The sequence below is a fragment of the uncultured Flavobacterium sp. genome, assembly GCF_963922255.1.
Lineage (GTDB): Bacteria > Bacteroidota > Bacteroidia > Flavobacteriales > Flavobacteriaceae > Flavobacterium.
In genome coordinates this window covers 57,672-115,342 of sequence record NZ_CAWUIC010000008.1, presented here as the reverse complement: position 1 = coordinate 115,342, position 57,671 = coordinate 57,672, and the positions used below count along the sequence as shown (strand labels likewise).

The window sequence follows — 57,671 nt, the reverse complement described above, 5'->3', positions numbered from 1 at the left end:
GTACAGGAAGTATTTTGAAACCTTTTTTGTATGCTTCTATGTTAGATGATGGTGAACTTTTACCAAACACTTTAATTCCAGATATTCCCACACAAATTTCAGGCTATTCTCCTCAAAATTATAACCTGACATATGATGGTGCTGTTCCTGCAAGTAAAGCTTTGTCGCGTTCTTTGAATATTCCAGCTGTTTTGATGCTTCAGGATTATTCGGTGAATAAATTTTATGAGCAATTACAAAAGCTAAAGTTGAGCAATATTAACAGACAACCAAGTAATTATGGTTTATCTCTAATTTTAGGTGGAGCCGAATCTAATTTATGGGATTTGTGCAATGCTTATGCTTATATGTCAAGTACTTTAAATCATTACAAAAAGTTTAATGATGAATATCGAACTAATGAATTGACAGATTTAAATCTTAATTTCAATAAAAAGGTAGATTTTGGTAAACCAACACAACAAAAAAATGTATTTGGAGCTGGAGCTATTTGGCAAACATTCAATGCCATGAAAGAAGTCAACCGACCAGAAGGTGATGAAGCTTGGCGTTTTTATGATTCTTCTTTAGAAATTGCATGGAAAACTGGAACAAGTTTTGGAAGTAGAGATGCATGGGCTATTGGTGTAACCAAAGAATATGTAGTTGGAGTTTGGGTAGGAAACGCAACTGGAGAAGGAAGACCTTTATTGACCGGTGTTGAAAGTGCTGCACCTATTTTATTTGATGTCTTTCATTTGTTACCCAAATCAAAATGGTTTGAAACTCCTTATAATGATTTAGAAGAAGCTAATGTTTGTAACATTTCGGGTTATTTGGCTCAAGAAAATTGTCCTTCAAAAAAACAATGGATTCCAAAAACAGCTAAAAAAACAGAAAATTGTCCTTATCACAAATTAATTCATTTGGATAAAAGTGAACAATTTAGAGTCAATTCTACTTGTGAAAGTGTAGATAATATGGCTTCAAAATCTTGGTTTGTTTTGCCACCAGTTATGGAATGGTATTATAAAACTAACAATCCAAATTATCAAATATTACCACCTTTTCGAACAGATTGTATTTCAAATACAGATGAAAAAGTGATGGATTTTATTTATCCAAAGGCGAACACTAAAATCATTTTAACCAAGAATTTCGAAAGTAAACTACAACCAGCCATTTTTAAAGTTGCTCATACCAATAGAGAAACTCAACTTTTTTGGTATTTAGATGATACCTATTTAGGAAGTACAAAAACCTTTCATGAAATGCCAATTATAGCAAAAACAGGTTTTCATTTAATAACTGTTGTAGATAAATTGGGTAATGAAATTAGAAGAAAAGTTGAGTTTGAGCAATAAAAAAACTGTTTAGAACTAAATCTAAACGGTTTAATAATCTTACTTGATTACCTTTCCTTTGTCATCAAAGAAATGGTATTCAAGATACGTGAAAGCGTCACGAGATTTGAGATTAAGAGGAGAAAGTCCAGTGGACTTCAGGTATTTTATAAAACAAAAAAAACCGCTACTCAATTAAGAATAGCGGTTTAATAATCTTACTTGATTTCCTTTCCTTTGTCATCAAAGAAATGGTATTCAAGATACGTGTAAGCGTCACGAGGTATAATTTTCACCCATTTTTTATGTTCAAAAAACCATTTTGAACGTATTGATGGAAAACCTTTTTCAAGGTATGCGGCCACAAAAGGATGCACATGAAGTGTAACTTTTTTATGGGCTTTAATAATTTTTTCTAAGCTAAACGATATTTTGTCTATAATCAAAATTGGAGCTTCAATTTCCCCATTTTCATTAGGATCTTCTTCTCTGGTTTTGATATTTACTTCTGGTCTAACTCTTTGTCTAGTAATTTGAATTAATCCAAATTTGCTAGGAGGCAAGATTTTATGCTTAGCCTTATCGTCACTCATTTCTTCTTTTAAGTAATCATATAACTTTCTGCGGTTGTCTGGATTTTGCATATCAATGAAATCCACTACAATAATTCCTCCCATGTCACGTAATCGCAATTGTCGTGCAATCTCTGCAGCGGCAATCATGTTTACTTCTAAAGCAGTATCTTCTTGGTTACGAGCTTTGTTTGATCGATTTCCACTATTAACATCCACTACGTGTAATGCCTCAGTGTGTTCGATAATCAAATAAGCTCCCTTGCTCATAGAAACTGTTTTTCCAAAGGAAGTTTTAATTTGTCTTTCCACGTTATATTTCTCAAATAAAGGTAAGTCTTTCGACTGATAGTGTTTTACGATAGACGCTTTGTCTGGAGCTATTTCTTGCAAATAGTCCTTCGTTTGCAAATACAATTCTTCATCATCAATTTGAATACCAGTAAAGGTGTCGTTAAATACATCTCGTAAGATAGAGGAAGCTTTGTTGACTTCTCCTAACACTTTTGATGGATGATGAGCTGTTTGCAGCTTCTTACACATACTAGACCATTTGTCTAATAAGTTCTGAAGATCTTTGTTTAGTTCAGCTACTTTTTTGCCTTCGGCTACTGTTCGAACAATAACACCGAATCCTTTTGGTTTAATAGATTGAACCAATCGTTTTAATCGTTCTTTTTCTTCTTTAGACTCAATTTTTTGTGAAATTGAAACTCTGTCCGAAAACGGAACTAAAACAACAAATCTACCAGCTAACGAAATTTCCGAAGAAATACGTGGGCCTTTTGTAGATATGGGTTCTTTAACTATTTGAACAAGAAGTGATTGATTAGCACTAATAATATCTGCGATACTACCATCTTTATCAATCTCTTTTTCAAAAGGAAAATTTTTGAGTGAATAATCTTTTATTTTACCTGCGCTTACAAGTTTTATGAATTTCATCATAGAAGGAAGATTTGGACCCAAATCATGATAATGCAAAAAAGCATCTTTTTCATAACCTAAGTTCACAAAAGCAGCATTTAAACCAGCTACTGGTTTTCTGATTTTTGATATAAAAATATCTCCAACCGCGAAATTACTTCCGCTACTGTTTTCTTCTTCTTTGTGAAGTTCAATTAGTTTTCCATCTTTTAATAAGGCAAAATCTACAGCATCTGAACTTGATCTAATAATTAATTCTTTGTTCAAAAGAGTACATTTTTATCCATACTTTAAAAAGTTAGAAATTAATAATTAGAAGTTAGAAAAGTTCTAAATTCTAAATTCTAAATTCTGAATTCCATTAGTACAGATGGATTAAACAATAATTTTACAGGATTTTTTCCCGATAACCAATTCCTTAAATTGGTTTTTTTCAAAGAACATCTTCTTTTTGTAAAAAAGAAAAAGTAGTTAAATACTACTTTTTCTTCTTGTGACGGTTAGCTCTCGCTCTTTTTTTACGCTTGTGCGTTGCTACCTTATGTCTTTTTCTTTTTTTACCACTTGGCATAATGTCGTTAGTTTAGATTAATAATAATTATACTGCTATTTCTGTTTTCGTTTTAACTCCTTCTACAAAAACTTTAGCAGGTTTAAATGCTGGTATGTTGTGAGCTGGAATTTTTATTGTTGTATTTTTAGAAATGTTTCTTCCAGTTTTTTCAGCTCTAGTTTTAATGATAAAACTTCCAAAACCTCTTAAGTAAACATTGTCTCCAGATTCTAATGAATCTTTTACTTCTTCCATGAATGTTTCTACAGTAGCTTGAACATCTCCTTTTTCAAGTCCTAGTCTGTCAGAAATTTTTGCTACGATATCTGCTTTCGTCATTTTCTTGCGTATTAATTTTATTCTAATTTTTTTTGAGAGTGCAAATATAGGAATTAAAAAAACAATATTTCAAGCATAATCAATTAAATTTTAATATAATAAAAGTTAATTTTGCCCTAACAACAATTTTTATGTCTTTTTCTAACTCTTTAATTCATTGGTATTTACAAAACAAAAGGGATTTGCCTTGGAGAAATACTACTGATGCATACACAATTTGGCTCTCAGAAATCATTTTACAACAGACTAGAGTTGCGCAAGGATTACCTTATTTTGAGTCATTTATTAATGTTTTTCCAACTGTTTTTGAATTAGCTAGGGCTTCTGAAGAGCAAGTTTTGAAATTATGGCAAGGATTAGGTTATTATTCTAGAGCAAGAAACCTTCATGCTACAGCAAAATTTGTAGTTGGTGAATTAAATGGAGAATTTCCAAATTCTTATCATGAATTACTAAAATTAAAAGGAATTGGTGAGTATACAGCAGCTGCAATTGCATCTTTTTCGGCTAACGAAAATGTAGCTGTATTAGATGGAAATGTTTACAGGATTTTAGCGAGATATTTTAATGTTCATAATGACATTTCTATTTCCTCCACAAAAAAAGTGTTTCAAGAATTAGCTAAAGAAGTGCTTCCTGAAAAAGATACTCCTATATATAATCAAGCAATTATGGAATTTGGTGCTTTGCAGTGTGTTCCAAAAAGTCCGAATTGTTCAGTCTGTGTTTTGAATGATAGTTGTGCTGCTTTGCAATATAAAACTGTTGATATCTTGCCAATCAAATCTAAAAAAACAAAAGTCACAAATCGGTACTTTAATTATATTGTTTTTGAAGATATAGAAGAAAGAACTATAGTGAAACAAAGAATTGAAAAAGGAATTTGGCAAAATTTATATGAATTTCCGGTTATTGAATCTAAATCTAGTCTTGAAAGCCAAGAATTAATTAAATTGATTCGTCAGAAATATTCTGAAATTAAAAACATTACAGTTTTACCCACTTTTGATATTATTCATAAACTATCACATCAAACTTTACATATTCAATTTGTTAAAGTTCAAATATCAACTAAAATAGAAAATGGCATTTCAATTTCTGATTTACAAAAATTGCCTTTTCCGATAGTTATTCATAACTTTATAGAAAGATATTTCAGCTAATTAAAATATTTTGGTACATTTGATATAATTAAAATTATAAGCCATGAGCGGAACGTTAAACAAAGTTATGTTAATAGGTCATTTAGGTGACGAAGTAAAAATGCACTATTTTGATGGTGGAAATTGTATAGGCAGATTTCCATTAGCCACAAACGAAATATATATCAATAAAAGTACAGGAGAAAAAATCACTTCTACAGAATGGCACAACTTGGTAGTTCGCAATAAAGCAGCCGAAATTTGCGAAAAATATTTATCAAAAGGAGATAAAATTTATGTAGAAGGAAGAATAAAATCTAGAAACTGGCAAGCTGAAGATGGTTCTACAAAATATACTACAGAAATTCAAGTAACAGAATTTACTTTTTTGAGTACAAAGAAAGATTCTGAAGCCAACAAGCAAAATTTTACGTCAAATGAAAATGATGCCATAAAAAAGACTAATTTTGACGCAGAAAATGGAGAGCCAAATCCAAAAGATGATTTGCCTTTTTAATGTTTAACTAATACCTACTAATTTGGACTCAGATCCTTCCAGTTTTATAAACACAATAGATTTTAGTTTAGTTTTTGGGCTAATTGGTGTAGCCTTTTTATTGTTGTGTTCTGCATTTATTTCAGGTTCAGAAGTAGCTTTGTTTTCTCTTGATCAAAAAAGTCTTGATGATTTAGAAGCAAATGATAGTCATAAAGGAAAATTAATTTCCGATCTTTTAGACAGACCAAAAAAATTATTAGCTACTATATTAATAGCTAATAACTTCATAAATATTGGAGTTGTAATTCTTTTTTCATCTATAAATGAGAAATTATTTAAAGCGATAACATCACCAATGCTTCAATTTTTAGTTGAAGTAATTCTTTTAACTTTTTTAATCTTACTTTTTGGAGAGGTTTTGCCAAAAATCTACGCAAGTAGAAACAATGTGTCCTTTTCTAAAATGGTAAGTATTCCAATTGCTTTTTTGAACAGATTGCTAAGTCCTATTAGTGTTCCAATGCGAAATATTACAGTTTATATTGAAAAAAAGTTTAGTGTTCAAAAATCCAATTTTTCGGTTGACCAATTGTCACAAGCACTTGAATTGACGGATCAAAAAGAAACCACATCAGACGAACAAAAAATATTAGAAGGAATTGTAACCTTTGGTAATACTGATGTTAAGCAAGTAATGAGTCCAAGAATTGACATTTTTGCTCTGGAAATTACTGAAAGTTTCAAAGAAATAATGCCAAAAATTGTAGACAAAGGATATTCAAGAATTCCTGTTTACAAAGAAGGAATTGATCATATTGAAGGTGTTTTATTTATCAAAGATTTGATTCCTTATATCGATCATAAAGATTATGAATGGCAAACGCTATTGAGAGATCCTTTTTTTGTGCCAGAAAATAAGAAATTAGACAACCTTTTGAAAGAATTTCAAGGTATGAAAAACCACCTTGCAATAGTTGTTGATGAATATGGTGGAACTTCTGGATTAGTTTCATTAGAAGATATTTTAGAAGAAATAGTTGGTGATATTAGTGATGAATTTGATGATATTGACTTAAATTTCACTAAAATTGATGATAAAAATTATCTTTTTGATGGAAAAGTCAGTTTAAAGGATTTTTACAGAGTTATTGATGTTGATGAAGAGAAGTTTGAAAATGCTAAAGGTGAAGCAGAAACCCTAGCGGGTTTTATTTTAGAAATTTCAGGTAATTTTCCTCGAAAAAATGCCAAGTTAATTTTTGATGCTTATAAATTTACTATTGAAAGTGTTGACAAACGTAGAATAAAACAGGTAAAAGTTACGTTACTATAACAAACAAATTAAAATGAATAAATTTTTTGCTCTTGTTGGATTAGCTATTGGTTTGCAATCGTGTAATGATGATGCAGTTCCAAGACCAACAAGTCAGTTACGTTTAGAATATCCAACACCTGAATACAATTCCAAAGAATCAAAATATCCTTTTTCACTTGATGTGAATGATTTTTCAACTATTGAATCTAAGGAAAATGGAGCAGTGGAAATTCATTATCCAAAAATGAAAGCAACCGTTTATTTGAGTTACAAACCTGTAAATAATGATTTAGAACAATTATTGACTGATGCGCAAAAATTAACTTACAAACTTCATGTAATGAAAGCTGACGAAATCATTGAACAACCTTACATTAATCCTGATAAAAAGGTGTATGGTATGTTTTACACTGTTGGTGGTGATGCTGCTTCAAATGCATTATTTTACGCAACAGACAGTACCAAAAACTTCGTAACAGGAAGTGTATATTTCTACGCAAAACCTAATTTTGATTCTATTTTACCAGCTTCAAGTTATATTACTAATGATATGAAAACGATGTTGGAATCTATTAAATGGGAGAAATAGTTTTTGAATTTAGAAGTCAGAATTTAGAATTTAGAAAGTGAATTTTCGACTAGAAACTACAACTTATAACTAATTGTCAACATAAAAATTCTAGGTAAAATAAATGTTGTGTTATTTGAAATTAAGAAATCTGAAAACGAATTGTTGATGATTTTTCCATTATTTAAATAGTTTTGCGCTCTAAATTCAAATGTAAATGGATTGTCTTTTTTGTGGTATAAAAGAGAAGCATTCGCAACATTAAATTTAGAGTTTTGATTGTTACTATTTTCATTAAATGTAATTTCATAGTCTGTTTTGAAGGTGAAACTTTTTAAGAAATCGATGTCAAAGTCAAAATTGAAAGAATCGGTTTCAAAGGAAGATTTTGTTAAACCATTAAATTGACTAAATCCTTTGTCATAACCAATACTGATACTTGGCCATTTTTTAGAAGCAGTTCTTATGTTTATACCAACGTTTTGACTATTTCTATCATTTGAAGTGAAAATTCCATTTAAATTTTGGAAATAGTTAAACCAACTCAAATTTGAATTTAATCTGAACTTAAAACGATAAATTTTCTTTTCAACTGAACCATTAACTCTCCATGTAGTTTCTGGATTATCGGTTAAAATTGGAGTTGTAAACTGATTGATTCCTTCTAATTCGATAGCGTTTCTTGTGGTTTTGGTTTTCTTAGTATAATTAATATTTCCAAAAACCATCAAACCTCTATACATACTCATTCTATTGTATCTCAAACTTGCACTATGAAAACGTTCGTTGTTTAATAAGGCATTTCCCTTAAAAACAGAGTTGTATCCTTGCAATGTAAATCGGTCTAACAATTGAGAAGCTCCAGGAAAATCATTGTTTAGTGTGTAGTTGAATTTTAAAGATTCGGAACTGTTAAATTCATATTCACTATTCCATTGCGGTTCAAACAGATTTTTATTGATGACATAATCATCTGTAATTTGCTTGGTTTTTAAGAGATATGAATGCAAGTAAATTCCAGGTTTGTTGACCCATTTGCCTATTTTGAATTTATATTCAAACCCAATGAAAATATCGTTTAAAATATAATCTAAATCATTGCCAAAACCGTTTAAAGCAAAATCATTGATGGAGCCATCTGAAAGAAATTGTTTTTCAGAAATCTGTACTGATGAATTTTCAATATTAGCACCAACATTGGTATAAATATGATTAAAATTATTCAGAATCCAATAGTGTTTTAGTAAAGCATCAACCGCATTGTTTTTTATTTCTTTAATTTGATTGATGTTGTAAAATGTGTCGTTTTGCAACGGAATTAGTCCTGTTAAGAACTCAGTGTCTGTTAGCCAAGTATTTTGAGGTTTACTTTTCTCGTATGTATGATTTACAACCAAAGTTGTTGTGTGATTAATGTTTTTGTACTGTTTGTGCCATTCCACAAATTGCTTTAAACTTGAATTATCAGCTTTGTTGATGGTTTCAAAAGTTGAAAGTGTATTGTCTCTGTCAGAATTGATAAAGTTGTTAATATCGTTGTTGCTGGCTTGAAATTGCACGTTGTAATATACTTTTTGCGATTTATTTGGTGTGTAATTTAGTTTTACATTTCCAATACCTAAAAGTGTTTTGTTTTCACCATTTGAAGTTTTGTTTTCTAATGTAAAACTATTGTTTTGTAAATATTCATTGGTAGTTATTGAAGAACTTGCCGTGAATAATTTTGAAAAAATACCAAAACCATCTACATCTAATTTTGAATTTATTTCTTGACGGAAATTTAAAGCTGCAAATTGCGATTTGTTTTCCACCACATTTTGATTATCCATTGAAAAAGAATACAAATTTGTTAGTGATTTTCTACCTGAAAGAAAACTACTCACACCACCTTGAAAACGCATCATATCTTGAAACGTAAAGGTGCTTTTGCCAATATTATTGAGATCACCTATAAAACTAACATTCGTTTTTGGACTGTAATAAAACAAAGCACTGTGTAAAAGATGATAACCATTATCATTAGCAACTTCTGCACCAGCATCTACATCGCCAAAGAGAAATTTCTTTTTGTCTTCTTTAAGTTTAACGTTCATGGCTAAATCTTCGCTATCCGAAACCTGTTTTAGAAAACCAACTTCATTGAAATTGTCAATAACTTCAATTTTATCTAAAGCATCCGCAGGAATATTTTCTACAGCTAGTTTTGAACCACCACCAAAAAAAGTTTTACCTTCCACAAGCATTTTGGTTACTTTTTTACCTTGAAGGGTTACACCACCATCTTTATCAACTTCTACACCAGGTAATTTTTCTAAAACCTCTTTCATTTTGCGTTCGCTACCTTTTGCAAAGGCAGCAACATCATAAATGAGTGTGTCTTTTTTTACGATTATGGGTTTGTATTCGTAGTTGATGACAATTTCTTTGAGTTCTTCTCCTGTTTCTTGTAGAATGAAATTGTGTGTTTTTAATTCACTGTTAGGTTCAATTATAAGTACTTGGTCTTTATAACCTATATAGGAAACTTTAATTTCATATTTAACACTACTCTTTAAAACCAATTTAAACCTACCTAAATGATCTGCAATAGCAAACTTTAAACCAGCATTATCTTGCAAGGGTTTTGCGATTACATTGGCTCTTTCTAGTGGATTGTTTAGGGAGTCTGAAACGATGCCTGTTATGGTCCTTTCTTGGGAGAAGGAGGTAAGAGATAATAGTATTAAAATGAGACAATTAATTTTGTTTTTTGTCTTCAACTTTTGTTTTTTGATTAAGTATTCTTTGTTTTAAAATATTTTCATACTCATTAAATTCAATTTTTTTTGTTGATTCAGGTATTTCAATATTATTTTTTTTAAATTCAATTTTTTTTACTCCATATGTAATGTTTTTATCTTGTAATTCTAAAATTAATCCAGGTAAACCGCAATAGCCATTTGGTCCAAAGCTGTAAGGCAGTTCAGGGCAAAACCAAGCAGTTACAATCCTTTTTACTTCTTTACCTTTTCTGTTTATACTTTTTAGAGTGTATTCTGATTTATAGCAAGTAAAACCATTTATAATTTTAGATTCATTATATATTAACCAATCATTATAATATTCTTTTATGACTAGAAACTCATTTTTTTTAAACATTCCATATTTATTTTCAGTAAAAAAAAATATTTTTTTTAAAAAGGAATTCATATAGATGGGATTTATATAATTACACCAAGATAAAGCAATTTCTACATCTTTAGATTCATTTATTTCCATGAAATCTAATAATTCAAATTTAGATATTGAATCATTAAATTTTAAAGAAAAAACTAGATAATCAGAACCTTTTACAGCACTATTTAGTATTTTCTTTATTGAATTATTTTTAATTGTTGTGTCATTTTCAATTTTTATATGATAAAATATTTCACCAGATTTTTGTGAAAAGGAATAAATGCTAAAGAATAATATAATTAAATGTTTTTTCATTTGTTTTTAAAATAATTAGGGTATCTGAATTACTAGATACCCCTTAGTTAAAATTTATCCACCATACATTTCATCTAAACAAGCTTCCCATGCATGATTTGCAACAGCATTAGCTTCTGCAAATGTTGCACCGTAGTAATCCATTAAAAAATCAACGTCATCGCTCCACTGATCGGTGCAAGGTGTTTCGCTTTCTTTTACTTTCTCCAATTGATTATTTAACTTCTCTTCACCACCAGTATTTGCCATACCAGCAAAAGAGAACGCTATTAGTGCTACTGCACTAAACATAAATTTTTTCATTTTTAAATGTTTTTAAAATTAATAATTTTTTTGATACAAAATTATTTCTCGAGATATTTTGTTTTACAAATATGAAAAAAAAAAAAAATGACTTTGCAAGTTTTATATGTGTTAATTATCGTACAAATATGCTTTTAATCTAATTTACGGTTTAACCATAATTTTGAAAAGGTTTAACCGTATTTGACTTTGAAATTATTTTATGATTTTTAGTTTTTAAGTATTTAATTTATGAATAGGTTAGTAATTTTTAAAGGTTTTTAAAGAATCTGCAACGATGCCTGTTATGTTTCTTTCTTGGGAGAAGGAGAGAAGTGAAAAGAAAAGTGTAATAAAAAAATTAGATGTTTTTTTGCATAAAGCACATAAAATGGTATTAACAAATTAAAACCTTAGTTTATTAATTTTAATCTATTCCTTATTTTTAAATCTATTCTCCATTATTTCACTAATCTTTTTATTATATTCAAAATAAGTTATTACTTTTCCTTTTTTTGGAAGTTCTAAAAATTCGTTACTATCAAAATTTATATTTATTTTTTCAGCTCCAAACAAGTTATGTCTTACTTGTAGTTGAAGAATTAAACCGGGTAAACCACCATAACCAGCTGGGCCATATTGAAAAGGGATTTCTGGACAATACCACGCAATTACTGGATGATGAAATTCACCATATGAATTTTTTACAACATACTCTGTTGTTGCTTTATAACACTCATATCCATCAATTATTATTTTTTCATTAGTCAATTTCCATTTATTTTCTAAACTATCTATTATTAAGAATTCGTTTTCCTTAAATAATCCTTCACTGTTATTTTGATAAGTTTTATTTTTAAAAATAAACTTTTCTTTCCTGCAATTACTTGCAGAAATAGCACCGTCAATATCGAGTCCATCCTCACTTAATGTTTCTTGTAACTTAAATTTAGCGATGGAATCATTAAAGTCTAAATTAAATTTTAATTTGTGGGCAGCTTTTATTTTATTTAAAAAACCTTCTTTTAGTATGTCGTTTTTTAACATAACATCATCTTCTAGTATTTTATAGTTGTAAGTGATTCGCACATTTTGGCTAAAACATGTAATACTCAAAAAAAATAAAAGGATAACTTTTTTCATATTTTTATATTATAAATTTGATTTTATAAGAAAAGTATTTTTGCAATTGTATAATAAAAGTAATCGGGTATAACCCGATTACCAAAATACTAAAACTCTTATGCTGGAGCTGTAAGTTTAGAAATACATTTTCTATAAGTTTTTGAACTTTCTTCATATGCTTCCTCATCAGAAGCTCTAGATTTTTTGTAAGCATTCCAAATATCTTCTGCTTACTGATCACATTCGTTCCAAATGACAATTTTGTTATTTTCTTCTTTAACCTCAAATTTCTCTTCCCCAATAGTATTAGCCATATCAGCAAAAGAAAATGCTACTAGTGCAACTGCACTAAACATAAATTTTTTCATAATTTAGTTTTTAAAATTAATAATTTTTTTGTTACAAAATTATTTCTGCAGATATTTTGTAAGACAAATATGAAAAAAAATAACTTTGCAAGTATTTAGTGCGTTAGTTATCGTACAAATGTGCTTTTAATCCAATTTACGGTTTAACCGTAATTTTGAAAAGGTTTTGCCGTATTTGGTTTTATAATTTTTAGTTTTTTTATGTATTTAATTTATGAATAGGTTAGTGCTTTCTAAAGGTTTGTTTAAAGAATTTGATACTATGCCTGTTAGGGTTCTTTCTTGGGAGAAGGATAAAGCTGTAAGTAGGAAAAAGATATAAAACTTTAACATTAAGTATTATCTAAATTAAATTTTTAAAGTTATTAAAGCCCAAAGCTTTTCTTGATTTTATTAAGCTCTGAGTATTCTTCGTCTATTGAAATTATTTTTAATTTAGGAATTGTAATTTCTTTTGTAGATTCTATATATTCTATTTTTTTTAAATAAAATTTAAGGGTTGAGTTTTTTTGAGAAGCTTCAAAAACTAAACCTGGCAAACCTAAGAATTCTGAAGGGCCACAATAATTATTAAACTGAGGACAATACCAAGCTTCATATTCAATTTCTTTTTTTATACTTGAGTCTGACTTGTAAATTTTGGTTTTACCTGTAGCTTTATAACAAATATATCCATCAATTTCTTTAGTTTCATTTTGTAAATTCCATTGTATTGAATCTTTTTCAAACTTGATTAATTTGTCGTTAATTAAATTTCCTTTTTTATAGATTGCATTTTTTTTAAAGTCATAAAAAAATGTATTACCTCCGCCAAATGTTATAGCTGTTTTGTTAAAGACATTGTCTTGTAATGTTTCATGATATTCAAATTTTGCATAATCTTTTTCAATTGTCAAAATGTATTCGACTTTATCAATAGATTTTTTTAAATCCAATAAATAATTTACTGCTTTTGATTCATTAATGTTGTTTATCCTTGTGCTATCAGTAGAGACAGTAAATAATTTGCCATAATAAATTTTTAAAGTTTTATGTTCTTGGGAATATGTTGTAATTCCAATTATAAGGAATAAGTAAATTAATATTCTATTCATGATTTTTTTATTAAAACTGATCAGTTATTAAGAAATAACTGATCAGCATTGTTTAAAAATTTAATTGCCGTGATTAGCTTCACAATCAGCAAGTGCGTCTAAATGCAAATTAAGTTCAGTTTCAAAGGACATCTCAAAAAGCAAGATTGCTTTTACAGCCTTCACCACCTTGTTAGCTGCGTCCATACAATCTTCTATACCAGGAGCAGTCTTTAATTCTAAATTACTTTTTATTTCCAATTCCTCTTCTCCACCAGTATTAGCCATACCAGCAAAAGAGAACGCTACTAGTGCTACTTACTGCACTAAACATAAATTTCTTCATTTTTAATTGTTTTTAAAATTAATAATTTTTTTGGTTACAAAACTATTTCTGCAGATATTTTGTAAGGCAAATATGAAAAAAAAAAAAAATGACTTTGCAAGTATTGAGTGTGTTAGTTATCGTACAAATAGGCTTTTAATCTAATTTACGGTTTAACCGTAATTTTGAAAAGGTTTAACCGTATTTGGCTTTGAAATTATTTAATGATTTTTAGTTTTTAAATATTTAATTTATGAATAGCTTAATAATTTTTAAAGGTTTTTAAAGAATCTGAAACGATGCCTGTTAGGGTTCTTTCTTGGGAGAAGGAGAGAAGAGTAAAAAAAAGAAAACAAATGCTTGTTTTATTGGCATTGTAATTAATCTTTTAATTTTTTTTAATAATCGATTCATCAATTTTCTATAAGAGTGCTTTTAACTTCATTATCTCTTTTTTTAATTTCATCATCAGAAATCACTTCTCCTTTGTTTGGTTTTTTAATCTTTATCTCATCTATATCGAATTCTATTTTGTCTACAATAAATCCACAATTTTTTTCATGAAGTTGTAAAATTAAACCAGGTAAACCAGAATATCTTATTGGTCCAAGTGAAACAGGAATTTCTGGACAATACCAAGCTTCTACTTTCCATGGAAATTCTCTTCCTTTCCATTTTTGAATATAAGTATATGTTGCTTTTAAACATTTATAACCGTTAATTTGCTTTTCCTCATTTGTCAATTTCCATTCAATAAAACTTGCTCTTTTCTTTTTTAAAATTATACCAAATGAATATTCTTGTTGTTCAATAAGAGAATCTGTTTCTCTGTTAATATAGAATTCATCTAAACCATAAAATAAACCTATAATATACTTTTTTCGATTTTGATTTTCATAATCTGAAATTAAATTACTTGATAAATAAAATAATGATTCTTCTTTATTGAAGTCTAAATTAAAAAAAAGCATTTTCGCCATCATTTCTTCATCTAACGCTTCTTGATATTCTATCCTATTTTTTTTCTTCAATTCTTCAGTCGCAATTGACTCAGAAAAGTAAGATTTATACGTAACCCTTCCTTTTGTTTGTGAAAATGTGGATTGGTTTATTAAAAGTAATAGTATAACAATAATCTTATTCATCTTTAAATCTATCTTTCATTAATTCGCCAATTTTGTTGTTGTATTCATCATATGAAATTACTTTTCCTTTTGAAGGAAGAATAATTGGCTCTTCAATCTTATGATATAAAACAATTTTTTCAACATAAAAAACATTATTCCTCACTTGTAATTCAAGGATTAAACCAGGTAATCCACCGTAACCTGAAGGTCCGAATGCATAAGGTAATTGAGGGCAAAACCAAGCTGTAACAGGATGTCTAAATTGTCCTTTTGAATTGATTACAATATATTCGCTAGTTGCTTTGTAACACTCATAACCATCAATAATTTTTGATTCAGCCTCTAATGTCCAATTTGTATTTAGACTATCAATAATTATGTATTCATTCTTTTTAAACAAACCTACCGAATTACTTCTGTAAACTTTATCATCATAAATATATTTTTCTTCTTTACAATTGCAAATAGCAATAGCCATATTTGTATTACTCTCTTCAATACTCATTGCTTCTTGTATCTTGAATCTAGCAAGAGTGTCATTGAATTCTAAATTCAATTTAAGGTGTTTTGCTTCTTCCATACCTTTTTCAAATAATTTGCCTAAACTTTCATTATTTGTTAACTTTTCATCTTCCAAAATTTTAAAATTATAAACCACTAATTTGTCTTGTGAAAAACATTGAAAGGAAATAAAAAGCAAAATAAATAGATTCTTCATACATTGATTTTTTTGATAACGTAAAAAATTGAAAAGTTAGTATCAAATATAAATAAAAAAAATCCTACGATTGCAGGATTTTTAAATTCTATAAATATATTCTAATTGACTATGACTTCACTTTAGAAACCTTATATAATTCTCCACCAGCAACTCCTTCAACAGTTTTTGTAAGTTTTTCTTGGTTTAATTTATCGGCATCATAAGTAACAGTTGCTGTTTTTGACTCAAAATCTACTTTTGCTTCAGTAACGCCATCTAATTTATTTAGTTTGCTTTCAATTAAACTGGCACAACCTATTTCACAAGTCATTCCTTCTATTTCAAAAGAAGCCATTTGCGGATTAACAACAACTGTGTTTGTAGTGTCTTGTTCAATAGCTTGAATTTCTTCTGATGATGAACTGTTTTCGTCTTTACAGCTTACTAATAAAAGACTTATTGAAGCGATAAATAAGGATTGTTTTATTATATTCATGATAAAATTGATTTTATTATATTTTTACAAATATACGATTTCTGTGATTTTTAAATGTTACAATTATCACAAACAAAAAGAATTGTTTAATCCATAAAATTTGAAAATAAAGCCGCATTTTTGCATTGTAATAAGTCTTGAATACTGAAATTAATTCAGCATAAATATGGAAAACAATAAAAAGTGGTATTTGCTCATCTTTTTGGGTTGCGTTTGGGGAAGTTCTTTTTTACTAATGAAATTAGGATTACAAGGTGTAAATCCAATTCAAATGGGAAGTTTGCGAATCTTATTTGCGGCTGCTTTTTTAGTTGTCGTTGGATTTAAACATATTGCAAAAATCCCTTCACACAAGTGGAAGTACATTGCTTTAACTTCTATGTTTGGTACGTTTTTGCCTGTTTATTTGTTTGCACTTGCTTTGTCTAAAATTGATGGCTCAATAAGCTCTATTTTAAATTCATTAACACCTTTAAATACTTTACTTGCAGGTATTCTATTTTTTAAAATGGATGTGCAAAGAAGGCAAATTTTTGGAGTAATTATAGGTTTTGTGGGTTGTGTGTTGCTAGTTTTATTTGGTGAAGGTGAAAACACAACTGAGAATTATTATTATGCTTTATTAATTGTTTTAGCTTCTGTTTTTTATGGTGTTAATGTTAATTTGATTAAAAAATATTTATCAGATTTAAAGCCATTGACCATTAGTACTGGAAATTTTTTGATTATGTTAATTCCTGCTTTAATGGTGCTTTATTTTTCAGGTTTTTTTGAGATTGCTCATGAACCTAAAGTAATTACTTCTCTTGGTTATATTGCTATTTTAGGGATCGTTGGCACAGGTTTGTCTAACATCTTGTTTTTTAGGTTAATTCAATTATCATCACCTGTTTTTGCTTTTTCTGTGACTTATTTAATTCCAGTTGTGGCAATAATGTTAGGTTATTTTGTAATGAATGAAACATTGTCTTTTGTGCAAGGAATTGGAGCTTTAGTGGTTCTTTTAGGAGTTTATTTTTCAAGTAGAAAATAACTTGATTGAAATAAAAAAAAATGCCATTCTTTTTACGGAATGGCATTTTAATTTTGTTATATGAAGATTTATTCAAAATCTTGGGCAGTAACACCTTCGTTAATTTTTACATCTTGAGTTATGAATTCTAAATCCATTCCAACATTCATTACAGTGTTGTAGGGGAATTTAATTCCTTTAACTTCTTTGTAATCATTAAAGTTAGTTACTTGTGTTCTTGTTTGACCACCTTGTTCTTGTTCTATAGATTCAGCAACTTTTAATCCAGATTTTACATCATACATCATTGTTTTTTTACCTAATGTTAATGCATAAGCATCTGAACCATTTACTGTTTCAATTCCTTTTAAAACAACATCTTTATTGTTTACTAATAACAGTTCAGGAAACGTATAAGCTGATTCTTGCATTTCTCTTAAATCATCACCTTCAAGGACTTTTTTCTGTCCTTGTTGTGTCATATATCCACCTTTGTCGTTGACAACCATTTTCATTACAGTCATTCCTGACATAGCAATTTCCGATGACATTTTGTTATCGTTAGAAGTTTTAGTTGTCATTTGTAATTCTTGTCCTTGAACAGAAGCTTTAGAGCTAATTAAAGTTGTTTTTACTGCTTTTAAAGCTTTTTCTCCACCAATTGCATTGATATAGTTTTCTAAAACAGTCTTTGCTGTAACTCCTTTAGGAATTTCTTTTTTGATAACTGGTTTATCTACTTTATTTCCAAAACGATCATAATACATTACAGGTATTCCTGACTTTTCTAATCCTGGTAAAACATCAGCTGCTTTTCCTACCACAACAATTCTTAAATTGTCTGCTAAAAAGTATTTGTTTGCTGCAGCTTTAATATCTTCTGCAGTTACTGCGTTGATATTTTTGATGTAATTTTCATAAAAATCATCAGGTAAATTTTGAGTTTCTTTGTTTAAAGCATAGAAAGCTACTGTTTCTGGTTTCTCAATTTGCATTACAAAGTTTCCAACATATTTAGCTTTAGCATTTTTTAAATCTTCATCTGAAACTAAATCAGTTCTCATTCTTTTTACTTCGTTCAATATTTCAACAATTGCACTATCAGTAACTGAATTTCTAACAGAAGCCCCAGCTCTAAATTTCGAAGTGTATTTTCCTGATCCAATTGAAGAATATGAACCATATGTCCAACCATGCTTCTCACGTAAGTTTAAAAATAACCTACCTTCACCACCACCACCAAGAATTTGGTTAGCTAAAAGAGCTGCATAATAATCTTTATTTGTCATTTTTAAATTTGAAGTATTTATCACAGCAATTTCAGATTGAACTGCATTTGACATATCTACAAAATTAATTTGGTTGTATTGAACATCTTTTGGTTCTGTATAACTAAGAGAAGGAGCTGTTGCTTTTTTCCAACCTTTAAACGCTTTTTCAACTTGTTTTTTGATGTCTTTTAATTTAACATCTCCAATGATTACTAAATAAGCATTTTCAGGAACGAAATAAGTATCGTAGTTTAGTTTTACATCAGCAAGAGTAACATTGTTTAATGTTGTTTCGCTTAAAAATTCTCCTCTTGGATGATTTTTTCCATATACTAAAATGTTTTCCACTCTTCTAGCATTTGCGGTTACGTTTTTCTCATCTGACTTTAAACTCTCAATCATTTTTGACTTTTCTTTGTCAAATTCTTCTTGAGTAAATTTAGGTTCTAAACAACCTTCAGCCATTAATTCTAATATCCTTTCTGAATATTTTGATAAACCGCTTGCTCTTGCGCCACTTGAAGAAAAGTTAATGTTGGCTCCTAAGAAGTCGATTTCTTCATTAAATGCTTCTTTAGATGTTTTTTCAGTTTCATTTCCAATCATTGAGCTTAACATATCGTCAACACCTTTTTTGTTTCCTTCTGTATAAGGAGTGTTGTCAATAGTTAAGGTGTAAGAAACTCTTGGTAATTTTGCGTTTTCAACTACTAATACTTTCAAACCATTTTTAAGTTTAAAAGATTCAGGTTTTTTAATGTTTATACTTGGAGCTGGACCAGATTTTGGCATCGGTCTATCTTGAGCCGTCATTGTTGTCATAAAGAACAAACTAGTTACTATATATAATAATTTTTTCATGATATGTGTTCTTATTTTTGAGTTTTATCAGTTGCTGGCATGTAGTTTAAAAGTAATCTTTGATTTGTATTCAAATATTTCTTAGCTACATCTCTAATTTCTTCTTTAGTGATTGATTTATAAATATCTAATTCAGTATTGATTAAGTTTACATCACCATATAACATATAATAGGTAGCTAAATTACTTGCGATTCCTTCTACACTAGTGTTACTGTTTACATATTGATTTTCAAAAATATTTCTCAATTTTTCTAAATCTTTATCAGAAATTAATTCTGTTTGAACTTTTACAATTTCTTCATCAATTTCTCTATTGATGTCTTCTTGTGTAAAACCTTCCATTGGAATTCCTAATAAAATATACATACTATAATCTTCTTGGCTGAAGTTAAAAGCAGCTATCTGAAGAGCCATTTTCTTCTCGTCAACTATTTTTTTGTAAAGTACAGAGCTTTTTCCATCAGATAAATATGTTGATAACATATCCAAAACTCTAGCTTCTCTAGTTTTCATTGATGGGGTTCTGTATGTTTGAACAAACATAGGTTTTTGAATGTTTGGATCTTCCCAAGTAGCATTAATTGTTTGTGTAATAGGAGCTTCCTCAACTTTGTTTCTTTTAATAGGAGTTCCTTTAGGGATTGCACCAAAATATTTTTCAATCCATTGTTTAGCTTGACCTTTTTCAAATTGACCTGCAACTACCAACACAGCGTTATTTGGAATATAGAACTTTTTATTAAAAGCTTGAAACTCTTCTAAAGTTGCTGCATCTAAATGTTCCATTTCACCAATAGTTGTCCATCTATAAGGGTGAGTTTTGAATAAATTTTGTTTTACGGCCTTGATTAAGTTACCATAAGGTTGATTGTCTACACGTAGTCTTTTTTCTTCTTTTACCACTTCGTTTTGAGTGTCAACACCAATCTGGTTAATTACAGGATGCATTAATCTTTCAGATTCCATCCATAAAGCTAATTCTAAATTGTTTGATGGAAAAACTTCGTAGTAATATGTTCTGTCGTCAGAAGTGTTTGCATTGTTTTGACCACCATTAGCAGTAACTATTTTAAACCATTCACCTCTTTCTATGTTTTTTGTACCTTCAAACAAAAGATGTTCAAAAAAGTGAGCAAAACCTGTGCGGTCTGGTTGTTCGTCTTTAGCACCTACATGGTACATTACAGACGTAATAATTACGGGTGCAGAATTGTCTTGATGAAGAATAACATGTAAGCCATTGTCTAAATCAAATTCTTCAAAAGCTACGTTTTGAGCGGTAGATATACTTCCTGTCATAAGCATTGCGCTTAAAGCTATTAATGATTTTTTCATAAAATGAAGTTATTGTTTTTTATAAGTTGCTAATTTCGTAAAAATGTTACAGTTTTTAATAAAAAATCTATTAAAAAAATAATTGTGCTAATGTGTTGTTAATATACTAATTAGTTGTATATTTGCAACCTTAAAAAATAATTTAAACACATTGTTATGTACGCAATCGTAGAGATAGCAGGGCAACAATTTAAAGTTAGCAAAGACCAAAAAGTTTTTGTACACCGTTTATCACAAGATGAAGGAGCGAAAGTTTCTTTCGATAAAGTTCTTTTGTTAGACGATAATGGTACAGTTACTTTAGGCGCCCCAGCTATAGAAGGTGCTTCTGTTGAAGCCAAAGTGTTAAGCCACTTAAAAGGAGATAAAGTAATCGTTTTCAAAAAGAAAAGAAGAAAAGGTTACAAAAAGAAAAATGGTCATAGACAATCTTTCTCTCAAATCGTAATTGAAGGAATTTTAGCATCTGGTTCTAAAAAAGCTGCTCCTAAAAAAGAAGAAGCAAAAAAAGAAACTCCAGCTAAAGCTCAAAAATTAGTTGAAACTCCAGTTGAAAAAGCTCCAAAAGCAAAAGCAACTAAAAAAGGAGATGATTTGAAATTGATTGAAGGAGTTGGTCCTGTTGCTGCTAAAGTATTAGTTGCTGCTGGTATTGACACTTTTGCAAAAATGGCTAAAACAAAAGCAGAAAAAGTAAAAGAAATTTTAGACGCTGCTGATGCTAAAGTACAACATTTAGATCCAACTACTTGGGCGCAACAAGCTCAATTAGCTGCTGATGGTAAAATGGACGAATTAAAAAAATTACAAGACGAATTAAACGGTGGTAAAGCTGTTTAATTTGAATATTAACTTATAAAACCAAAACATCATGGCTCACAAAAAAGGTGTCGGTAGTTCGAAGAATGGTAGAGAATCAGAATCGAAACGTTTAGGCGTTAAGATTTATGGTGGACAAGCTGCAATTGCTGGTAACATTATCGTAAGACAAAGAGGTTCTAAACACAATCCGGGTGAAAACGTTTACATGGGTAAAGATCATACTTTACATGCAAGAGTTGACGGAGTGGTTAAGTTTCAGAAAAAAGGAGAGAACAAATCTTTTGTATCTGTAGTTCCTTTTGAAGCATAATTAGTTAAACTTCAGAAATAAAAAAATCCCAAACTTTAATTAGTTTGGGATTTTTTTTAGTCATATGTCTTAAATACAAGAAGTTTAAACATATCGTTATTGTGAAAACAATCGAATCCTTTGCAGTATAAAAAATTGTGTGAGTTTTTCTTTCTAATAAATGCCCAAAAGAAAACCCTCACATCGCTGCAAGGGTTTCTATAGTCTTAATGCTTAATACTTTCGTCTTAATACTAATATCTGTAATATTCTGGCTTAAATGGTCCTTCAACTGGTACTCCAATATATTTAGCTTGATCTGGTCTTAATTCTTCTAATTCAACACCTAATTTAGCTAAGTGAAGAGCTGCAACTTTTTCATCTAAATGTTTTGGTAACATATAAACTTCGTTTTTGTATGCTGCAGAGTTAGTCCATAATTCGATTTGAGCTAGAGTTTGATTTGTAAATGAATTACTCATTACAAAACTTGGGTGTCCTGTAGCACAGCCTAAATTTACTAAACGACCTTCAGCTAAAATAATGATATCATTGCCATTGATAGTATATTTATCAACCTGAGGTTTGATTTCAACTTTTGAAGCTCCGTGATTTTTATTCATCCAAGCCATATCAATTTCGTTGTCAAAGTGTCCAATGTTGCAAACAATAGTTTTGTCTTTCATTTTTTCGAAATGAGAACCAAGAACAATATCTTTGTTTCCTGTTGTTGTAATGATAATATCAGCATTGGCAACAACCGTATCTAATTTTTTAACTTCAAAACCGTCCATTGCAGCTTGTAATGCACAAATAGGATCAATTTCTGTTACAGTTACAATTGAACCAGCTCCTCTAAATGAAGCAGCTGTCCCTTTTCCAACATCACCATATCCACAAACTACAACTCTTTTTCCAGCTAACATAATATCAGTTGCTCTACGAACTGCATCAACTGCAGATTCTTTACAACCATATTTGTTATCGAATTTAGACTTAGTAACTGAATCGTTCACGTTGATTGCAGGAATATGTAATGTTCCGTTTTGCATTCTTTCGTATAAACGGTGAACTCCTGTAGTAGTTTCTTCAGAAAGCCCTTTAATATCTTCGATTAATTCAGGGAATCTATCAAAAACCATATTTGTTAAATCTCCACCATCATCAAGAATCATGTTTAATGGCTTTCTATCTTCACCAAACCATAGAGTTTGTTCGATGCACCAATCAAATTCTTCTTCGTTTAAACCTTTCCAAGCATACACTGGAATTCCAGCAGCAGCAATAGCAGCAGCAGCATGATCTTGAGTTGAGAAAATGTTACAAGAAGACCAAGTAACGTCAGCTCCAAGAGCTACTAATGTCTCAATTAAAACAGCAGTTTGGATAGTCATATGTAAACAACCAGCAATTCTTGCTCCTTTTAAAGGTTGGCTTGCACCATACTCTTCTCTTAAGGCCATTAATCCTGGCATTTCAGCTTCAGCTAATTCAATTTCTTTTCTTCCCCAATCTGCTAAAGTGATATCTTTAACTTTATAAGGTACATAAGTTGATGTTTTTGTGCTCATCTATTGTATATTTGTATTATTAATTTGAAAGTGCAAAGGTAAGTAATTCCTTTTTATTTACTAATTATTTCACTTATTTTGTGAATTGTTTAGTAGTTTAATCGTTTGAAATTCAGTAAAATATTCAATGCCAATCCATAAAACACTACATTTAAATAACTCAACTTCAATATACGTTTGGAAAATTGAAGAGGAATTTAATTCGCTTTTTAGATCAATTCCCTTAAAAGATACTTCTTTAGCACGCTTGGAATCTATGAAAGATGTAAAGCATCAAAATGGTTTTTTAAGTATTAGACATTTGTTGAAAGCAGCTGGTTATGATGATTTTGATTTGTTTTATGATGAAAAAGGAAAACCTCATTTAAAAGATGGTAAAGAAATCTCGATTACACATTCCTTTGATTTTTCAGCTATAATAATTAGTGATAAAAAAGTTGGAATTGACATAGAATTAAGAAGAGATAAAGTCCAATTAATTGCTAAAAAATTTGTGGATATAGAATTTAATTATATTCAAAAAGAGGACAAACAATATACAAATTTATTGACAGTTGTTTGGGGAGCAAAAGAGTCTATTTATAAATTATATAATCAAAAAGGATTGTTTTTTATTGAAAATATAATTGTCCATCCATTCAAAATGATTGATGATAAAGGAACTGCTGAAGTCAATTACAAGAATAGAAAATCACTTTATAATTTTGCATTTGAAGAAATAGAAAATTATACTTTAGTGTATGCATTAGAACAAGTTGAAAATGCATAAAATTTACCAAGAAATACTTGCTGCAAAAGAAAATAGCCAAAAATTATTAGCTATATTACTTGATCCTGATGATATTAAATTGGAAATTCTAGATGTTTTAATTTCAAAAATCAATCAATCTCCTGCTACTCACATTTTTGTTGGTGGAAGTATAGTGGAAACGAATAAAATAGGTGAAATAATTCAAAAAATAAAACAAAATTGTAGTTTACCAATTCTATTATTCCCAGGAAATCCTTCTCAAATTTCTAAAGACGCAGATGGGATTTTGTTTCTGAATTTGATTTCTGGTAGAAATCCAGAATATTTAATCGAACATCAAGTTAATGCGGTTCCAATTATCGAAAAAACCATTTTAGAAGTTATTTCAACGGGTTATATTTTAGTGGAAAATGGCAAGCAAAGTGCTGTGGAACGCGTAAGTCAAACCAAACCTTTAGATAGAAACGATATTGAGTACGTTTGTCAAACCGCAAAAGCCGGTGAATATATGGGCAACAAATTAATTTATCTTGAAGCTGGAAGTGGTGCAGAAAAGCCAATTCCATTAGAAATGATTAAATCAGTTTCAAATAAAATAAACATTCCATTGATTGTTGGTGGTGGAATTAGAACTAAAACAAGAATAGAAAACGCATTTAAAGCAGGAGCAGATTTGGTTGTAATCGGAACAGCTTTTGAAAATAATCCTAATTTTTTTGAAGAATGATAGAGTTTTTATTTTCCCAATATAGCGATTATGAGCCTTTCGATATAGCTTTAGAAATAATAGCTATTTTATTTGGACTAGCAAGTGTTCTATTCGCTAAAAAAAACAATATTTTAGTGTTTCCAACTGGAATAATCAGTACAATTATTTTTGTTTATTTACTTAATAAATGGGGTTTAGTAGGTGATATGTTGATCAATGGATATTACACAACTATGAGTGTTTATGGTTGGTATATTTGGACAAGAACAACAGATGACAAACCTGAATTTCCTATTTCTCGAATGAAAACAAAGGAATATTATCAAGGATTTGTTATTTTTATTTTTACAATGCTTTTTGTTGTTGCGGTATATAAATATTTTGATAAATTTACAAGTTGGACCGCATATGTTGATACTTTTACAACAGGGGTTTTCTTTGTAGGAATGTGGCTAATGGCAAAACGAAAAATAGAAAATTGGTTGATTTGGATAATTGGTGATTTAGTTTCACTACCTTTATATTTTTACAAAGGATATACTTTTACAAGTATTCAATATGCAATCTTTACAATAATTGCAATTTATGGTTATTTAGAATGGAAGAAAAATTTACTGAAAGAGACATAAGAAAAATTCAAGAAAAAGGAATTTCAATTGATAAAATCGTACAACAACTTCAATTCTTTACTAATGGAATATCCAAAGTAAATCTTGAAAAATCAGCAACTATTGGAGATGGAATTTTAATTTTTTCTTCAGAAGAAATTGAAAGTTTATGCCAATTTTTTGATAGTAATAAAGAAAAAAAAGTCATTAAAAAATTCGTTCCTGCTTCTGGTGCTGCTAGTAGAATGTTTAAGTTTTTAATTGAATTTTTAGCCGAATTTGATTTTGAAAAAGGAACAATTAACTCCTATATAAATCACCACAAAGAACATGATTTGCCAGTTTTTATTGTCGGACTTAAAGATTTTCCATTTTACAGACAAATAAAAAATAAGGTTTTCGAATTAAATCCTAATTATTATGATTTAGAAAAAGATGAAAAAGATTATTTATTTATTAAAACACTTTTGTCATCAGAGCATTTTGATTTTGCCAATAAACCAAAAGGTATTTTGCCATTTCATATTAAAGGAGATTCTGTTTTGTCACCGGTTGAGGAACATTTAAATGAAACAATTTTCTATAAAAAAGAAGGTAAAAAAGCTAAAGTTCATTTTACAATTTCAAAAGAACATCAAAAACAATTTGAAAATATTACGAATAAATATCCACATGTAGATGTTTCATATTCTTTTCAAAAGGAATCAACAGATACTATTGCTGTAAATTTAGACAATTCTCCTTTTAGATTAGAAGATGGAAGTTTATTATTTAGACCAGGTGGACATGGAGCATTGATTGAAAATTTAAATCAATTAAAATCAGATATAATTTTTATTAAAAATATAGATAATGTTTCTCAAAACCACATTTCTGATATTGTAAAATATAAAAAGGTTCTAGGAGGATTGTTGCTAAAAACTCAACAACAGATTTTTGAATACTTAGAAATATTAGAAACTAAAAATCTTTCTAATGAACTAATTATTGAAATCGAAATATTTGCTAAAGAAAAACTTAATATTATTTTACCAATTGATTTTGATAAATTCCAATCAGAATATAAAATCGAATTACTTTTTAATGAGTTAAATAGACCCATTCGTGTTTGTGGAATGGTGAAAAATGAAGGTGAGCCTGGTGGTGGTCCTTTTTGGGTTAAAGGAGAAAACGGACTTTCATCTTTGCAAATTGTTGAAACTTCACAAATCAATTTAAAAGACAAAGAACAAAGGAAAATTGTTGAATTAGCAACTCACTTTAATCCTGTTGATTTGGTTTGTGGCATTAAAGATTATAAAAACAATAAATTTGATTTAACACAGTTTGTGGATTCAAATACGGGATTTATTGTTGAAAAAAACAAATTTGGTAAACCTGTAAAATCATTTGAATTACCTGGTTTATGGAATGGAGCCATGGCAAAGTGGATTACAATTTTTGTGGAAGTTCCTTTGTCAACATTTAATCCTGTAAAAACCGTAAACGATTTATTGAAGCCTTCGCACCAACCTGAAGATAAAGAAACATAAAATGAATAAAGACATTTTACTTTCAGAATTAAATTACAAAGCGGTAAGAAGTAGTGGTGCTGGTGGACAAAATGTAAACAAAGTTTCTTCTAAAGTGGTTTTGAGTTTTGATTTAGAAAATTCTCAAGGATTAAGTGATGAAGAGAAAGCGTATTTAAAAGAAAAAATTGCTTCAAAATTGACACAAGATTTCATCTTAATTTTAAATTGTGATGAAGACAGAAGTCAAGTAAAAAACAAATCAATTGTTACCAAACGGTTTCTTGGTATTATCGAAAAAGGCTTAACAAAACCCAAAATAAGAAAAGCAACAAAAGCAACAAAAGCCTCTAAAGAAAGAAGATTAAAGATTAAAAAAACCACTTCATTAATCAAGCAAAATAGAAAAAAACCTGACTTTTAGTATTAAGAAAAATGTTTGAAAAAATCTTAATACTTAATACTAAAATCTTAATACTTTCTACTATATTTGCACCGTCTCAAAGGGGTGCTCTAAATATCGAGCTGAGATTATACCCATAGAACCTAGAACAGGTAATGCTGTTTAGGGAAAAGACAAAAGCAAATGTGCACGTTTGTTTGCGTCTGGAGTTTTCAATTTTAATTTTAACCAAAGAATAATTACCCCTTTTATTTGTATAATTTATTTACGAATGAAACAATTATTTGCAAAAAGTACAAAGTTCAAACGACGAAGTACAAAGACTTATTTAAGTCTATTTTCTATTTTCTTTACTCTTTTTTCTTTTTCACAAGAAATAGAAACAGATTCAACAAAAATTACGCAACTAAAAGAAGTTGTGCTAACATCTGTCAGAGCAAAAGAAAAAGATCCTATCACTTTTACCAACATTTCAAAAGAAGAAATTGCTAAACGAAATCTTGGACAAGACATTCCAGTTTTATTAAATTTTCAACCCTCTGTGGTTACAACAACAGACGCTGGAAATGGTGTAGGTTACACTTACATGAGAGTTAGAGGTTCAGATGGTTCTCGAATTAATGTTACATTAAATGGTGTTCCTTTTAACGATAGTGAAAGTCAAGGTACTTTTTTTGTAAACTTACCTGATTTTGCTTCTTCTATTCAAAGTGCTCAGTTACAAAGAGGTGTTGGAACTTCTACAAACGGAGCTGGAGCTTTTGGTGCTAGCTTAAATGTGGAAACAAAATCGTATCAAGAGGAAGCTTATGCTGAAATTGCTAACTCTGCTGGAAGTTTTGGAACAAGAAAACACACTTTAGCATTCGGAACAGGTTTGCACAATAATTTTGAAATAAACGGTCGATTATCACAAATTGCTTCTGATGGATTTATTGATAGAGCTTCTACAAACATGTTTGGCTATTTTTTAAATGCCAATTATGTAAAAGAAAATACTTTAATAAAGTTTTTAGCTTTTGGTGGAAAAGAGAAAACTTATCAAGCTTGGTATGGTCTTGAAGATGAAGAAAAGTTGGAAAATGACAGAACATATAATCTGGCTGGACTTTATTTTGACGAAGATGGAAATGAGCAGTTTTATGATAATGAAACCGATAATTATTGGCAGAACCATTTTCAATTACATTGGTCAGAAAAATGGAATTCAAAATGGAATTCTAATGTTGCTTTACATTATACAATTGGAAAAGGGTATTTCGAACAATACAAAGAAGATGAAAATCTTTTAGAATACAATTTGCCTGATTTTAATGGAATTACAATTTCTGACTTAGTTAGAAAAAGATGGTTGGATAACGATTTTTTTGGAGCAACTGCAAATTTGAATTATGATAATAAGAAGACTAGTCTTCAAATTGGTGGAGCAGCAAATCGTTATTTAGGAAAACATTATGGAGAAGTTGTAAATACTCAATTTTATATTCCTGGTCCAAATCGTTATTATGATAATTTTGGAAATAAAGATGATATAAATGTATACGGAAAAATATCTCAAGAAGTAATGAGTAAACTAAGTGTTTTTGCTGATTTACAATACAGAATGGTTTTCTATCAAGCAGATAGTTTTAGATTTGATGATGTGAATGATACATTTCGTTTCTTTAACCCAAAGGTTGGTTTGAATTATCAATTGAATACTAAAAACATGTTTTATGGTTATTTCGGAATTGCTAACAAAGAACCAAGAAGAGATGATTATGAAAGTGGAAGCACGAAATCAGAACGTTTAAAAGACTTTGAATTAGGTTGGAAATACAATTCTAAAAAAGTAAAAGTAAATACCAATGCCTTTTTTATGGATTACACCAATCAGTTAGTTTTAACAGGTGCATTAAACGATGTTGGTTCACCAATTTTTACTAACAGTGGAAAAAGCTATAGAGTTGGACTTGAAATTGATGCCCAAATAGAGATAACAGATAAGTTATTTTTTCAACCAAATGTAACTTTGAGCCAAAATAAAAATAGAGATTTTTTCTTTCAACGTGATGGACAATTACAAAATCTAGGGGATACTGACATTGCTTTTTCTCCAGATGTAATTGCAGGTGGAAATATTACTTTTTTACCATTAAAAAAACTACAAGTTTCATTATTATCTAAATATGTTGGTAAACAATATATGGGAAATATTGATTCAAAAAATTCTACGTTAGATGCATATTTCATCAATGATTTAAATGTAAATTATGAATGGAATATTAATAAAGGAATAAAATCTATTATCTTTTCAGGTTTAGTAAATAATCTGTTTGATGTTGAATATGAATCAAATGGCTATTTCTATACTTATGATGATGATTCTTCTGGAAGTATTATTACTTATGAAGGAGCAGGATTTTATCCACAAGCTGGAATAAACTTTTTAGCTGGAATGACCTTGAAATTCTAAATACAAAAAAGGGAAGTTTTTAAACTTCCCTTCTTTAATTATAAACCCTAATTATATTTCCATTAACTTCTGTTCGATAAGGTTTCATAGGATAATTTTTTCCTTCAGATAAACCGGTAAACAAACTATATTCAGCATCGTCACAAGGACATTTTGCAGTAATTCCATTTAGAGTCATCGAAGAGCAATCACTTAAAGCTTGATTGGGACAAGCAGCATCAAAAGCAACATAACCACTTCCAGTATTGAAAACAAAAATACCTCTTATTCCAACTCCAGCAGTTGTAATTAGAACCCCATTTCCTGGAAATTGCAGATTACTATAAGTTGGTAAGTTTAAATTTACATTCAAATTTACAGGATAATCTGGTAAAAAAGGATTCTTACTTCCAACACTGTCTTTTTCGCAACCAAAAAAAAGAGGTATTATAAGAAATAGAATATATTTTTTCATTTTTAATAATTTGTGTTTAATCTTCAAATTTATGTTTTTATAACGACTAATAGTCAAAATTATTTCCTAAAAAAGTTACTAATCAAAATATTTGTTATATTTGCATATAGGAATCCCACTCGTATGGGATTTTTTCTATTTTTATAAACGATGAAGTTATGAGTAAAGTATCTTATTACACAGCAGAAGGATTAAAACATTTAAGAGATGAATTAGATCAACTTAAAAGTATAGAACGACCAAAAGCCTCTCAAGCGATTGCAGATGCAAGAGATAAAGGAGATTTGTCTGAGAATGCAGAATATGATGCAGCTAAAGAAGCACAAGGTCTTTTAGAAATGAAAATTTCAAAATTAGAAGAAGTTGTTGCTAATGCTAGATTAATTGATGAATCACAATTAGATTTGTCAAAAGTTTTGGTATTATCAAAAGTAAAAATCAAAAACCAAACTAATGGTATGGAAATGAACTATACTTTAGTAGCTGAAAGTGAAGCCGATTTAAAAACAGGAAAAATATCAGTTACTTCTCCCATTGGAAAAGGTCTATTAGGAAAATCTGTTGGGGAAATTGCAGAAATCACTGTTCCAAACGGAGTTTTAAAATTTGAAATTTTAGAAGTTTCAAGATAATTTTATTTCAATTATTACCAAAACCAAATACCCAAAAGATGGCTTCAATTTTTACCAAAATAATAAACGGAGAAATTCCAAGTTATAAAATTGCTGAAGATGAAAACTATTTGGCTTTTTTAGACGTGAATCCAAATGCAAAAGGTCATACGCTTTGTGTTCCTAAACAAGAAATCAATAAGATTTTTGATATGGATGAAGAACTTTATTTGGGTTTAATGAAATTCAGTAGAAAAGTAGCTCAAGCTATTGAAAAATCTATTGATTGTAAACGAGTTGGCATGGCTGTTGTTGGTTTAGAAGTACCTCATGTTCATGTGCATTTAATTCCGTTGCAAGACATGGATGATATGCGTTTTCAACGAAAAGTAAGTTTAGAAAAAGAAGAATTTGAAACTATTGCACAAAAAATAGCTTCAAATTTAAACTAAAAACACTTTGGTGTAGTTTTTGTTTTTAACTGCATTATGAAATATCTATTTTATTTTTTACTTTTTCAAACTATTGCTTTGGCTCAAGTCAAGAGCATTTATGCAGATGTTGAAAAAACAATGCAAGCTATTCCTGAAAGTCAAAAGAAATCATCAAAAGATATTGCTAATTATATCAAAGGAAAATTCTCCTCAGAAGAATCTCAAATTAAAGCAGCATATTACTACGTAATTTCAACGGTGTCTTATGATGTTAATCATGAATTTACGGTTAATTTGGTAATTTCTGATGACGAAATGGTCTCTAAAACAATTGCTACTAAAAAAGGAGTTTGTATTCATTATGCTAAATTTTTCAAAGATATAGTCACGCAATTAGGCTATAATTGTCAAGTCATTTCTGGATACACCAAAAAAGATAATATTCTTGCTGACCAATCTCATGCTTGGAATGCGATAAAAATGAAAGATGGCAATTGGTATGTTTTTGATCCAACTTGGGATTCTGGATTCAAACAAAATGGCAAATTTGTTAGAAGGTTGAGTTCCAAATATTATAAAACAAAACCACTTTTAATGTTGCAATCGCATATGCCTTTTGATTACATGTGGCAATTTTTAAATTATCCTATTTCAGAACAAAATTTTATAGATGGGAATTTTCAACAAGATAAAAACCAACAAGTTTTTGATTATGACGAAAGTATAAAAACATTTTTAACTCTTTCTGAAAATGAACAATTAGCAGGTTTAAAAGAACGAATGATTCAAACAGGTTATAAAAATAAATTAGCTAAAGAACGTTTTGAAATTCTTAAAAAACAATTGGAAGTATATTCTCTAAACGCAAATGTGAAAGAATTAAATATTATCACAAACAAATACAATGAAGGAATAAAGTTATTAAACGATTTTATTTACTACAGAAACGCTCAATTTCGACCTTTAAAAGAAGATAAAGAGATTTTAGAAATGATTCAAAATCCACTAGATATTTTTGAAGAGTGTAGCGATAAAGTATATAAATTAGGTTTTGTAGGACAAGATAATTTGTATGATTTAAATAAATTTAAAAGAGGTTTAATTGATGTAATTGAACAAACAAAAACACACAAAGCTTTCGTAAATGATTACTTAACAAAAAGTGATAGAGAACGAAAAAAAATGTTTTTAGTTAAGAAATAACATCAGTCTTTTTCAAACTAATTTGCATTGTTGTTCCTTTCCCAATTTCAGATTGAGCTACTTTTATTTTTCCTTTGTGGTATTCTTGAACAATTCGTTTAGTTAGAGATAAACCTAAACCCCAACCACGTTTTTTGGTAGTAAAACCAGGTTCAAAAACTTTTGTAAAAGATGATTTTGGAATTCCTTTTCCTGAATCTGTAACTTTTATACGAACGTAATCTTCTTTTTCTTCGATAGCTAAAGTTAAGTTTCCTTTTCCTTTCATAGCATCAATAGCATTTTTGACTAAATTTTCAATGGTCCAACTATGCAAAGCTGGATTTATAGCTACATTTATTTTTTTATTTGGAGCTATAAATTTAAAATCTATTTGTTTTGAACTTCTGTCTTTTAAATAATCAAAAGAACTTTTTGTTTCTTCAATAATATCTTTTACTTCTAAAACAGGTTCTGAACCTACCTTTGAAAATCTATCGGTTATGGTTTGAAGTCGATTGATGTCTTTTTCAATTTCTTCAATAGTAGAAGGTTCTATATTATCTAATTTTAAAATTTCGAGCCAACCTATTAGCGAAGAAAGCGGAGTTCCTATCTGATGAGCTGTTTCTTTTGCCATTCCTGCCCAAAGTTTGTTTTGGGTTGACATTTTTGTGGCTCTGTAAAAATTGTACACTACGGCTCCAAAAAGAATGATAATCAATAAAAGAGCAATAGGATAATATTTTAGTTTAGTTAATAATGGGGAATTAGCATAATACAACAGTTGATTCTCCATTTGAATGGGTTTGTTCTCTGTTTTTAAATCCTTTAAATAGTTATCAAGTTTGATAGAGTCATTTGAAATTGGCTCATCAATATTAGCAAATGTTATAATTTCGTCATTATCATTTGTAACTATAATTGGAATTGTTGTGTTTGTCTGTTGAATAAAAAGTATTAGATTTAAATATTCGCTTTCATCAGTACTTACAAGTGTTTTTTGAGCATTTGCCCATAACTCCATTTTATTTCTTTCTTCATTTTTAAAAATTTGAAAAAAGTTATAGGTATTCCATAAAATCAATAAAACGATTAAAAAGGAAGATATAATAATAAACCAGCGAGTTGAGTTGCTTCTTTCGGTAAACTGCATGCAATTTTTTTGTTAAAAGTACTAAATTTATAGTAAAGATTTAAGACCTTATTTAAACGATTTTAATCTTAAAAAATTATATTTGTAAAAATGTTATTTTATGATTTCGATTAATCCAAAAGAAGTTTCTCCGGCTAAATTACAAGGATATTTGCAAAGTGCTATTGCACCAAGACCAATTGCTTTTGCCAGTACTGTTGATATAAATGGAAATCCGAATTTGTCACCGTTTAGTTTTTTTAATGTGTTTAGTTCTAATCCACCAATTCTGGTTTTTTCTCCAGCGAGAAGAGTTAGAAATAATACCACCAAACACACATTGATTAATTGCGATTCTACAAAAGAGGTCGTAATTAATATAGTAGATTACGCAATGGTGCAACAAATGTCATTGTCAAGCACAGAATATGCTGATGGAGTTAATGAGTTTGATAAATCAGGTTTAACAATGCTAGCTTCTGAAGTTGTAAAACCCTTTAGAGTTGCCGAAAGTCCTGTACAATTTGAGTGTAAAGTAAATGATATTATTCCTTTAGGAACAGAAGGTGGAGCAGGAAATTTAATCATCTGTGAAGTGTTGAAAATTCATGTAAGTGAAACAATTTTGGATGATAACGGAATGATTGACCAACTTAAAATTGATTTGGTTTCAAGACTAGGAGGCAATTGGTATAGTAGAGCAATTAATGGTTTGTTTGAAGTAGAAAAACCTTTAAGTACTTTAGGAATTGGAGTAGATAATATTCCAGAATTTATTAAAGAAAGTACCTATTTTGATGGAAATGACTTGGGAAAATTAGGCAATATTGAAGCTATTCCAAATGAAGAAGAAATTGCTATCTTTGTAAAAGAAAATTTTGCAGTTAAAGGTGTTTTGAGTTCTGATGATGAAGGTAAAAAACACCAAAAAGCCAAAGAATATTTAGATAATAACGATGCTTTGAGTGCTTGGAAAGTGCTTTTAGCTCAAAAATAAAATGTAATTAGTATGGAAATTTTAGGAAGAGTAAAGGTTATCAACCCTGAACAACAAATTAGTGCAACGTTCAAAAAAAGAGAATTAGTTGTTACTACAGACGAACAATATCCTCAACATATCATGATTGAGTTTACACAAGACAAAACAGATTTATTGAACAGTTATACTCCAGGTGTGCAAGTAAAAGTTTCTATAAATTTAAGAGGTAGAGAATGGGTTAATCCACAAGGAGAGACAAAATATTTCAACAGTATTCAAGGTTGGAGAATTGAAAAAATGCAAGCAGAAGCACCACAAGGGAATGTGGCTCCAATGCCGGCAGCTGATGCTTTTGAACCAGCTTCAAACTTCAATGAAGAAGAGCATGACGACCTTCCTTTTTAATTAGAAATTAAAAAGGAATAATCAAAGAAATAAATTCCAAATTCCAAATAAATAAACATTCAATAATTATGAATGCTTTTTTTGGAATTTGGAATTTTTAATATTGGAATTTTTCTACGATGTATTACGTAACCCAAAAACTTTATTTTCCACCTGTTGAAGAAGCTTCTTATGAAGGTATATTGGCTGTTGGTGGAGATTTATCAACAGAAAGATTACTACTTGCTTACAGAAGTGGAATTTTTCCTTGGTTTGAAGCGGATGAACCTATTCTTTGGTGGTCACCAGCAGACAGAATGGTTGTAAATCCTCACGATTATAAAGTCAAGAAAAGTTTACGAAATATTATTAATCGTGACATTTTTAAAGTTACATTCAATCAAAATTTTAAAGAAGTAATTACCAATTGCCAACAAATAAAAAGAGTTGGGCAAAACGGAACTTGGATAACACAAGATATGATAAATGCATACTGCGAAATACACATAAAAGGCTTTGCTCAGTCTGTTGAGGTTTGGCAAAATGATGAATTGGTTGGTGGTTTGTATGGTGTAGATTTAGGAACTGTTTTCTGTGGTGAAAGTATGTTTTCTAAAGTGCCAAATGCTTCTAAAGTGGCTTTTGTAAATCTGATTGAATATCTAAAAGAAAATAAATATCGTTTGCTAGATTGTCAAGTGCACAATGATCATTTAGAAAAATTAGGTGCTTTTGAGATTTCAAGAGAAAATTTTATGAAAATTTTGACTAGCAAATAAGATTTTATTCTTTGATTTTCAGGTTAGTACAGAATAATTGATTTTTTTGGCATAAAAATTGGTTTTGCTACTAGATAATAACATTAAAATGTAAATATCATGGAAACGAAAGCTTTAAAAATCGGAAATCAAAACTTGGTCAAAATGTTATTAATAAGTTGCTTATTTGTGTTTTCTTTACAAACTCAGGCTCAAAACATTTCAGTCGGCATAAATATTAATACAACTCCAAGGGAAACAGTTCGTTATGTTGAGGTAGAATCTCCTTCTTATTATTACTACCCAGAAATTGAGACCTATTTTGATATAAATTCTTCCGTTTATATTCATTTTTCGAATAATAATTGGGTGAGAACTAAATATTTGCCTGCTCGTTACAGAGAGTATGATGTAAGACGAGGACAGCGTGTTTTAATTGATTACAGAGGAACAAAACCTTATAATCATTATCATGAACATAAAGTGAAGTACAAATGTAAACCTTATAAAAAAGGAAAGAAGATTAAAAATAAGAAAAGAAAATAATTAAAAAAGGGAACATACTAATGTTCCCTTTTTTAATTAGATATTCCTACTAAAGCAATTCATTACATGATCATTAACCATTCCGGTGGCTTGCATTTGAGCATATATAACTGTTGAGCCCACAAATTTAAAACCACGTTTTTTTAAATCTTTACTAATTGTATCAGAAAGTGGAGTAGTTGCTGGGACATCTTTTAATGTTTTTGGTTTGTTGTCGATTGGTTTTCCATCCACGAAATTCCAAATGTATTTTGAGAAACTACCGAATTCTTTTTGCACTTCAATAAAAGCAATTGCATTTGAAATAGTAGCTCTGATTTTTAATTTATTTCTGATAATTCCTTCATCTTGCAATAAAGTTTCCACTTTTGTTTCGTTGTATTGGGCTATTTTTTTATAGTCAAAATTATCAAACGCTTTTCTAAAATTTTCTCTTTTAGCCAAAATAGTATACCAACTCAAACCAGCTTGAAAGGTTTCTAAAATAAGAAATTCAAATAATTTATCATCATCGTAAATGGGTTTTCCCCATTCGTTATCGTGATAATCTCTGTATAAATCATCTTTTTCGCACCAAGTACAACGGTTTTTTTGTATCATTTTTGCTTATTCTCCATAATATTCATCTTCATAACCACCATACATATCATATGAATCATTTAACTTTTGGTATGTGGCACGTGGATGATTTGTATTAATACTTTCGTCAATCACGGATTTAATATAGGGTTCAATTTCTTTTTCCTCAATAATTGTTTTTGAACGTAATTTTTTAAAAGCTTGTGGATTTATTTTTCCATCTTCCATTACGAAAGCAATTCCGGCAATTTTTTCTGCATTTTTATTGTATGAATCTTCATCTATATCCACAATTTTGTAGAAGAAATAATGAATTTCTTTTTTGTCTTGTTTAATGATTCTTTTTTCTAAAAAGGTAACTTCGTCTTTGTCTTTTTTCAAATCATCAAAATATCGCATTCCTGATAAAGCAATTGTGTCTTCTTCGTGTTTGTTTAATTCTTCTAGTTCTTTTGTATGATGCAACATTTGAAAGGCCACAAATTTTGTCTTAGGTTTTGCCATCAATTTTTCAATGGTTTTTTTGTCTACTTCATTGTTTTTGTCCAGTTGTATTTTGGCTAGACCAATGGTCACATTATCTACATCAAGTCTGTCTACTTTTGTATATAATTCAGCTACAGCTTTTTCTTTTTTAAACGGATAAAGTATGTTTAAATAGCTTATCAGTTCTTCAGTTGGAGCATAACTTCCATCATCATAATAACCATAACCATCATCTTCTTTTATGTTTTGTTTTTGTTTCCAGCTCAAAACACGTTTGTATTCTAATTTGGCATTGGTTAACAACATTTTCTTGTATGATTTTAGTTTCTTTGGGTTACCCAAATTAGATTCAATCAACCTGTTTGTGAAATCAATAATCGGTGTGTGATATTCATTTACACTATAAAATTGAAATACATCTGGGAATAAGACTTGACTATTTTCAATGTCATATTCAAAAGTGCTAAATAAGCTCGACACCTCATATTCGTTGTCGGAAAGCGGTAAATCGTACTCAAGTAACTTTCCTATAACTTTGTAGGCTTCTTTATTTTTCTGATTGGTTAATGCGTTGAGAATGGCAAATTGAATAGAAGTAGTAACATCTTCTTTTTTGTAAATAGCTTCTAAATAAGGAATTATTGCTGGATCTTTTATTTGTCCAATTTTTTCATAAAGAGCTACAAGAGTTTCATTTTCGTCTTGTTTGAATTCAAAACCATCTAAAAATTCTTTTACTTGAGGTAAATCTTCTTTTGATATGTCTAAAAAGTAAACCGATTTTAAAGCAGAATATCTTATTGTGTCATTTTCGCTATAAGCATCAGCTACAAAATATTTGAATTTATTTTCAAAAACAGATGGTGTAATAATGGTATCAAAAGGTTTGAACGAATTAAATGTTTTTTCCACAAAAGCATCGTCGTTCTTATAGTCTTTTTCTACTAACGTTTTCATTAAATAAGACATACCATCTTTAAAAACAGCTTTGTATTTAATGGCTTGATTTGAATTGGGTTTTACAGCCATAACATTCATTTCATGAACCGTTTTATCTGCGTTTGAAGTTAATTTTTCATCAACTAACTCAATTTTATTTTTATCTTTTTTGTTGAAACCAAGCTCTTCATCCCAACGCGAAATGTTGTAACTTAATTTTTTCTTTTTATGTGATTTTTCATTGATAAGATCAGATGGAGTTATATCACCAGCAACCATTTCTACATTAACATCAACCATTTCTACAGCTTCCATTGCAGTATCATAGCTGTCATAAGAAGTACTAGCAAAGTCAGATTTAATGTGTTCTCTAAATTCTTTCCAAACGGAATCCAGATTTTTCTCACTATCATATTTGTGGTATTGATAAAATGAAAGTTCTACATCTTTACCTGTTGGAGACATGAATGAAAAAGCTTTCGATTTAACTTTGAAAATATTTTCTTTCTTCTGATAGCTGTTATACTCTCTATCAAATCTGAAATCTAAATATTCATTTTGTTTTTTTGGAATTTCTACGGAAAACATCGCTGTACTATCAACATAAATTCTAGTTTCAACTTCAGCATTTAATTTTTTGGTTGTAAATGAATTGAAAAAAGCATCTGTTTTACTTTTTGAAGCTCCCACAGTTCCTAAAAGATAATATTTGCTTCCATTGATGACAGATTTTAAATAAATATCTTTAGAGCCAATTCTAGATTGTGAAACAAAACTCATCTTATCTTTGTTAAAAGAAGTATTCGTTGAATCAATATCGTGTTGGTTATAAAATTCATATTGAATTCTTTTCAATTCAAACTCCGTGTCTTCTAGATTTTCATTATCACCAAGTGTTTGTTCTTCAATGAAATAATTTGATTTTTCAGATTCGTCATAAGCTAATAATTTTATATCAGCATACTGTTTGTCAAAGTCTTTATTTCCTTCAGTGATATAATACGAAGGGACTTCAACTTCAAAACCACCTTTTTTAGGAATAAATTTTTCTGTACTATTTTCATTTGACTTCAAAACAATATTATCAAACACAAACGATTCGTATTGACGAACATAATCTCCTTCACCACCCATAATTACTGCAATAATTTCAAGAGGTGTGATGTAATATCTGTAACGTTGAGCATTGTTAGTTTTGGTTTTACTTTTTATATCATAAACCAAATAATTTTTTTCGTTATAGAATTTTTTGTCTAAAATTTCACCAGGAATATTTTCGTAGAATAAACTGTCTAAAGATTTATGATTAAACAAAGTATTGTCTTTTGAAATAAAGTCCTTTAAAAGACTTCTTTTTACATTAATATAACCACCATTGGCTAAATCTGGTGATTCGAAATTTTCTCCATTTTCTAAAACTAATTTATAAAGTGGTAATGAAAGCATTCCATCTGTTGAAGTTTTAGTCTCAAATTCAGGTTTGATGAAATATTCTTCTATTTGTTTTTTGGTTTTTCGTCCTTCATCAGTGTATTCTCCAAAAACTGGTTCCACTTTATATCCTTTTGCTCTTAGAGCTTCAATAACTCCATTTTTTCCAGGTAGATGTGCTGCTCCAATTGCTGCAAATAAGCTTCCAGTCTTCATGATAGAATCCATACTTTTCACCATGTCTTTGTTTCTATCATATAACATGGCTTTTAAATAGGTTTCTGAAGAAGATAAAACCGTTAAAGAATCTAACATGTCTAAATCCTTTTCACGATAGTAATCCATCATGGCTTCGTTATAGTTTTTGTTTTTGAGAAGCTTTTTTAATTTTTGACGATTTTCTTCAACATCTTTTGGTTTTACATTGGCTTCAGCCTTCATGATGTTGATTGTGGAAGACTTTACATCTTCTAAGCCCAATGTTTTTTTACCATATTTTCTTCCAGTTCTATAAATAAACATATCAAGATAAGTGTCTTCTTGATAATCTTTGTTCATTTCATTAGTTCTTGAAAGTAGTCCAATTAAATTATAATTTGTACCTCTAAACAAAGGATATAAATCTTCTTTTTTGGGTTTTGTGATGTAGAAATTGCTATAAAAAGCACCGTATCCATAATTGCTACCATACATTCCACTAAAAATGTTATACAAATCTGACCAAGTTGTTGGATCACTTTCATTAGCAACCATATCAGCTTCCATAAGATGTTTAAAAAAAGCATCTGATAAATGATAAGAGACTTTTTCACTTACATGCATGGAGCCGTATACATAAGAGTTTTTTTGAAGGCCATTGCCACTAATTTCCCAAAGAAGACTTTGATATTTTTTTTCTTGTGCTTGTGTGAAACAAACAAACAAAAGTGCAATCAGTATGATTTTTTTAGACATAAAAAATATGATAAATGTATATGATAGTATTTTTCAAATATATGGAATTTTTAAAACATTGATTAAAATAAAAAAACCTTAATTCTATAACGAATTAAGGTTTTTAAAATTGTGAGATTCTGAAACAAGTTCAGAAAATGTATTATCCCAAAGCAACTCTTTTGAATCCTGTAACTGTTAAATCTGGATTAACAGATTTTACATAGGCAGCAACACTCATAGAGCCGTCTTTAATAAAGTCTTGGTTTACTAAAGTATTATCTTTAAAGAAACGGTTTAATTTTCCTTTTGCGATATTATCTAACATTGCTTCTGGTTTTCCTTCAGCACGTAATTGATCTTTAGCGATTTCAATTTCTTTTTCAATAACAGCAGCATCAACACCATCTTCGTTTAACGCGATTGGGTTCATGGCAGCAGCTTGCATAGATACATTTCTTGCAGCTTCTTCAGCACCTTTAACATTAGCAGATAATGCAGTTAATGTAGCGATTTTGTTACCAGCGTGAATGTAAGAGCCAATAAAAGCTCCTTCCAATCTTTCGAAAGAATTGATTTCAATTTTTTCTCCAATAACTCCAGTTTGCTCGATTAATTTGTCAGCTACAGTGATTCCGTTGAAATCAGAAGCTAATAATTCTTCTTTAGTATTAAATTGTAATGCTTGATTAGCTAAATCAGTAGCTAATTTTACGAAACTTTCGTTTTTTCCTACGAAGTCAGTTTCACAGTTTAATGTGATAACAACACCAGCAGTATTGTCTGCATTAACAACAGCAATTGCAGCACCTTCAGTTGATTCTCTATCAGAACGATTAGCAGCAACTTTTTGTCCTTTTTTTCTAAGGTTTTCGATTGCTAAATCAAAATCGCCATCAGCTTCAACCAACGCTTTTTTGCAGTCCATCATACCTGCACCAGTGATTGTTCTTAATTTATTTACGTCTGCAGCAGTAATTGTTGCCATAATAATTTATTTTTTAATTGTAAATTTAAAGTCTTAAACTATAAAAATCCAAATCCCAACTTTATTAAAATATCAATTAATTGATGCTTTATTGGAATTTGGATTTTATAAATTCTGAATTTTTATATTATTCTTCTGTTGAAGTTTCTTCAGCTTTAACTTCTGCAACTGGTTCAGCTGCTTCTGTTTTTTTTGCTTTAGGAGCTTTTTTTACTTCTTTTCCTTCTTCTTGATCTTCACCATCAGAAGTTCTTTCAGATAAACCTTCAATAAGTGCACCAGTAACTAAAGATAAAATTTTATCGATTGATTTTGAAGCGTCATCGTTTGATGGAATTACATAGTCTACTTCACGAGGATCAGAGTTTGTATCAACCATTGCGAAAACTGGAATGTTTAATTTGTGAGCTTCTTTAATTGCGATATGCTCAGCTTTAACATCAACTACAAAAAGAGCAGCTGGAAGTCTAGTCATGTCAGAAATTGAACCTAAGTTCTTTTCTAATTTTGCTCTAAGACGATCCACTTGTAATCTTTCTTTTTTAGATAACGTCATGAAAGTACCGTCTTTCTTCATTCTGTCAATAGAAGCCATTTTTTTAACCGCTTTTCTGATAGTAACGAAGTTAGTTAGCATTCCACCTGGCCATCTTTCAGTGATGTAAGGCATGTTTGCAGCAGCAGCTTTTTCTGCTACGATGTCTTTAGCTTGTTTTTTGGTAGCCACGAATAGTACTTTTCTACCTGAAGATGCAATTTTTTTCAAAGCTTCATTAGCTTCTTCAATTTTTGCAGCTGTTTTATATAGGTTAATGATATGTATACCATTACGCTCCATATAAATGTAAGGAGCCATGTTTGGATCCCACTTACGAGTCATGTGTCCAAAGTGAACACCTGCTTCTAATAATTCTTTAACGTCAATTTTGTTTGCCATTGTGTAATAGTTTACGTTCCGTGTTATAGCAATCTTCAAGTAGTCACTTGCGTTTGTCTTGAAAATTTAGATGCTAAACTAATTCCCTTTTTTAATTGAAGGAATATCGACAACTGTGTTTTAAATTCAATTTTGTTTATGCTGAAATATTTTCAGCATCTTTTGTAATCATTCGATACAACTTGAAATAAATCGAGTTCTCTTCGAAAGATACTGAAACAAGTTCAGTATTAACGTTTCGAGAATTGGAATTTTTTTCTTGCTTTTTTCTGACCGAATTTTTTACGTTCTACCATTCTTGGATCTCTTGTAAGTAATCCTTCTGGTTTTAGGATAGATCTGTTATCTTCTCCAACTTCGCACATAGCTCTTGCAATAGCCATTCTTACAGCTTCTGCTTGTCCTGTTGAACCACCTCCATAAACGTTTACTTTTACGTCAAAGTTTGTTGCATTTTCTGTCAAAGACATTGGCTGCATAACTTTGTACTGTAAAGTAGCTGTTGGGAAGTAAGTTGCAAATTCTTTTTTGTTTACGGTAATTTTACCTGTTCCTTCAGAAACATAAACACGTGCCACAGCACATTTTCTTCTACCGATTTTGTGAATAACTCCCATTACTTAAGATCGTTTAGGTTAACGGTTTTAGGTTTTTGAGCTCCATGAGTATGCTCAGCACCTACAAATACATTTAAATTTCGGAATAATTCAGCACCTAATTTGTTTTTAGGTAACATTCCTTTTACAGCTTTTTCTACTAATAATGCAGGGTTTTTTTGTTGCATTACTTTAGCAGTTAAACTTCTTTGTCCTCCTGGGTAACCTGTGTGACGAATATATGTTTTTTCGTCTAGCTTGTTACCAGTCAGGTTGATTTTTTCTGCATTGATAACGATTACGTTATCTCCACAGTCAACGTGCGGTGTATAACTTGGTTTGTATTTACCTCTTAAAAGCATTGCAACTTTTGTAGATAAACGACCTAAGTTATGACCTTCAGCATCTACAACAACCCACTGTTTATCAACTGTGGCTTTGTTTGCTGAAACTGTCTTGTAGCTTAATGTGTTCACAATAATTTATTTTAATTAAACATTCCATTCCCTTCCGATGGTTCGGGTAAGGGAGTGCAAAAGTACAATTATTTATTATATTACCAAACACCTAATGCAATATTATTTATATTGTATATGAAGTAGTTATAATGTGGCAATATATTTTGAGAATTATATTGTGATAATAAAATATTTAATTTTATTGTGCTCAAGTTCAAAATGTTATTTAAAAATCACTAATTTTACCTTTTTAACAAGTTATGAAAGTAAAAGCCACATTAAAACAAATTGCGAAAGAACTAGGTGTTTCTGTTTCTACAGTATCTAAAGCACTTAGTGATAGTTCAGAAATTAGTGAGAGTACTAAAATTAAAATTAAAGAATTTGCTGCGTTAAAGAATTATAAACCTAATAGTATAGCAAAGAATTTAAAAAATCAACGTACTAACACTATTGGTGTAATTATACCTAATATATTAAATCCCTTTTTTGCTAAAGTTTTTAGTGGAATAGAAAAACGTGCTCTTGAAAGAGGTTATAATGTTATCACTGGGATTTCTAATGAATCTCAAAAGAAAGAAGAGCAAGTGATGGAAATGCTTAATAATGGAACTATCGATGGTTTTATTATTTCACTTGCTGAAGAAACTCAAGCGGAAAAAAAATATACTCATATTAAAGACATTCTTAATAGTGGAACTCCTATAGTTATGTTTGATAGAGTTGCTGATGAAATAAAATGTGATAAAGTTATAGTCGATGACTTTGATTCTGCTTTTAATGCAACAAATCATTTAATAAAACTTGGTTGTAGAAAAATTGCGTTACTCTCTACTATCGATAATGTTAGTGTTGGTAAACTAAGATTAGAAGGTTTTAAGAAAGCTATTAAAAGTAAAAATCAGATTATTGATGAAGAATTAGTTATTCTTGAAAACAATCTTGAAACTTTTGAAGCTAAATTAAAAGAGTTGTTATGTTCAAAAAAAATTGACGGAATATTTGCTTTAAATGAGGTTGCTACAACTACAGCATTTAGATTGGCTTTAAAAAAAGGTTTTAAAATTCCGGATGAATTAAATTTTATTGGTTTCGCTGATGGAGTTTGGTCAAAAAGATTAACTCCAAGCCTTTCAACAGTAAGTCAACATGCTCCAGAAATTGGAATAAATGCTGCAGATTTACTAATTGACAGACTTGAAGATAAATCTAGCAAAGAAATTCCTGAATATAAAACGCTTGTGATTAAGACAGAATTACGTCAGAGAGAATCCACAAAGAAAATTTAAGTTATTCTTTAATAAATTTAAATTTTTGCCCACCTTGTTTTAAAATAAGTTGATTTTCTTCAAAATCCATTTCAATTCCTGCGGTTTGAAATATGAATTCAGTTTCACTCTTAGGTGTTAATGGAAAAGAACTTTGTCCGGTTGCTTGTGCAATTAATTCACCATCTTTTACAGTAATATTAATTTTTAGCGGAATATCTTTAGAAGCATAAGTTCCAACATATTTCTGTAAAACAGTATTATCTATTTTGTCAAAATTTGGAAAAGGGAATGGAATTTTATAATAAATGCTTAAAATACCAATCATAATATCATTTCTATTAAAATTATCGCCATTAACAATCAATGAAACCGCTAAATTATCATTAGGATAATAACCAACCACAGATCTAAAACCTTCAATTCCTCCAGTGTGACCATAAAATTTTCGTTCTCCAAAGGGAAATTGCATCAAAGCCATTCCGTAACCATCTTTTAATTCTTTCATTTGAGTTAAAGAATTACTCTTGACTAATTTTCCATTCAATAAACTATGCATAAAAAGTGTTAAATCATCAGGTGTGGAAACTATTTCTCCTGCAGCAAAAGCAACATCTTTTCCCCATTCAGGAATTTTCTCCCAAGTTGAGCCATTATATATATAGGAATAGCTTTCTTTATCTGAAGAGTTTACTTTGTCTGTTGGATAGTAAGTGTTTTTTAAACCTAATTTTTTGATAATTCTATTTTCTACATTTTTTTCATAGGATAAATTAGTAAGTTTTTCAATAATTCCACCTAGTAAATAATAATTTGAATTGCTGTATAAAAATTGTGAACCTGGTTCAAAAATAGATTCGTAATTAGTTATTTTATTGTAAATAACATCTTTTAAATTATCACTTGCAAAATCTTCCACAGAAAGAGAATCTTGATTGATATAATCTAGAATTCCTGTGCGATGATGCAATAAATCATAAATAGAAATTTTATCGGCATTTTGAACTTTCGGATAAAACTTGGTCAATTTACTTTCTAAACGCAATTTTTTTTCTTCAATCAATTGCATTATAATTGTTGCTGTGAATGTTTTAGTAATAGAACCAATTTTATATTTGGTAGTATTATCAGCTTTTATTTTTGCATCAATATCAGCAAAACCATAAGCTTTTGAAAAAACAACCTCATTTCCTTCTCGTAAGGAAACAGAACCCATAAACTTATTGTTGTCGTTTAGATAAGTCAATAAACTATCTAATCTTTGGAAACGTTCTTGAGTGAATCCAATAGTTGTAAATAAAATAAAAAGTATTACTATTTTTTTCATGTTTAATTAATTATTCCACAAACACCATTTACACAACCTACTTCTGATGGAGGACTTGCTAAAGAACAATCTGAGATTGCATTGGTTTGTATGTTGTATTGATTTTCTAATTTATTGTAATTTTCAACTTTGTCAGATAGATAAACTAAATCAACAGCGTTTGAAAAAACTAAATATTCCCATGGACCACCACAAGGTTTTGAACCAAAAGCTATGAAATCACAACCAATGGATTCTTGACAAGGAAATGATGCTATATAATCTAGTATTTCTTGTTTTTCTTGATTTAACTGAAGTTTAAGAGTATTATTTTTATTTTCTTCAACATCTTTTTCACATTGAAAGCTTTGAAATAACAATAGAATCGCAAATAATTTAAATAAATGTTTCATAATGTTTTTATTTATAGATGCAATTATTCTCCATAAGTTGCTTTAATATACACTCTAATGCGCTTCTAACCAATTTTTGCCTAAACCTAAATCAACTGTCAAAGGAACATCTAGCTTAAAAGCATTTTCCATTTCACTTTTGATTATGGGCTGAATTTTTTCTAGTTCATCATTGTAAACGTCAAAAACCAATTCATCGTGTACTTGTAACAACATTTTTGATTTCCAGTTTTCAGCAATTAATCGTTTATGAATGTTAATCATAGCAATTTTTATGATATCAGCAGCACTTCCTTGAATGGGTGCGTTTACTGCATTTCGTTCTGCACCACCACGAACCATTGCATTGGCTGAATTGATGTCTTTTAAATAACGTCTTCTCCCTGAAATTGTTTCAACATAACCGTTTTCTCTCGCAAAATCAACTTGTTCTGACATATAAGCTTTTAATTTTGGATACGTTTGATAATAAGCGTCAATTAAATCAGCAGCTTCTTTTCGAGATAAATCAGTTTGGTTACTTAATCCAAATGCTGAAACACCATAAATTATACCAAAATTGACTGTTTTAGCATTACTACGCTGCTCTTTAGTAACTTCCTCTAAAGGTACATTGAATACTTTTGAAGCTGTTGAGCGGTGAATGTCTTCATTATTTTGAAAGGCTTTAATCATGTTTTCTTCACCAGATAAAGCGGCAATAATTCGAAGTTCTATTTGAGAGTAATCGGCTGCTAATAAAGTATAATTTTCATCACGAGCAATAAAAGCTTTTCTTATTTGTCTTCCTCTTTCTGTTCGAATTGGAATGTTTTGTAAATTAGGATTGTTTGAACTCAAACGTCCCGTTGCGGCAACCGTTTGCATATAATCTGTATGAACTCTACCTGTTTTTGCATCTACCTGATTTGGCAAAGCATCCACATAAGTGTTTTGCAACTTAACCATTTGTCTCCATTCTAAAATATGACGAACGATTTCGTTGTCTTTAGCTAAATAACTTAAAATTTCTTCACCAGTCGCATATTGACCAGTTTTGGTTTTCTTTTGTTTAGCTCCTCCAATTTTAAGTTTGTCAAATAATATATCTCCTAATTGCTTTGGAGAAGCTAAATTGAAAGTTTCTCCAGCAAATTCATATATTTTTTGTTCTAAAGCATTGCTTTCTTCTGCTAATTGTTTTGACATTGTTTTTAGAAAATCAACATCTAAATTGATGCCTTCTTTTTCCATATCAGCCAAAACTTCAACCAAAGGAATTTCGATTGCATCAAATAGTTTTTTGGTTCCAACTTTCTCCAAAATAGGTTGGAAATGTTCTTTCAATTGAAATGTAATATCAGCATCTTCCACAGCATATTCTTTTACATCTTCCAAAGGAACATCTTTCATTGATTTTTGATTCTTACCCTTTTTACCGATTAAATCTTCAATGCTTTTTGGACTATATTTTAAATAGGTTTCACTCAAAACATCCATGTTGTGTCGCATATCTGGATTAATCAAATAATGTGCAATCATGGTATCAAATAGTTTTCCTTTTACAGTAATGTTGTAATTAGAAAGTATTTTTAAATCATATTTTAAGTTTTGACCAATTTTTTCAATCGCTTCATTTTCAAAAAATGGTTTAAGTTTCTCAATAAGAACTAAAGCTTCGTCTTGATTTTCTGGAAAGGGAACATAAAATCCTTTTCCTTTTTCGTACGAAAATGCAATCCCGACTAATTCAGCATTTAAAGCGTCTAAACCAGTGGTTTCAGTGTCAAAACACACGGAAGTCTGATTTAGTAAATTTTGAAGTAATAATTTCAAAGCCAAATCACCTTGAACTATTTGGTAAAAATGTTCTGTATTTTCTAATGTGGCATAAAATGAATTTGTACTTGAACTATCATTAGAATCATCAGAAAACCCGAATAAATCCATTTGTTCTTCATTTTTTGGAGCTACTTTTTTTGCTGGTTTTGGAGTTTCACCATTGGCAGGAAGATCGTTTGTGTTTATTTCATCATATTCACTTCCATCTCTAAACATTTTGTCAAATTGTTCTTGCATTCTTCTGAATTCTAATTCCTGAAAAATAGCTTCTGTTTTTTCCACATCAGGTTTTGAAAGTTCAAAATCACTTTCATTGAAAATTACAGGACAATCGAGTAGGATGGTAGCTAATTTTTTTGAAAGTAACCCCAATTCTTTATTGGCTTCAATGTTTTCTTTCATTTTACCTTTGAGCTCATGAGTGCTCTCTAGTAATTTTTCCATAGAGCCATATTGCGCTAAAAATTTCTTGGCTGTTTTTTCTCCAACACCGGGTAAACCTGGAATATTATCAGCAGAATCACCCATCATTCCTAAAAAGTCGATTACTTGTAAAGGATGTTCAATTTCGAATTTAGCTTTCACTTCTGGAATTCCCCAAATTTCTATTCCGTTACCCATTCTTGCTGGTTTGTACATGAAAATATTTTCAGAAACTAATTGGGCAAAATCTTTATCTGGAGTTACCATAAAAACTTGGAAACCTTCTTTTTCAGCTTGTTTAGCAAGTGTTCCAATTAAATCATCGGCTTCAAAACCAGCTTCTTCCATAATTGGAATGTGCATAGCTTTTAATAATTCTTGAATATAAGGAATAGCTATTTTAATAGCTTCTGGAGTTGCATCTCTGTTTGCTTTATATTCTGGAAACATTTCATTTCTTAAATCGCTTCCTCCTTTATCAAATGCTACGGCTAAATGGTCTGGTTTTTCACGTTTAATCACATCCATTAGAGAATTCATGAATCCCATTATGGCTGAAGTATCCATTCCTTTTGAGTTTATTCTTGGATTTTTTATAAAGGCATAATACCCACGAAATATTAATGCATAAGCATCTAAAAGGAATAAACGTTTTTGTGACATGATTTTGAAATTTATTTTAAAACGTAAAAATACAATTCTTTATGAATATCACTTTGTTAAAATTGATTAAATAAATAGTGTATTTGATTTCAAGTTACTTACTTTGTTAAAAATTTTGATATGTTACGTTGGTTAATTCCTTTAATAATAATTGCAGTTGTTGAATTTTATTCGTTTCAAGCCATTAGGACTGTTTCTAAATCTAGAGCAGTTTTAATTCTATATATTGTTGTAACTTTAATTACGGTTTCTTATATAGTTTATCAGTTTACACAATATGAAAGAAGTGTGGGTCAAACACATCAAAGCATGCTTGCAATGGGAATGTTTTTGATTTTTGTTGTTCCAAAAATTGTAATTGCCGCTGTTTTATTTGGAGAAGATATTTTTAGATTTTTTAAAGCTATAATTGTTCATTTTGTTGGAGATAATGATGGTGGAAAATTTATGCCTACAAGAAGAAGGTTTGTTAGTCAAATTGCTCTTGGATTAGCGTCTATTCCTTTTGCTTCTCTTTTGTATGGTATGACAATTGGGAAATATAATTTTAAAATTATAAAACAAACTTTGAATTTTCCTGATTTGCCTGATTCTTTTGATGGAGTAACAATTACACATATTTCGGATATTCATAGTGGAAGTTTTGATAATCCTGATAAAATTGCGTATGCTATAGATTTAATTAATGAACAAAACAGTGATTTGGTTTTATTTACAGGTGATATTGTAAATACACATGCATCCGAAATGCACCCTTGGATTGAAACTTTTAAAAAAATTCATAATCCTGTTTTAGGAAAATATTCTATTTTAGGAAATCATGATTATGGAGAATATTCAGAATGGAGTTCTGAAGAAGCAAAACAAGAAAATTTTAGAGAAATAAAAGATCTACACCGTCAAATAGATTTTAATTTATTACTTAATCAAAATGTAAGAATCCAAAAAGGGAATGATTCCATTCGATTAGTTGGTGTTGAAAATTGGGGAAAACATTTTAAAAAAGTAGGTGATTTAAATGTGGCAAGTGAAGGCATTGCAAATGATGAGTTTAAAATTTTAATGAGTCATGATCCAAGTCATTGGGATTCTGAAGTTCAACATGACGAAAGAAATTTTCATTTAACACTTTCTGGACATACACATGGTTTTCAATTTGGTATAGAAATACCTGGGTTTTTAAAATGGAGTCCTGTTAAATATGTCTACAAACAATGGGCTGGATTGTATGAAAATATGGGTAGATTTATCTATGTGAATCGTGGATTTGGCTTTCATGCTTTTCCTGGAAGGGTTGGTATTATGCCAGAAATTACGGTTATCACTTTGAAAAAATCAGGTTTTCCCGTATAAATTACACTATTCTTAAATATTAACTTTTTTCAATTGAGTTTGTCAATGTTTTGATTGTATTTTTGATACCTTAATTAGGTTTCCCAAATCTAAAACATACGACTTACGATGAAAAAATTATCTCCAAAAAAAACAATCTGGATATGTATATTCTTTTTAGTGAATATGATGTCTTTAAATGCTCAAGTTGGTATAGGAACGACATCTCCACATGCGAGTTCGATGTTAGACGTTAGTTCAACTTCAAAAGGAATGTTAACCCCAAGAATGACTACTGTTCAAAGAAATACTATTACAACACCTGCAGATGGATTAATTGTTTATGATACAACTTTGAAATCTTTTTACCACTACAATACATCTACTAGTTCTTGGATAAAAATTAACAGTGATGTAAGTGGACGAACGAATTTTAAAAGAATTAAATCTACAGATGTTTTAGCTACAGTTTTGGCTTCTGAGTTAGCAGCAGGAGGAAATTCTAAATATTTATTAAACACCAATACATTATATGAGATAAATGGAACTATAAATGTAGATTTACCCATAGATCTTAACAATGCTTATGTTATCGGTTTGGACACCGGTGAAGATAAATTAATAAAAGCTTCAGGAACTCTTTTTTCTGGTAGTGGTGGTAGTATTAGAAATGTTACTCTCCAGGCAACTAGTGGTGCTGTTTTTGCCTTGACGGGCACTGCCGCTGATTCATTTATTTTTAGAGATGCAATTGTTACAACTTCTCAAAATGTTGGAACTATATCTGGATTTGGACTTGTGTTTTCTAGTGTTGTTCAATATATTGGTAATGCTACTGGGGTGACTTACAATAATATTGCAAAACTTTTATTAAGTAATATAGGGTGGTTTGGAAACAATACTGGAACATATGAAAAATTAACGGGTACATTTGATTTAGTCCAAAAGCAAAGTGGTTTTACAGAAGTTAGTGGTACTGCTATTGGTTTTGACGTGTCTTCTAACCCAATTATTTCAGGAGATGCAGTAATGGATGCTGTTGTGTTTACTGGAACAAATAGTACTGGATATGTAAACCCATATACAGGAACTGGTACTTTTTCAGGTTATAATTTCACTAATAAATGGACAGTTTCATGTCCTGGAATACCATTTGAAAGTGACAGATTTGCTTCTGGGAACACTTATTTAGATAGAACCATAACTTATCCAACAATTAGTTTTCCTTCTACATCTATAGCTTATAAAATACCAGGAACAACAATATCAACAAATTTATTTAGAATGTCTGATGGTGGACTAAGTAATAGATTAGTTTATAATGGAAAAAGAAAAAAGACTTTTATTGTTTCTTCTACTATATCAATGCAAGCATCTGGTTCAGGAACTACTGACTTTTTGTTCTACTTTGTTAAATTTACAGCTGCTGGAGCATATACTTTTGTAGTATCATCAGAAACATTTGTAGATTCTAATTCTAGCTATGTTCAAAGTTTCCCAATTACTGGAACTGTAGAATTAGCTGCAGGTGAATATGTTGAATTATATGCACAAAGAATAAATGGTAGTAATAAAACATTGACAATAAATTCTTTTAATATGTCATTAAGATAATATTTTTTCTTTATTTTACTTGTAAATAAAAAATAGATGCACTTGTAACTACTGATATTAGATTAAAAAAATCATAAAAAGTAGCTTAATTCATTAAAAATAGTACATTTGTGTTATAAATTGTATAATAAACATTTGTTTTATTATTGCTAAAATCAAATTTATGTCAAAATTTGGAGAACTTATAGATGCTAAAGTTCCTGTTTTGTTGGACTTCTTTACAGAATGGAACGAGCCTTCAATTGCTATGAATGAAGTTATTCGTCATGTAGCAGCTGCACTTGGTGACAAAGCCAAAGTGATAAAAATTGATATAGATAAAAATCAAGAACTTGCAGAAGCACTTCGTATTAAAGGTTTACCTACTTTAATGATTTACAAATCAGGGCAAATGGTTTGGAGACAAAGTGGTGAATTAGATGCGAATACACTAATAAACATAGTGCAAGAACAAGCTTAGTTTATCATTTCAAATTTAAATCCTTTATTTTTTAAAAATGTTATTGCTTTGGGTAAAGTGTACTCAAGGTTTTTCTGTGCTTTTAGACTATCATGAAAAACTATGATGCTTCCTTGTGAAGTGTTTTTAGTTACATTATCTAGGCATATTTCAGGAGAAACGGATTGGTCATAATCTTTACTCAAAACATCCCACATTATAATTTTGAACCCTTTTTTTCGAAGTATTCTAGACTGAATAGGTTTTATCTTTCCATAAGGTGGACGAAATAGATTATTTTCAATTGTATTTAATTTGCGAATCTCATTCTCACATAGATCAACATTTTCAGTATATTTTTTTGAAGAAGTTTTCCAGCCTTGTAAATGATTGTAAGAGTGATTTCCAATAGAATGACCAGAATCAATTGTTTTTTTGAATATTTCAGGATGCTTTTCAATATTTTTTCCAATACAAAAAAAAGTGGCTTTGATGTTTTCTTTGCTAAGTAACTCTAAAACCCATTCGGTAACTTCTGGAGTTGGTCCATCATCAAATGTTAGATAAACTTTATTCTTGTTATTAGGAATATCCCAAACTTGATTATAAAATAATTTCTTTATGATTTTTGGAACTTTTACCATTTAGCTTAAATTATTTAGCCATAAATTACAACTTACTGAGTGCAATTTATGGCTAAATGTAGTATTTATTTTTAAAATTACTCTAACATATCTCTTTTAAAACGCTTGAAGATTTTATTATAATTGTTGAATTTTACTTTTTCAGTATTATAGAAATTAAGATCTTCAGCATTTTCACTAATTTCAAGTAAACCTCTATATCTTTCAATGTCTAAGCTGATATCTTGATACAAACTATTTTGTTGATTTATAGTTAAGCTTTTGTAATAATTAAGATTTTCTTGATATTTGCCAATAAGAATTTTTAATATTTTTTGTGCTTTTTCTTTCTTGCCAATTTCATAATATCCAGCAGCAAAAGGCTCTACTAATGTATAGTATCCAAATTGTTCAATAGGCATTTTTTCCATTGCTAAATCAATTATTTTTTCAGCTTTGTCATTTTTACCTTCATTGATTAGAGCTTCTGTTAATCGAGCCATATTTGAACGATAAGAAACACTGTTTTTTCTAGTTTCTGTGTCGTGATATATATTTGAATCGTTACTATTGCCCCAATCCCATTTCATGATAATATTATACATTTTGTCGCAATCGATAATTCCCATATCCAATGGGCTTCCTCCTTTTTCTAAAGGTGTTTTAACAGGAACAATTTTATAGCACATTCCGTCTAATTGTAAATAATCTTTCATCCACAAGAAATCTTCATCAGCAAAACTTCCACCTGTAAAATACATTGGACGTTTCCAGTTGTTTTCATTAAGAATGTCAAGCATTATTAAACGGTTTTTATATAATGCATTTCCTTTAATTGTTAAGTTTATTGCAGGGACAATAGAATCTTGGAATTGTTTGGCAACAACATTATTTTTAATAACAGTTTCTCTGTCAACAGGAATAATTATTTTGTTAGATGGATAATAATGAAGTTTTTGACCACTATTCATCTCAACAGTAGCTCTTTCATCTTCTAATTTAATGAACTTCAAAACTTCATCTAAGAGTAAAGGTTCTTTGGTTTTTTCTACAAACAAAACTCCATCTCTGTTGCTACCTTTGTATTGATCTCTTGTAAAAGAAATTGGCAATGGTTCAGACTCATAAGCTTTATTTTTCATTTGATCAATATACCAATCGGTTGCTAGTAAACTAGTATTTACAATTCGTATATCAGTTCTATAACCTTCAATTTCTTGAGCATACCAAAGAGGAAAAGTATCATTATCTCCAATGGTAAATAAAATTGCATTAGGTTCACAAGAATCTAAATACGCTTTTGCCATGGCTAATGCAGTGTATCTTCCTGAACGATCATGATCATTCCAATTTTCTTTTGCCAAAAGAACTGGTCCAGCTAATAACGTAACAGTTAAAACAACAGGAACCGCAACTTTCGGGCTCAAATATTTTTTCAATCCTTCATAAATGGCATAAACACCATAACCTATCCACATGGCAAACACATAAAATGAACCAACAACTGCATAATCTCTTTCTCTTGGTTCAAAAGGTCTTTCGTTTAAGAATATTTTTAAGGCAAAACTTGTAAATAAGAATAACGCTAATAAAACATAAAAGCTTTTTAAATCTCTTCTTGCATGAAAAATCATTCCAATAACACCCAGAATAAACGGTAAGAAATAATAAGTGTTTCTTGCTCTATTGTTTTTCATATCAGAAGTTAATTCGGATTGATTTCCTAACTTAATTTCGTCTAAAGGCTTAATTCCACTAATCCAGTTTCCGTTTTCATTATCATATTTTCCTTGAATGTCATTTTGACGTCCCACAAAATTCCACATCAAATACCTCCAATACATATATCCAAATTGGTATTCAAACATAAATTGCATATTGCTCGCAAAAGAAGGTTTTTCAACAATTAAATAATCTCCATAACCTTTTAAAAATGCAGAATAATCTTCTAAATCAACTTTTCCTTGTGCATAAGCTGTTCTAAACTCTGAAACAATTTGAACAAGTTCGTCTTCATGAGAATATTCTGGATTTATTCTAAATTCCAATGGTTGTGTAAATGACATGTAATTTTCAGCATGATCAGTACTCCACATTCTTGGCATAAAACCTTTGTGATTGTCATCTAAATTTTGATTTCCGTTTTTATAATCATTAGTAATTACATAAGTTCCAGTTTTGTAATCTCTTTCATAATTAGGTTTTTCATCAAAATAAGGATTGCTTTCATCTAAACCTGCATATTGTTCAGAGAACATTGGACCATAAAAAGTTTTTTGTTCACCATATTGCTCTCTATTGTAATAGGCTAAAACTTCAGCTGCATCAGAAGGTTTATTTTCATTAATTGGAATATCTGTATTTGCTCTAATTGGTAGCATAATCCATGTTGAAAATCCAATTAAAATAAATAATAAACAAAGTAAAATAGTATTGTAAAAAACATGTCCTTTTTTTCTTGTATAGTTTAATCCAAAATAGAAGAAAGCTAAAATCAGTAAGAAAGCAAATATAGTTCCTGAATTAAAAGGTAATCCAAAGGTATTGACTATGAAAATTTCCGTTTTTCCAAAAAATGAAAGCGTATAAGGTAATAAGAATTTGAAAACGAAAAATAAAATTACAACAACTACAACATTCGCTAAAATGAAATTTTTAAGAGTGACTTCTTTGTATTTCTTAAAATAATAAAGCAATCCAATTGAAGGAATTGTTAATAATGCCATAAAGTGGGCTCCAAAAGATAGTCCAATTACTAATGAAATTAAAACCAACCATCGATTTCCTCTTGGTGTGTCCATTTCTTGTTCCCATCGTAAAGCTAACCAAATTAATAATGCAATAAATAAAGAAGCCATAGCATAAACTTCAGCTTCAGTGGCATTAAACCAAAAACTATCTGTAAAAGTGAAGGCTAATGAAGCTACTAAAGCACTTCCTAAAATCATTATTGAGTTGTTATTTTCATCATCATTAGTCGTAGGAATTATTTTTTTTAGTAAAATAGTCATCGACCAAAACATGAATAATATCGTAAAAGCACTTGAAAAAACTGATAACATATTAACCATTAAAGCTATTTTATCTGGGCTAGTAGCAAACATAGCAAAGAAAGAACCTAGCATTTGAAACAAAGGTGCTCCTGGTGGATGTCCTATTTCTAATTTGGCAGCAGTAGAAATGTATTCGCCACAGTCCCAAAAACTTAAGGTTGGCTCTACAGTTAAACTATAGGTGATTAATGCTATTGCAAAAGCAAACCAACCTAGAATATTATTCCACTTATTAAAGTTAAATGATGTCATAAGCATATTTAAAATGAGATTATTTTTATCGATACCACAAAGAAACTATTTTTTTGTTATAAGTAACGCTGAAATTAATTTTTTAATATTTTTTTTAGAAAAATTTGTAATAAATAAAATATGTATTACATTTGCACTCGCAATAGCAAACCATGTCCCATGGTGTAATGGTAACACAGCGGTTTTTGGTACCGTCGTTCAAGGTTCGAGTCCTTGTGGGACAACAAAAAAGCCCCGATATTTTCGGGGCTTTTTTTATGTTTATACTTTTTATTAGATTTTAAAGGTAATAACAGCTCTTTTAGCATGATTTACTAAATCTTCACTAATACTTCCGTTGAAAAAGTGTGAAAGACCTTTTCTACCATGTGTGCTCATTCCAATTAAGTCAGCTTTAATGCTTTTAGCAAAATGTAAAATCCCTTTTTCTACATTAACATCATTATAAATATGTGTAGAGTAATTATTAATTTTAAATTCGTCAACAAAATTGTCCATTATTTCTTGAGCTACATGTGTTGACTTAAAACTGTTTGGAGTGTTTATCACTACTAAATGTAAATGTGAATCAAATTCATTGGCAAATTTTACTACTTTTTCAAATGGTTTTTTTATTTCATCAGAGAAATCAGAAGCAAACACAAAATTATTAGCATTAAAATCATTATCTTCTTTTTTGATAACTAAAACTGGAACATCTGAATTTCTTACAACTTTTTCGGTGTTTGAACCAATAAACATTTCTTGAAAACCACTAGCTCCATGAGAACCCATCACGATTAAATCTACATTATGTGCTTTACCACTACTAAGAATTCCGTCAAAAGCCA

At 29.7% G+C, this 57,671-nt stretch carries 54 protein-coding genes, 1 tRNA gene and 1 riboswitch (2 of these 56 cut by a window edge); of the genes, 26 read left to right on the top strand and 29 right to left on the bottom strand.

Annotated elements, in window-relative coordinates:
- A protein-coding gene (gene pbpC / locus AABJ49_RS08255) for a penicillin-binding protein 1C (protein ID WP_338377804.1) crosses the window boundary here: on the top strand, nucleotides 1-1,343 show its 3' portion. The gene continues 946 nt to the left of window position 1, outside the view; only the last 1,343 of its 2,289 coding nucleotides appear in the window; its start codon lies beyond the left edge, outside the window; its stop codon occupies nucleotides 1,341-1,343.
- Nucleotides 1,344-1,540: 197 nt separating this feature from the next.
- Here the strand turns inward: pbpC and AABJ49_RS08250 are convergent, their stop codons facing one another.
- Nucleotides 1,541-3,088 carry a ribonuclease E/G gene (locus AABJ49_RS08250; RefSeq protein WP_338377803.1) on the bottom strand — a complete coding sequence of 516 codons (1,548 nt, stop codon included), beginning with the start codon at nucleotides 3,086-3,088 and terminating at the stop codon, nucleotides 1,541-1,543.
- Between the two features lie 331 nt (nucleotides 3,089-3,419).
- Entirely contained in the window at nucleotides 3,420-3,713 is a 294-nt protein-coding gene (locus AABJ49_RS08245) for an HU family DNA-binding protein (protein WP_026716764.1), read from the bottom strand.
- A 131-nt stretch (nucleotides 3,714-3,844) separates the two neighbouring features.
- Here AABJ49_RS08245 and mutY point away from each other — a divergent pair, with 131 nt between their 5' ends.
- The 4 genes from mutY to gldD are packed head-to-tail and all read left to right on the top strand — an operon-like array spanning nucleotide 3,845 to nucleotide 7,258.
- Nucleotides 3,845-4,876, top strand: coding sequence for an A/G-specific adenine glycosylase (gene mutY / locus AABJ49_RS08240; protein ID WP_338377802.1), 1,032 nt, complete (start codon nucleotides 3,845-3,847; stop codon nucleotides 4,874-4,876).
- A 43-nt stretch (nucleotides 4,877-4,919) separates the two neighbouring features.
- Nucleotides 4,920-5,372 carry a single-stranded DNA-binding protein gene (ssb, locus tag AABJ49_RS08235; RefSeq protein WP_338377801.1) on the top strand — a complete coding sequence of 151 codons (453 nt, stop codon included), beginning with the start codon at nucleotides 4,920-4,922 and terminating at the stop codon, nucleotides 5,370-5,372.
- 22 nt (nucleotides 5,373-5,394) lie between these two features.
- The gene (locus AABJ49_RS08230; protein WP_338377800.1) at nucleotides 5,395-6,687 is read left to right on the top strand and encodes a gliding motility-associated protein GldE; all 1,293 of its coding nucleotides are present in this window, start codon (nucleotides 5,395-5,397) and stop codon (nucleotides 6,685-6,687) included.
- Nucleotides 6,688-6,700: 13 nt separating this feature from the next.
- On the top strand, nucleotides 6,701-7,258 hold the full coding sequence (gldD, locus tag AABJ49_RS08225) for a gliding motility lipoprotein GldD (protein WP_338377799.1): 558 nt from the start codon (nucleotides 6,701-6,703) through the stop codon (nucleotides 7,256-7,258).
- 56 nt (nucleotides 7,259-7,314) lie between these two features.
- On the opposite strand, the gene AABJ49_RS08220 is transcribed toward gldD, so the two are convergent.
- The 10 genes from AABJ49_RS08220 to AABJ49_RS08175 form a co-directional block, all read right to left on the bottom strand.
- On the bottom strand, nucleotides 7,315-9,996 hold the full coding sequence (locus AABJ49_RS08220) for a carboxypeptidase-like regulatory domain-containing protein (protein WP_338377798.1): 2,682 nt from the start codon (nucleotides 9,994-9,996) through the stop codon (nucleotides 7,315-7,317).
- Nucleotides 9,974-10,708 (bottom strand): GLPGLI family protein, encoded by a 735-nt coding sequence (locus tag AABJ49_RS08215; RefSeq protein ID WP_338377797.1) that lies wholly within the window; start codon nucleotides 10,706-10,708, stop codon nucleotides 9,974-9,976. The genes AABJ49_RS08220 and AABJ49_RS08215 overlap by 23 nt, the downstream gene beginning before the upstream one ends.
- Before the next feature lie 54 nt (nucleotides 10,709-10,762).
- On the bottom strand, nucleotides 10,763-10,999 hold the full coding sequence (locus tag AABJ49_RS08210; protein WP_338377796.1) for a hypothetical protein: 237 nt from the start codon (nucleotides 10,997-10,999) through the stop codon (nucleotides 10,763-10,765).
- A 423-nt stretch (nucleotides 11,000-11,422) separates the two neighbouring features.
- Nucleotides 11,423-12,133, bottom strand: a complete 711-nt coding sequence (locus tag AABJ49_RS08205; protein ID WP_338377795.1) for a GLPGLI family protein — start codon at nucleotides 12,131-12,133, stop codon at nucleotides 11,423-11,425.
- A gap of 212 nt (nucleotides 12,134-12,345) precedes the next feature.
- Entirely contained in the window at nucleotides 12,346-12,471 is a 126-nt protein-coding gene (locus AABJ49_RS08200) for a hypothetical protein (RefSeq protein ID WP_338377794.1), read from the bottom strand.
- Nucleotides 12,472-12,848: 377 nt separating this feature from the next.
- Nucleotides 12,849-13,577 (bottom strand): GLPGLI family protein, encoded by a 729-nt coding sequence (locus AABJ49_RS08195; RefSeq protein WP_338377793.1) that lies wholly within the window; start codon nucleotides 13,575-13,577, stop codon nucleotides 12,849-12,851.
- Nucleotides 13,578-13,637: 60 nt separating this feature from the next.
- Nucleotides 13,638-13,844, bottom strand: coding sequence for a hypothetical protein (locus AABJ49_RS08190; protein WP_338377792.1), 207 nt, complete (start codon nucleotides 13,842-13,844; stop codon nucleotides 13,638-13,640).
- A gap of 450 nt (nucleotides 13,845-14,294) precedes the next feature.
- Nucleotides 14,295-15,026 (bottom strand): GLPGLI family protein, encoded by a 732-nt coding sequence (locus tag AABJ49_RS08185; RefSeq protein ID WP_338377791.1) that lies wholly within the window; start codon nucleotides 15,024-15,026, stop codon nucleotides 14,295-14,297.
- A complete protein-coding gene (locus tag AABJ49_RS08180; RefSeq protein ID WP_338377790.1) occupies nucleotides 15,019-15,726 on the bottom strand; it encodes a GLPGLI family protein in 708 nt (235 codons plus the stop codon). Before AABJ49_RS08180 ends, AABJ49_RS08185 begins: the two co-directional genes overlap by 8 nt.
- Nucleotides 15,727-15,835: 109 nt before the next feature.
- On the bottom strand, nucleotides 15,836-16,204 hold the full coding sequence (locus AABJ49_RS08175) for a heavy metal-associated domain-containing protein (RefSeq protein WP_338377789.1): 369 nt from the start codon (nucleotides 16,202-16,204) through the stop codon (nucleotides 15,836-15,838).
- A 166-nt stretch (nucleotides 16,205-16,370) separates the two neighbouring features.
- On the opposite strand from AABJ49_RS08175, the gene AABJ49_RS08170 reads away from it, so the two are divergent.
- Nucleotides 16,371-17,237: a DMT family transporter gene (locus tag AABJ49_RS08170; protein WP_338377788.1), complete on the top strand. Its 867-nt coding sequence runs from the start codon at nucleotides 16,371-16,373 to the stop codon at nucleotides 17,235-17,237.
- 68 nt (nucleotides 17,238-17,305) lie between these two features.
- Here the strand turns inward: AABJ49_RS08170 and AABJ49_RS08165 are convergent, their stop codons facing one another.
- Nucleotides 17,306-19,348 carry a pitrilysin family protein gene (locus AABJ49_RS08165; RefSeq protein ID WP_338377787.1) on the bottom strand — a complete coding sequence of 681 codons (2,043 nt, stop codon included), beginning with the start codon at nucleotides 19,346-19,348 and terminating at the stop codon, nucleotides 17,306-17,308.
- Between the two features lie 11 nt (nucleotides 19,349-19,359).
- The gene (locus AABJ49_RS08160; RefSeq protein ID WP_338377786.1) at nucleotides 19,360-20,685 is read right to left on the bottom strand and encodes a pitrilysin family protein; all 1,326 of its coding nucleotides are present in this window, start codon (nucleotides 20,683-20,685) and stop codon (nucleotides 19,360-19,362) included.
- Nucleotides 20,686-20,841: 156 nt separating this feature from the next.
- On the opposite strand from AABJ49_RS08160, the gene rplU reads away from it, so the two are divergent.
- Nucleotides 20,842-21,525, top strand: a complete 684-nt coding sequence (gene rplU, locus AABJ49_RS08155) for a 50S ribosomal protein L21 (RefSeq protein ID WP_338377785.1) — start codon at nucleotides 20,842-20,844, stop codon at nucleotides 21,523-21,525.
- 31 nt (nucleotides 21,526-21,556) lie between these two features.
- On the top strand, nucleotides 21,557-21,817 hold the full coding sequence (gene rpmA, locus AABJ49_RS08150; RefSeq protein WP_338377784.1) for a 50S ribosomal protein L27: 261 nt from the start codon (nucleotides 21,557-21,559) through the stop codon (nucleotides 21,815-21,817).
- 233 nt (nucleotides 21,818-22,050) lie between these two features.
- Here rpmA and ahcY read toward each other — a convergent pair whose 3' ends face one another.
- Nucleotides 22,051-23,367: an adenosylhomocysteinase gene (gene ahcY, locus AABJ49_RS08145; protein ID WP_338377783.1), complete on the bottom strand. Its 1,317-nt coding sequence runs from the start codon at nucleotides 23,365-23,367 to the stop codon at nucleotides 22,051-22,053.
- Between the two features lie 127 nt (nucleotides 23,368-23,494).
- Between ahcY and AABJ49_RS08140 the strand changes: the two genes are divergently transcribed.
- The 6 genes from AABJ49_RS08140 to AABJ49_RS08115 all read left to right on the top strand — a co-directional run bounded on the left by AABJ49_RS08140 (nucleotide 23,495) and on the right by AABJ49_RS08115 (nucleotide 29,804).
- Entirely contained in the window at nucleotides 23,495-24,136 is a 642-nt protein-coding gene (locus AABJ49_RS08140; RefSeq protein WP_338377782.1) for a 4'-phosphopantetheinyl transferase superfamily protein, read from the top strand.
- Complete coding sequence (locus tag AABJ49_RS08135; protein WP_338377781.1) at nucleotides 24,129-24,845, top strand: geranylgeranylglyceryl/heptaprenylglyceryl phosphate synthase; 717 nt, start codon at nucleotides 24,129-24,131, stop codon at nucleotides 24,843-24,845. The genes AABJ49_RS08140 and AABJ49_RS08135 overlap by 8 nt, the downstream gene beginning before the upstream one ends.
- A complete protein-coding gene (gene pnuC, locus AABJ49_RS08130) occupies nucleotides 24,842-25,456 on the top strand; it encodes a nicotinamide riboside transporter PnuC (RefSeq protein ID WP_338377780.1) in 615 nt (204 codons plus the stop codon). The genes AABJ49_RS08135 and pnuC overlap by 4 nt, the downstream gene beginning before the upstream one ends.
- Nucleotides 25,426-26,967 carry a DUF4301 family protein gene (locus tag AABJ49_RS08125; RefSeq protein WP_338377779.1) on the top strand — a complete coding sequence of 514 codons (1,542 nt, stop codon included), beginning with the start codon at nucleotides 25,426-25,428 and terminating at the stop codon, nucleotides 26,965-26,967. Before pnuC ends, AABJ49_RS08125 begins: the two co-directional genes overlap by 31 nt.
- A 1-nt stretch (nucleotide 26,968) precedes the next feature.
- Nucleotides 26,969-27,370 carry an alternative ribosome rescue aminoacyl-tRNA hydrolase ArfB gene (gene arfB / locus AABJ49_RS08120; RefSeq protein WP_338377778.1) on the top strand — a complete coding sequence of 134 codons (402 nt, stop codon included), beginning with the start codon at nucleotides 26,969-26,971 and terminating at the stop codon, nucleotides 27,368-27,370.
- A gap of 70 nt (nucleotides 27,371-27,440) precedes the next feature.
- Nucleotides 27,441-27,536, top strand: a riboswitch (TPP riboswitch).
- 84 nt (nucleotides 27,537-27,620) lie between these two features.
- The gene (locus tag AABJ49_RS08115) at nucleotides 27,621-29,804 is read left to right on the top strand and encodes a TonB-dependent receptor (RefSeq protein WP_338377777.1); all 2,184 of its coding nucleotides are present in this window, start codon (nucleotides 27,621-27,623) and stop codon (nucleotides 29,802-29,804) included.
- A gap of 34 nt (nucleotides 29,805-29,838) precedes the next feature.
- Here AABJ49_RS08115 and AABJ49_RS08110 read toward each other — a convergent pair whose 3' ends face one another.
- Complete coding sequence (locus AABJ49_RS08110) at nucleotides 29,839-30,258, bottom strand: hypothetical protein (RefSeq protein WP_338377776.1); 420 nt, start codon at nucleotides 30,256-30,258, stop codon at nucleotides 29,839-29,841.
- 158 nt (nucleotides 30,259-30,416) lie between these two features.
- Here AABJ49_RS08110 and greA point away from each other — a divergent pair, with 158 nt between their 5' ends.
- From greA to AABJ49_RS08095, 3 genes are read left to right on the top strand one after another with little or no spacing between them, the layout of a single operon-like run.
- Complete coding sequence (greA, locus tag AABJ49_RS08105) at nucleotides 30,417-30,890, top strand: transcription elongation factor GreA (RefSeq protein ID WP_338377775.1); 474 nt, start codon at nucleotides 30,417-30,419, stop codon at nucleotides 30,888-30,890.
- A gap of 38 nt (nucleotides 30,891-30,928) precedes the next feature.
- The gene (locus AABJ49_RS08100; RefSeq protein WP_338377773.1) at nucleotides 30,929-31,321 is read left to right on the top strand and encodes an HIT family protein; all 393 of its coding nucleotides are present in this window, start codon (nucleotides 30,929-30,931) and stop codon (nucleotides 31,319-31,321) included.
- 36 nt (nucleotides 31,322-31,357) lie between these two features.
- Nucleotides 31,358-32,506 (top strand): transglutaminase domain-containing protein, encoded by a 1,149-nt coding sequence (locus AABJ49_RS08095; RefSeq protein WP_338377771.1) that lies wholly within the window; start codon nucleotides 31,358-31,360, stop codon nucleotides 32,504-32,506.
- Here the strand turns inward: AABJ49_RS08095 and AABJ49_RS08090 are convergent.
- Nucleotides 32,496-33,641 (bottom strand): HAMP domain-containing sensor histidine kinase, encoded by a 1,146-nt coding sequence (locus AABJ49_RS08090; protein WP_338377769.1) that lies wholly within the window; start codon nucleotides 33,639-33,641, stop codon nucleotides 32,496-32,498. The two genes, AABJ49_RS08095 and AABJ49_RS08090, sit on opposite strands and share 11 nt — an antisense overlap.
- Before the next feature lie 100 nt (nucleotides 33,642-33,741).
- Here AABJ49_RS08090 and AABJ49_RS08085 point away from each other — a divergent pair, with 100 nt between their 5' ends.
- The 4 genes from AABJ49_RS08085 to AABJ49_RS08070 all read left to right on the top strand — a co-directional run bounded on the left by AABJ49_RS08085 (nucleotide 33,742) and on the right by AABJ49_RS08070 (nucleotide 36,287).
- Nucleotides 33,742-34,617, top strand: a complete 876-nt coding sequence (locus tag AABJ49_RS08085; protein ID WP_338377767.1) for a flavin reductase family protein — start codon at nucleotides 33,742-33,744, stop codon at nucleotides 34,615-34,617.
- Between the two features lie 12 nt (nucleotides 34,618-34,629).
- Nucleotides 34,630-35,004: a DUF3127 domain-containing protein gene (locus tag AABJ49_RS08080; protein ID WP_338377765.1), complete on the top strand. Its 375-nt coding sequence runs from the start codon at nucleotides 34,630-34,632 to the stop codon at nucleotides 35,002-35,004.
- A gap of 119 nt (nucleotides 35,005-35,123) precedes the next feature.
- Nucleotides 35,124-35,762, top strand: a complete 639-nt coding sequence (aat, locus tag AABJ49_RS08075) for a leucyl/phenylalanyl-tRNA--protein transferase (protein ID WP_338377763.1) — start codon at nucleotides 35,124-35,126, stop codon at nucleotides 35,760-35,762.
- Nucleotides 35,763-35,861: 99 nt separating this feature from the next.
- The gene (locus AABJ49_RS08070) at nucleotides 35,862-36,287 is read left to right on the top strand and encodes a hypothetical protein (protein ID WP_338377761.1); all 426 of its coding nucleotides are present in this window, start codon (nucleotides 35,862-35,864) and stop codon (nucleotides 36,285-36,287) included.
- A 36-nt stretch (nucleotides 36,288-36,323) separates the two neighbouring features.
- On the opposite strand, the gene AABJ49_RS08065 is transcribed toward AABJ49_RS08070, so the two are convergent.
- From AABJ49_RS08065 to rplM, 6 genes are all read right to left on the bottom strand, one after another.
- Nucleotides 36,324-36,887 carry a DNA-3-methyladenine glycosylase I gene (locus AABJ49_RS08065; RefSeq protein WP_338377758.1) on the bottom strand — a complete coding sequence of 188 codons (564 nt, stop codon included), beginning with the start codon at nucleotides 36,885-36,887 and terminating at the stop codon, nucleotides 36,324-36,326.
- A gap of 6 nt (nucleotides 36,888-36,893) precedes the next feature.
- Nucleotides 36,894-40,676 (bottom strand): TraB/GumN family protein, encoded by a 3,783-nt coding sequence (locus tag AABJ49_RS08060; protein ID WP_338377756.1) that lies wholly within the window; start codon nucleotides 40,674-40,676, stop codon nucleotides 36,894-36,896.
- A 142-nt stretch (nucleotides 40,677-40,818) separates the two neighbouring features.
- The gene (tsf, locus tag AABJ49_RS08055; RefSeq protein WP_338377754.1) at nucleotides 40,819-41,643 is read right to left on the bottom strand and encodes a translation elongation factor Ts; all 825 of its coding nucleotides are present in this window, start codon (nucleotides 41,641-41,643) and stop codon (nucleotides 40,819-40,821) included.
- A 127-nt stretch (nucleotides 41,644-41,770) separates the two neighbouring features.
- The gene (rpsB, locus tag AABJ49_RS08050) at nucleotides 41,771-42,580 is read right to left on the bottom strand and encodes a 30S ribosomal protein S2 (RefSeq protein WP_338377752.1); all 810 of its coding nucleotides are present in this window, start codon (nucleotides 42,578-42,580) and stop codon (nucleotides 41,771-41,773) included.
- A gap of 230 nt (nucleotides 42,581-42,810) precedes the next feature.
- The gene (gene rpsI / locus AABJ49_RS08045; RefSeq protein WP_338377750.1) at nucleotides 42,811-43,197 is read right to left on the bottom strand and encodes a 30S ribosomal protein S9; all 387 of its coding nucleotides are present in this window, start codon (nucleotides 43,195-43,197) and stop codon (nucleotides 42,811-42,813) included.
- Entirely contained in the window at nucleotides 43,197-43,652 is a 456-nt protein-coding gene (gene rplM / locus AABJ49_RS08040; protein ID WP_338377748.1) for a 50S ribosomal protein L13, read from the bottom strand. Before rplM ends, rpsI begins: the two co-directional genes overlap by 1 nt.
- A gap of 242 nt (nucleotides 43,653-43,894) precedes the next feature.
- Between rplM and AABJ49_RS08035 the strand changes: the two genes are divergently transcribed.
- On the top strand, nucleotides 43,895-44,923 hold the full coding sequence (locus AABJ49_RS08035) for a LacI family DNA-binding transcriptional regulator (protein WP_338377746.1): 1,029 nt from the start codon (nucleotides 43,895-43,897) through the stop codon (nucleotides 44,921-44,923).
- A gap of 1 nt (nucleotide 44,924) precedes the next feature.
- Here the strand turns inward: AABJ49_RS08035 and AABJ49_RS08030 are convergent, their stop codons facing one another.
- From AABJ49_RS08030 to polA, 3 genes are read right to left on the bottom strand one after another with little or no spacing between them, the layout of a single operon-like run.
- The gene (locus AABJ49_RS08030; protein ID WP_338377744.1) at nucleotides 44,925-46,229 is read right to left on the bottom strand and encodes a serine hydrolase domain-containing protein; all 1,305 of its coding nucleotides are present in this window, start codon (nucleotides 46,227-46,229) and stop codon (nucleotides 44,925-44,927) included.
- A 2-nt stretch (nucleotides 46,230-46,231) separates the two neighbouring features.
- Nucleotides 46,232-46,621, bottom strand: a complete 390-nt coding sequence (locus AABJ49_RS08025; protein ID WP_338377742.1) for a hypothetical protein — start codon at nucleotides 46,619-46,621, stop codon at nucleotides 46,232-46,234.
- Nucleotides 46,622-46,675: 54 nt separating this feature from the next.
- Nucleotides 46,676-49,531, bottom strand: coding sequence for a DNA polymerase I (polA, locus tag AABJ49_RS08020; RefSeq protein WP_338377839.1), 2,856 nt, complete (start codon nucleotides 49,529-49,531; stop codon nucleotides 46,676-46,678).
- A 117-nt stretch (nucleotides 49,532-49,648) separates the two neighbouring features.
- Between polA and AABJ49_RS08015 the strand changes: the two genes are divergently transcribed.
- From AABJ49_RS08015 to AABJ49_RS08005, 3 genes are all read left to right on the top strand, one after another.
- Nucleotides 49,649-50,881: a metallophosphoesterase gene (locus AABJ49_RS08015; RefSeq protein WP_338377740.1), complete on the top strand. Its 1,233-nt coding sequence runs from the start codon at nucleotides 49,649-49,651 to the stop codon at nucleotides 50,879-50,881.
- Nucleotides 50,882-50,989: 108 nt separating this feature from the next.
- Nucleotides 50,990-52,474 carry a hypothetical protein gene (locus tag AABJ49_RS08010; RefSeq protein WP_338377739.1) on the top strand — a complete coding sequence of 495 codons (1,485 nt, stop codon included), beginning with the start codon at nucleotides 50,990-50,992 and terminating at the stop codon, nucleotides 52,472-52,474.
- A gap of 163 nt (nucleotides 52,475-52,637) precedes the next feature.
- Complete coding sequence (locus tag AABJ49_RS08005; protein ID WP_338377738.1) at nucleotides 52,638-52,934, top strand: thioredoxin family protein; 297 nt, start codon at nucleotides 52,638-52,640, stop codon at nucleotides 52,932-52,934.
- On the opposite strand, the gene AABJ49_RS08000 is transcribed toward AABJ49_RS08005, so the two are convergent.
- Both AABJ49_RS08000 and AABJ49_RS07995 read right to left on the bottom strand, forming a co-directional pair.
- Complete coding sequence (locus AABJ49_RS08000; protein WP_338377737.1) at nucleotides 52,931-53,557, bottom strand: polysaccharide deacetylase family protein; 627 nt, start codon at nucleotides 53,555-53,557, stop codon at nucleotides 52,931-52,933. The two genes, AABJ49_RS08005 and AABJ49_RS08000, sit on opposite strands and share 4 nt — an antisense overlap.
- Nucleotides 53,558-53,634: 77 nt before the next feature.
- Complete coding sequence (locus AABJ49_RS07995) at nucleotides 53,635-56,841, bottom strand: DUF2723 domain-containing protein (RefSeq protein ID WP_338377736.1); 3,207 nt, start codon at nucleotides 56,839-56,841, stop codon at nucleotides 53,635-53,637.
- A 153-nt stretch (nucleotides 56,842-56,994) separates the two neighbouring features.
- Between AABJ49_RS07995 and AABJ49_RS07990 the strand changes: the two genes are divergently transcribed.
- Nucleotides 56,995-57,065, top strand: a tRNA-Gln gene (locus tag AABJ49_RS07990).
- Between the two features lie 49 nt (nucleotides 57,066-57,114).
- Here the strand turns inward: AABJ49_RS07990 and AABJ49_RS07985 are convergent.
- Nucleotides 57,115-57,671, bottom strand: the 3' portion of a protein-coding gene (locus tag AABJ49_RS07985; RefSeq protein ID WP_338377734.1) for a universal stress protein. Its footprint extends 268 nt past the window's final position; only the last 557 of its 825 coding nucleotides appear in the window; its start codon lies off the right edge, out of view — the gene reads right to left on this strand; it ends in the stop codon at nucleotides 57,115-57,117.

Excerpts from the sequence above, each read along its gene's own strand:
- AABJ49_RS08245 (WP_026716764.1), bottom strand. The coding sequence starts at position 3,713 with ATGACGAAAGCAGATATCGTAGCAAAAATTTCTGACAGACTAGGACTT.
- mutY (WP_338377802.1), top strand. The coding sequence starts at position 3,845 with ATGTCTTTTTCTAACTCTTTAATTCATTGGTATTTACAAAACAAAAGG.
- ssb (WP_338377801.1), top strand. The coding sequence starts at position 4,920 with ATGAGCGGAACGTTAAACAAAGTTATGTTAATAGGTCATTTAGGTGAC.
- gldD (WP_338377799.1), top strand. The coding sequence starts at position 6,701 with ATGAATAAATTTTTTGCTCTTGTTGGATTAGCTATTGGTTTGCAATCG.
- AABJ49_RS08215 (WP_338377797.1), bottom strand. The coding sequence starts at position 10,708 with ATGAAAAAACATTTAATTATATTATTCTTTAGCATTTATTCCTTTTCA.
- AABJ49_RS08210 (WP_338377796.1), bottom strand. The coding sequence starts at position 10,999 with ATGTTTAGTGCAGTAGCACTAATAGCGTTCTCTTTTGCTGGTATGGCA.
- AABJ49_RS08205 (WP_338377795.1), bottom strand. The coding sequence starts at position 12,133 with ATGAAAAAAGTTATCCTTTTATTTTTTTTGAGTATTACATGTTTTAGC.
- AABJ49_RS08200 (WP_338377794.1), bottom strand. The coding sequence starts at position 12,471 with ATGTTTAGTGCAGTTGCACTAGTAGCATTTTCTTTTGCTGATATGGCT.
- AABJ49_RS08195 (WP_338377793.1), bottom strand. The coding sequence starts at position 13,577 with ATGAATAGAATATTAATTTACTTATTCCTTATAATTGGAATTACAACA.
- AABJ49_RS08190 (WP_338377792.1), bottom strand. The coding sequence starts at position 13,844 with ATGGCTAATACTGGTGGAGAAGAGGAATTGGAAATAAAAAGTAATTTA.
- AABJ49_RS08185 (WP_338377791.1), bottom strand. The coding sequence starts at position 15,026 with ATGAATAAGATTATTGTTATACTATTACTTTTAATAAACCAATCCACA.
- AABJ49_RS08180 (WP_338377790.1), bottom strand. The coding sequence starts at position 15,726 with ATGAAGAATCTATTTATTTTGCTTTTTATTTCCTTTCAATGTTTTTCA.
- AABJ49_RS08175 (WP_338377789.1), bottom strand. The coding sequence starts at position 16,204 with ATGAATATAATAAAACAATCCTTATTTATCGCTTCAATAAGTCTTTTA.
- AABJ49_RS08170 (WP_338377788.1), top strand. The coding sequence starts at position 16,371 with ATGGAAAACAATAAAAAGTGGTATTTGCTCATCTTTTTGGGTTGCGTT.
- AABJ49_RS08165 (WP_338377787.1), bottom strand. The coding sequence starts at position 19,348 with ATGAAAAAATTATTATATATAGTAACTAGTTTGTTCTTTATGACAACA.
- AABJ49_RS08160 (WP_338377786.1), bottom strand. The coding sequence starts at position 20,685 with ATGAAAAAATCATTAATAGCTTTAAGCGCAATGCTTATGACAGGAAGT.
- rplU (WP_338377785.1), top strand. The coding sequence starts at position 20,842 with ATGTACGCAATCGTAGAGATAGCAGGGCAACAATTTAAAGTTAGCAAA.
- rpmA (WP_338377784.1), top strand. The coding sequence starts at position 21,557 with ATGGCTCACAAAAAAGGTGTCGGTAGTTCGAAGAATGGTAGAGAATCA.
- ahcY (WP_338377783.1), bottom strand. The coding sequence starts at position 23,367 with ATGAGCACAAAAACATCAACTTATGTACCTTATAAAGTTAAAGATATC.
- AABJ49_RS08140 (WP_338377782.1), top strand. The coding sequence starts at position 23,495 with ATGCCAATCCATAAAACACTACATTTAAATAACTCAACTTCAATATAC.
- AABJ49_RS08135 (WP_338377781.1), top strand. The coding sequence starts at position 24,129 with ATGCATAAAATTTACCAAGAAATACTTGCTGCAAAAGAAAATAGCCAA.
- pnuC (WP_338377780.1), top strand. The coding sequence starts at position 24,842 with ATGATAGAGTTTTTATTTTCCCAATATAGCGATTATGAGCCTTTCGAT.
- AABJ49_RS08125 (WP_338377779.1), top strand. The coding sequence starts at position 25,426 with ATGGAAGAAAAATTTACTGAAAGAGACATAAGAAAAATTCAAGAAAAA.
- arfB (WP_338377778.1), top strand. The coding sequence starts at position 26,969 with ATGAATAAAGACATTTTACTTTCAGAATTAAATTACAAAGCGGTAAGA.
- AABJ49_RS08115 (WP_338377777.1), top strand. The coding sequence starts at position 27,621 with ATGAAACAATTATTTGCAAAAAGTACAAAGTTCAAACGACGAAGTACA.
- AABJ49_RS08110 (WP_338377776.1), bottom strand. The coding sequence starts at position 30,258 with ATGAAAAAATATATTCTATTTCTTATAATACCTCTTTTTTTTGGTTGC.
- greA (WP_338377775.1), top strand. The coding sequence starts at position 30,417 with ATGAGTAAAGTATCTTATTACACAGCAGAAGGATTAAAACATTTAAGA.
- AABJ49_RS08100 (WP_338377773.1), top strand. The coding sequence starts at position 30,929 with ATGGCTTCAATTTTTACCAAAATAATAAACGGAGAAATTCCAAGTTAT.
- AABJ49_RS08095 (WP_338377771.1), top strand. The coding sequence starts at position 31,358 with ATGAAATATCTATTTTATTTTTTACTTTTTCAAACTATTGCTTTGGCT.
- AABJ49_RS08090 (WP_338377769.1), bottom strand. The coding sequence starts at position 33,641 with ATGCAGTTTACCGAAAGAAGCAACTCAACTCGCTGGTTTATTATTATA.
- AABJ49_RS08085 (WP_338377767.1), top strand. The coding sequence starts at position 33,742 with ATGATTTCGATTAATCCAAAAGAAGTTTCTCCGGCTAAATTACAAGGA.
- AABJ49_RS08080 (WP_338377765.1), top strand. The coding sequence starts at position 34,630 with ATGGAAATTTTAGGAAGAGTAAAGGTTATCAACCCTGAACAACAAATT.
- aat (WP_338377763.1), top strand. The coding sequence starts at position 35,124 with ATGTATTACGTAACCCAAAAACTTTATTTTCCACCTGTTGAAGAAGCT.
- AABJ49_RS08070 (WP_338377761.1), top strand. The coding sequence starts at position 35,862 with ATGGAAACGAAAGCTTTAAAAATCGGAAATCAAAACTTGGTCAAAATG.
- AABJ49_RS08065 (WP_338377758.1), bottom strand. The coding sequence starts at position 36,887 with ATGATACAAAAAAACCGTTGTACTTGGTGCGAAAAAGATGATTTATAC.
- AABJ49_RS08060 (WP_338377756.1), bottom strand. The coding sequence starts at position 40,676 with ATGTCTAAAAAAATCATACTGATTGCACTTTTGTTTGTTTGTTTCACA.
- tsf (WP_338377754.1), bottom strand. The coding sequence starts at position 41,643 with ATGGCAACAATTACTGCTGCAGACGTAAATAAATTAAGAACAATCACT.
- rpsB (WP_338377752.1), bottom strand. The coding sequence starts at position 42,580 with ATGGCAAACAAAATTGACGTTAAAGAATTATTAGAAGCAGGTGTTCAC.
- rpsI (WP_338377750.1), bottom strand. The coding sequence starts at position 43,197 with ATGGGAGTTATTCACAAAATCGGTAGAAGAAAATGTGCTGTGGCACGT.
- AABJ49_RS08035 (WP_338377746.1), top strand. The coding sequence starts at position 43,895 with ATGAAAGTAAAAGCCACATTAAAACAAATTGCGAAAGAACTAGGTGTT.
- AABJ49_RS08030 (WP_338377744.1), bottom strand. The coding sequence starts at position 46,229 with ATGAAAAAAATAGTAATACTTTTTATTTTATTTACAACTATTGGATTC.
- AABJ49_RS08025 (WP_338377742.1), bottom strand. The coding sequence starts at position 46,621 with ATGAAACATTTATTTAAATTATTTGCGATTCTATTGTTATTTCAAAGC.
- AABJ49_RS08015 (WP_338377740.1), top strand. The coding sequence starts at position 49,649 with ATGTTACGTTGGTTAATTCCTTTAATAATAATTGCAGTTGTTGAATTT.
- AABJ49_RS08010 (WP_338377739.1), top strand. The coding sequence starts at position 50,990 with ATGAAAAAATTATCTCCAAAAAAAACAATCTGGATATGTATATTCTTT.
- AABJ49_RS08005 (WP_338377738.1), top strand. The coding sequence starts at position 52,638 with ATGTCAAAATTTGGAGAACTTATAGATGCTAAAGTTCCTGTTTTGTTG.
- AABJ49_RS08000 (WP_338377737.1), bottom strand. The coding sequence starts at position 53,557 with ATGGTAAAAGTTCCAAAAATCATAAAGAAATTATTTTATAATCAAGTT.
- AABJ49_RS07995 (WP_338377736.1), bottom strand. The coding sequence starts at position 56,841 with ATGACATCATTTAACTTTAATAAGTGGAATAATATTCTAGGTTGGTTT.